A 57,671-nucleotide genomic window follows, 5' to 3' on the forward strand; every position below is an offset into this window, starting at 1 on the left:
AGGTAAGGTAAGCTTCGACAGCGAGAGAATGAAGAATTTTGCCATGGGAGCTCTCGATCGGGCTCTAGAAAATGTCTCTGAAAATCTTTCTGTGAAGATCGTACTTTCCTGTCCTTCTAAAAAGGTTGCTGATGCTATTTATAAAGATTCAAATTTACGATTTGAACCTCTTAATGAGAAGCTCGGGTATTTTGCCAGTGCTGATGTTACGTATATGGTACATCAAGTCGTGGAACAGCTGAAGGTCGAACCTATGTCTTGGATCGACGATCTTCTACTTTTTTGTGGTATTAGTAGTAATGGAAATTTTGGGGCGGCGCTATTTTCCCCTCACTAATTGGAGTATGTATGTCTCTCATTCAACTAGAAGATAAAGATTATAAAATAGTCGCGCAAGACTCAAAGCTAAGAGCAAGCAGTTTTACTGACTGTCTCTTGAGTGAAGTAAAATTTGTAGACTCGAACTTTCAGAATAGTCTTTTTAAAGAATGTTCCTTTAAGGATACCTCATTTCAAGAAGTAGATCTTTCCGGAGTTTCAATTTCTGACTGTGAATACCAAGGTATGACTATTGAAGGAGTGCCTGTAAGAGATCTGATTACGGTCTATAAAGAGAAAATGGGGCTGTAGTATGTTTCTGGATAAACTTGTACATCAAGATATGGATGCTTTAAAAAAGGATTTCCCAGAGGAAGGAGTAGCGTTTGAAGAAGTACTTCACCACTTGCCAACTTATGTAGTTCCTTCTGATAAGACAAGTAGTATCTGTCCTTCATTATGGAACACATTGAATCTGTATTTTCTCAATCGCATGAATATCCCCCTGAATTTAGGGGGACTAAATATTGCTTCGAAAGCATACCATCGAACCTTGCTGTTCGAAGAAATGGGTAGAATCGGACCGGGCATTTCTATTTCTCTGCCCGGTCCTGGACTTTCAATGCCCCCTGTTTTCGCACTTGGTACTCGAGAGCAACAAGAATCGTATGTTAAAGACTTCCTCACCGATTCAGAACCTGTTTGGGGGGCTTTTGCCATCACTGAGCCTTCCTGTGGCTCAGATGCTACTGCAATACAAACACGCATCGATAAAGATGGTGACTCTTTCCTACTAAGCGGCGAGAAGTGTTTTGTAACCAATGGAGCACGAGCGACGAAGCTAGTTGTTTTTGCTAGCATAGCACCTGATAAAGGCCGCTTTGGGATCCGAGCTTTTGTCGTAGATAGAGCAAAAGCTGGCGTTTCAATCGACCGAGTCGAAAATATGATGGGGCTTAGGCCGAGTCAACTAACTAATTTTTCATTCGATCGAGTGAGGCTAGAAAGCAGTGATATGCTTGGACACACTGGCAAAAGAGGGCCTTTGATAGACGCCTTTGCAGGTGCTCAGCAAGCCTGGGACTACATGAGACCATGTTTAGCAGCAGTTATCAACGGCTGTTGCTTGTCAGCGCTAAATTTAGCAGAGCATAGTCTCAAAACAGATCAAAGTAGTCTAACTGTCAAGCAAATCCTCAATCTTGAGAGCAAGATTAGTCTCTGGAGGCTTCGACTAGATGCTGCTCGCGGCTTATGCTTTAAGGCAGTAAGAAAGTACGATGAAGGTGCTTCATGCTCCTTGGAAGCTTCTATGGCTAAAGCATCTAGTTCTAGCTTGGCTATGGAAATCGCTCACGAACTATATGATATCTTTCACTATGAAGCTTGTCAGCCAGGAAGTTTTTGGCAAAGGTTCTATCGAGATGCGAAGGCCTTCGATATTCTAGAGGGTACGGGTGATATGCAAAGGATGATGGTTGCACAATTGTACAGACCTTAAACAAAGAGGAAATATGGTATGCTTCATTCGATAGCTCAGGAACATAACTTTATCTTCGAACAATTGGAAACCTGCTTTCGCAGAAGCAAGCCTATTTGGATGGAAGGTAAGAGAGATAGCCACGCTTATCATGATTTGCTGGAATCCATTCGCCAACTCGATATACCATCGTGCATGTGGATGTTGGAAAGCGACCAGGGGTCACAAGATTATACGATTACTTTGTACGAGTTATCTAAGAATGTCGCTGAGCAAGATCTTGGTCTCGCTATGGAGGGCCTGGGAGGTCTTGTTCAAGAATATGCTTTAGAGCTTTCCAGTGGAAGTCTAGACTCTTTGTTTCTGACATCTGTCGGTGTACTTAGCAGTGGGTCTACGCCCCCCAAAAGCCAGCTAGGTTTAGCCTTTAGCAGAAATGCGGGAAGTCTCCAGATCCATAAATTACAGCATGGTTCTCAAGCCGATCTTGACCTGTTAGGGCTTGAGTACACAAACCTGCTATTGTCAGAATCTTGCGGCACTAAGGCAATTAAAGAAGACAAGGTAGCAACTCTTGCGCGCTATGGACGTGCACTTTTGCTCGGTATGCTGACGGGAACTCTCAAGCGAATGCTGAAGGAAGCGATGGCCTATAGTAGAGTACGAAAATCCTCTGGTAAGGCTATCTTTCATCATCAAGCTATAAGTTTGAGGTTGGGCAGCATCGCTATGGACTATGAATCTTTGGATCTTTTGGCCAAGCAAAGCTTTCTAGTTCGTGACCAGCCATTACAATTAAAGTCATTTTTAGCAGCATTGAGCCACTATGCTCATGGTGTTTGCAAGGAATCGGTGCAAGTTGCAGGTGGTCATGGCTACGTCGATGGCTTGCCTCTCAAACGTCTCTATGAGGAATCTAAGGGTTTTGTGAGTTTCTTAATACTAGTATTAGAGGGCTAATAGGATGAGCGCAGCGTTTCTTATTCATCATCTTTACGAAGAACACTTGAAAAAATGCGGAGAAGAGACTGCAATTGTTGATCAAGATATAGGTTATAGTTATCTTGACTTGCATAGAAGAGTTGACAAACTAGAGTGCACGCTACGATCTCTGGCGTTTAAACGAGGCGATCGTATTGCTATCTTTCTGCCAAAAAGCATAGACTTTATTGTTTGTGTCCTAGCTATAAGCCGCTCAGGCCTAGTGTTTATTCCCATAAATCCAAGTCTTAAGTCAGATCAAGTGCGGCATATTTTAGAAGATAGCGAAAGCTCTGCGATCATAACATCGAAGCTTAAACTTGATCTTCTTGGTGGTCAATTTCGCGATGATTCCCATTCATGGCAAAGATTGATTATTAAAGACAACGAATTGTTTCATGATGGCAAGCTAGTGAGTCCCGCATCATACTCGGACGATACGTTACAACCCACTGAGACGGACCTAGCAGCACTTTTTTATACATCGGGATCGACGGGTCAACCGAAAGGCGTCATGCTTTCTCATCGAAACATTGTTGCCGGGGCAATGAGTGTTGCTTCATATCTGAAGAATTGCAAAAGTGATCGTATTCTAGCTGCACTACCATTCTCTTTTGATGCTGGTTTTTCTCAGATTACTACCTCGTTGTTTGCCGGGTCCAGACTTATTCTGTTCGATTTCCTTTCAGGGCAGCAGTTGATATCGGCCCTTGTCAAGTACCAAATTACAGGATTAACTGCGGTACCTCCAATATTTATGGCGTTGAGCTCTGCTTCTAGGCCTACAGGCACAAGTCTGTCATTGCGTTATTTTGCCAATACTGGAGGGAAGTTACCTGTTCCGATACTAAAAAATATTCGCGCAATGTTTCCGGAAGCTCTACCTTTTCTAATGTATGGTTTGACAGAAGCCTTTCGCTCAACGTTCTTAGAGCCACATGAGGTTGAATACCGTCCCGAATCAATTGGTAAAGCGATTCCCAACGTTGAGATTCTCGTTATCAATGACCGCATGAAGGTTTGTAAGGCAGGCGAGGTCGGTGAACTCGTTCATCGGGGGCCATTGGTCAGTCAAGGCTATTGGCGGTCCCCAGAAAAAACAGCTATGCGCTTCAAACCTCTATCGTTGATTGAGGGCTTGGAAGAAAGCAAAGAAATTGCCGTTTTCTCGGGAGACCAAGTATATCAAGACGACGAGGGCTATATGTTCTTTGTTGGTCGCATGGACGGCATGATTAAGACTTCTGGCTATCGCGTGTCTCCCGAAGAAATTGAAGAGATCATTTACCGGTCAAATCTAGTTGAGGAGGTCGTAGCCTTCGGTGTGGATGACATTAAGCTAGGCCAGAAGATCGAAGTCGTTTGCTATGCAAACGGTCATTCTCAAAAGGTTAACTATAGTACAGATTTATTGAACTACTGCCGTAAGAAAATGCCAGGATACATGGTTCCACAAAAGATACATGTTTCAACAAGAGCCTTACCGAGAAATGGCAACGGAAAACTCGATAGAGCTCGTCTAACATCTGAATGTTTGGAGACACTTCTCTCATGAAGAAATTTTATGAAACCGCCTTGGACTTGTTTCAAGATGATCCGAGTATGACCTACAAAAATCTTCCACTAATGCGAAATTTAGAAAGATTTCAAGGTCCAAGCTACGTCTATTATAGAGATATGATCGACAATCGTTTGTCCACTTTTAAAGATGGCTTGAACGACATTATTAAGATTCATTATGCCATCAAGGCAAACCCAAACCCTCATATAGTAGAGCACCTAGCGAGGCATGCAGATGGTTTTGATCTGGCTTCTGGTTTTGAGTTAGACCTTGCTCTAAATACAGGCGTACATCCTAGCCGTATATCAATAGCGGGGCCTGCAAAATCACTATCGGAACTTCGCTCAGCGGCCTCAGTCGGTGCGACAGTAAACATCGAGAGCCAGAGGGAGCTGGACATTATCGGTCAGCTGAGTGAAGAGATGGGATTTTCATGCCCCGTAGCTCTAAGAATCAATGTTCCTTTTGAAACTAAGGGTTTTGGATTAAAAATGGGGGGATCACCAAGGCAGTTTGGAATCGATTGGGATCAAGTACCAGCTATGATCGATCGCTTGACTTCCTATCAACTTGACTTTCAGGGACTTCATCTGTTTTCTGGATCACAGAATTTGGATACTGAGCAGATCTCGATAGTTCAGGAAAAATCCTATGACCTAGCTCGAAAGCTTGCTGATGACTTCCAATTGACTATGAAAAAGATCAATCTCGGCGGAGGGCTTGGCATTCCCTATTACCCCAATGATCGAGCGCTCGATTCAACGGAAATAAAGCTAGGACTTAATCGAATTGCCGAACAAGCTGCACGAGATTTCGACAACGTGACCCTAGCTCTAGAATTGGGTCGCTACCTGGTAGGTGAAGCTGGAATCTATGTTTGTGAAGTTATCGATATTAAACGCTCAGGAGGCGTGAACTATGCAATTACAAATGGAGGTCTACACCATCACCTTTTAGCAACAGGAAACTTTGGGCAAGTCATACGCCGAAGTTTCCCTATTAAAGTGCTCGGGAAGACAGGGGTAGAAGATTCCTATAGGATTACCGGTTGCCTTTGTACACCTCTCGATATCTTCGCATCAGATATCAAGCTTCCCAGACTTGAAGTAGGTGACAAGATATTAGTATTTCAATCTGGAGCCTACGGAAAGAGTTCGAGTCCATCTGGATTCCTAAGTCATCCCGATGCTAAAGAAACCCTCATCTAGGACCAAAACTATGAGTCTACCTGGAAGATCATATTTGCATTCTCTTGGTATGCAGTCGCTATGGTTAACCTTTGCACAGCTTGCTCCGTTCTCGCTAGGCTTTATCATGCATCGAATCCTCGGCACCTTGGACACGTATGGTGCATTCGGACTCCTTGATAAGCTGAGTTTTGCTACAATACTTGGCGGTACTGGAATGATGCAAGCACTCTACTTCTTCTGTGGTAAAAATTTAGGACAAGGCAATGAGGATGGCTACAAGCATTCCTTGGCTAACGGATTGTTTCTAGCATTTTTTTTGGCAGTAAGTCTATCTACTTTGATCTACTCTTCAGGGGTTCTCTTTCGCTTAATTGGAATTGACCCCCACTTAAGTCACCTCACAGATGAGTTGGCTCCCTTCATGGCCATCATCATAGTACCGACAATGATTTTAGCTCCTATTAAAATTCACCTAGTCCTGAATCAAAAAGCCGGACACGTATCCTTCCTGTTCGCATTCGGAGCGATGGTTGGAGCCATCCTCTGTTACTTCGTGATGGAGAGAGAAGACTTAAATCCATTACAGACGACACAAGGGATTCTCTTAGCGGGAGGAATTGCGAATAGTTTGATACTACTCGCATCTATTCCTTTCTGTTTAGGTACTAGGGTTAAATTCCCAGGACCCTTTTTGCTTTCGTCTAGCTTCTCCTGGCAATCACAAAAAGAGATAATCAGTATGGGTTGGCCCATAAGTGGCGTCATTCTCTTAGAAAATTTTGCAATTCTTCTGTCTCTCTTTATGATTGGTACGTTTTGGCCCCAGTATACCGCTATCCATACTATTGCTCTATTATGGGTTAGTATTGGTTTGCTTGTATCACTAGGAGTCTCTCAGGCCATTGTGCAGAGAATAAGTATCCTTTGGTCTCAGGGGGAACTCTTAGAAGGAAGGCGATTTTGCCTAGTTGCAATTATGATCACTTTGGGATTTTCAACAGCCCTCATGTACGCATTTAGCTACTATCCATACGAGACTCTATCTTTATTCCATCAAAGGGAGTTCTCAGGTATCGAAGTAAAAAAGATGGTTCCCTTCTTTATGATGCAGGCTGGGATTCTGTGTACTCTGCAGAGCCTTATTATTGTTTTAGCTGCCATCTTAAGAGGAATCGGTCAAACACGAGCTCCCCTAGTCCAAGCGCTACTTGGCTACGGCATATTCGGCGGTCTGAGCCAGTACCTCTTTGCCTTCAGTCTAGCAATGGGAGCAACTGGCCTTTGGTTTGGCATGAATCTGGGTTTCGCAATTACAGTCCTAATTTTGTTTAGAAAAGTGGTTGAGGAAATCAACCTATTTCGAATTCATTAACATATGCAAGGAGCACTAATATGAGACATGTTATTTCTACCACTGCTGCTATCGTTTTTGTTACCCTGATGATCGGGAGTCATGCTCGGTCAGCCACCTGCCCTAAAGCAGCAGAATTGGAAAGTAAGTTTACCATAGTGACTAAAGAGGTGTTTCAGCAGAAAGACTCCTTTCAACGCCTCAGTATTTTGGATAAAAAGATCGCATCGATACGAGCTTCCTATAAGAATTCCAAGTGTGTGATGTATCAAAGTTACTTAGCTGTGTTGCTAGGGATGCGTAATATGTTTGTTAGCGAGGAGAAGGAGCAAGCTAAGAACTTCAAGGAATACAAGGCTTTATTTAGCCGTAGCATTAGTAAAACCAAGCGAGCTAATGACGCTGTAAACTACCTCATTAGCCTTAAAAACCAAGTCAGGACCTACTCGTACTTACCCGAAGGAATGACGAAAGAGAGAGGTGAAGCAATAAAAAACTTAGCGACTGCCGAATCTCTGCTAGACACTTTAAAAGCGGAAAAAGAAAACACTCAACTTCTAATCCAGATTAGGGAGTCACTTGCATTATCGAAACAAAGACTGGGTAGGTAAATTATGGAACTAGTAGTTGAAGGTATTAATAAGTACTACTCTTTAGGGGAACAAAGCTACCAAGCGCTTAGAGGAGTATCTGCTCGGTTTCAAGATGATGGCCTAGTCGCGCTAGTAGGACCAAGCGGATCTGGAAAATCGACTCTACTCCACTGTCTTGGCCTCATTGATCCTGTTGAATCAGGACAAATCTATTTTGAAGGACAACGTATCGACAGTCTAGGAGACGATAAGAAAAGTAGTTTTCGGCTTTCGCGATTCGGATTTATTTTTCAGTCCTATCACTTAATTCCCACTCTCAGTGTGGTAGAGAATGTTGCCTTACCAGCTATATACCTTAGTCGTGATGTGAGGCGGAGTCAGTCGTATGCTAAGCACCTCTTAGAACGAGTCGGACTTGGTGAATTTAATAAGAGACGAGTTAGCCAGTTGAGCGGTGGTCAGAGGCAGAGGGTTGCTATAGCACGGTCTTTGGTCAATCGACCGCGTATCATCTTTGCAGATGAGCCCACCGCAAATTTGGATTCGAGTACCTCAGGTGATGTCTTGGACCTATTTCAAGAGATTGTGGCGGAAGAGCAGATTATGGCAATTGTTTCTACTCATGACCCCGAAGTGGCCCAGCGGGCGAATCGCATTATCAAGATGAAAGATGGCCAGTTGGAGGTGACTCAATGATCTACAAATTTTTATTAAAGATGGCCTGTCTTAATTTGATGCGTTCACCTAAACGTAGCGTAATAACTGTTATGTCCATCTGTGTTGGCGTCTTGGGATCATTAGTTTTCTATGGCTATATGCAATATACATACTGGGGGCTTAGTGAGAACTTTGCTAGATCTGGAAACGGGCACGTGCAGATTGCAAGATCCAGCTGGTTTGGCTCTAGCACGCCTGAAAAAGAACGTAGTGAGATACGTGATTTGTCAGAAATTGAAACACATATTCTTGAAGATCCAGCTCTCGCGAAACTCATAGAAGGATCCTCCCTAAAGCGCACATTCAGCGGTGTGATCGGTACCGGAGAAGGCAGCACTGTTTTCGTTGCCGATGCTGTTGATCCAGAGGGACAAATTTCCTTAAGCAGTTGGTCGCCAGTAAACTTGGGAGAGAATATCATCGAGGAGGAGCCTTATGGAGTAGTCATAGGTAGGCGCATGGCGGAACGTCTAGAATTGGCTATCGGAGATTCGGCTTCTCTATTGGTATCTACCGATGACGGTCGAATGAATGCGATCGACGTGTCGATTCTGGGTTTGCTAGAGTCTCGTTCCAGAGATATTGAGGCCGTTCGTTTGATTATACCGTTCTCGACAGCTATAGCTTCACTACAATCAAAGCAGGCCGATTATTTGGCTCTATCACTTTACGATACTGAAACCACAGATCTGGCTATAATTAAACTTCAGAGGATTATGGAACAGTACCCTGGCTTTCAGGCTAAACCATGGCACGAAGTGGCAGATTTCTATTTGGGTGTTAAAAACCTTAATGATCGGCTGTTTTTGATTTTCCTAGTTATTCTGTCTCTTGTCTCTCTGTTGGCCATGTCTAACACGATTCATATGTCAATTATGGAGCGAAATGATGAAATCGGAATCCTCCGTTCAATTGGCATTTTTAGGCGATTTATCAGTTTTCTGTTTATACACGAGACAGTAATTCTCGCTCTCGTGGGGTGCACTGTGGGGGCTGGTCTCGCTCTAACAATTGCTGGGGGAATCGACCTTATTGGTGGTATTCCAATGCCACCACCACCAGGTGCAAATAAAGGTTACAATTTAAAATTATTTATTGATTGGAAGGGAGTTGCAATCGTGATGTCTATAACCTTATTTAGTGCTGCATTGGCTAGTGTATTTCCAGTTCGAACTGCGAGTCGTCGCAAAATCATCGATCTACTTCTGAAAACAGCTGTTATTTTGTGCGCAATCGTCCCTGCAATCGGGATTTCTTCTGAATCTCAGGATCTCGACGGAAAAGAACTATTGCAGAAGATCAATAGCCAATTCCCATACCCTAAAGATATACCATTTCTTGCTGAAGTTGAATTTCAGCATCTCATCGATGGGAAGGAAAAATCCAAAGTCGTCTATCGCTCGGCGTCGCAAGGCTATAATAAAATAGCTGTGGCAGTTTCCGGGGCGAAGAGACAAAGGATGGCTGTATTACGCACTACGAAGGGGGTTTGGATTCAGAAGGAGGGAAGTCGCCTACAGCTTCGAATTTCTCCAACACAACGCATTGTAGGAGAAGCCTCCATAGGTGATATCTTAGATGTGCGTTTTAATGGTGTTGATTACCAAGTAAAGAGTCTATCTCGAAAGAATGGAGTCTCTTTTCTGGAGCTAAAGGGTGTTGGTAGAGAGGCTAGCTACGGTTCAATAGTACTGGAGTTTGACGAGCAAAGCTCTCAGCTAAAAGAGATCCAGTACTTTGCTCTTTCAGGAAAAATGATCAAAAAAGGCCTACCTATTTACCTAGACAAGGATCGAATTTTGGATGGAATCACCGTGGTAGATGCCATCAACCCAAAGAGGCAGACTAAGGTAAGTTTTTTAGGTGTTAGACCCGTCAAGGAATGGCCATTGAGCTTCTATGCGAAGGCCAAGTTATCCCGATCCACCAAGAAGATTATCAAGGAGCAAGTTAGATGAAGGATTTCCTTCCTTCTGTCCTCTGTTTTTGCCTTTTGCTACATAGTTGTGATCTAAAGGCTGAAGACTTGAGCATGTACCCGTCCATGGAAGCTACCAATAGCTATTGGCGAGATGCAAAGGGTGGCGAACCTGTTAATGTAAACACGTTCAGTTTAAGGTTAAAAGGAGAATGGGGTGACGAATCTCTTCTAGGAGTTTTTGATGTTCAAGGTGAATGCCAATCAGGGAGCCACCTTGATAATCACGAGCCATGCGCCGGAGAAGTGATCGAAGCCTTTAACAAATGGGAAACCGATACATGGAGTTTTATTGTCGGTCGCTACTCCTATCGAATCGGCTCAGGAATCAGCACCAACCCTTCCCAGCCAGAACGTACTGGAATGCGAAATGATCAAGGACCATTTGTTGTCGATCGTGGCTCCGATATGCTCAAAATATCTGCTATGATACATGGGGAACTTTCACTTGGAGCAATGACGATCTTTGAGAAAGATCGAGATCTTATGGTTCCCTATGTGACAATTGATCATGAGGGAGATACTCTCCAAAGCCGAACAATTGTTGGCCAGAGATTTTTTGGCCAGAACCTAAGTGCCACACCATTGGACTTTTTGGTTGTCTATCTTGAATACAACCTACACAAACGACGTGACCGTGAAACGATCTACAGTGATGGCTTGCTAGGCACTCGTATGGGAATCGGGAACCTACCACTATCCCTAGGGCTGGAATTGATTCGTATTAGCCATGGACTTAATGGAACGCGAAGTCGAGACTATCTGGAGGGGCTTGATCGTGGAGATAAGCGAGTAAGTTTAGGAACACGCTATGACTCATATGACCATCGGAAACCAGGTTCAAATGATACCTTTATTTGGGGAGCGAGTCAGTGGCTCAGCCGTGACCTCTTATACATCAATGCTATTACTCATTTCGGTAGTCCATGGTCACCGATTATAAGAGGTTATCACTCTCTTAGTGATAGTAGCTCTATTTCTATTATTGGAGTGCAATACTCCTCTTTAACTTCAGATCAGCAACTAACAGCTTCCATGGATCTTGAAAGTTTTCACGGTGATACTTATAGTGAATGGGGAAGGGTTGAAGATCAAGTCCATCAATCGACTCTTAGCTTGCGGTTAGGTTTTCGGTGGTGACAGCATCATTAAGCTGATAATTGACCTAATTGAATACCAACTGGCCTTCTGCCAGCCTATCAAGGGCTAGCCTTGGCCATTTCCAGGCTACCGGACTACTTTCACTCTGATTGTCTCACACTCCCCTGGCCCATAGAACTTCGCTATGAACTAAGGAGGTGGAGAATTACGACTCCAAATTTTTATTGACCAAGCTGTATTTCTTTATCTTTAGATCAAGACTGCTACGACTTATGTTCACTGCTTTGACAGCATCTGTTACGGTTCTATGGCGAGATAGAAGAGATCTTAGGTAGTGTTTCTCAAAGAGATTCATACTTTCCTTATAATCGACATCTTCGTTAAGAGTGCGAAGAATATCCACATCTGAATGACCCCCTCTTAAATCACTCTTCGAAGGATCTAGCATTGAGCGAAATAAAGGAAGTAAGCTAGCTTGAATTTCAGAACCATTCATCAAACACTGCATTTCTAGAGATCGCAGTACATTAAAAAGCTGCCTAATATTCCCTTGCCAGTAGAATTCGGAACACTTTTCAATGATTTTTATTACTTCAGTACCTTTTACTTCTATCCTATTTTTGGCAAAATATAGTGGAACAAGCAGATTTAGGTCTGAAATCCTATCTCTTAACGGGCGAAGCTCTATATCAACGCCCGTAATCCTTGAGCGCAGGTCCATTAGGAATTTGCCTTCTTCAACAAGTACGTCGAGATCACGGGACGAAGCAACTACCACTTGAAACCTTGAGTACAGTTCTTTCGTATCGCCAAACCGTTGATAGGTTCCGTCATTCAAGACCCGCAAAAGTCTAGCTTGACACTCTTCATCCAGCCTGTGCACCTCATCAAGGAAAAGTATTCCACCATCTGCCTCACCAATATAGCCGACGGTTGTTTCAGAAGCACCAGTAAATGAACCTTTTTTATGTCCAAATAGTAATGAGAGTGCGGCAGTATCTTTCAAATTCGCGCAATTAACTGCTACGAACGGAATATTACCCTCAACCTCAACACGCCGCTTATGGATCAGTTTAGCTACTTCTTCCTTTCCCGTTCCCGTTTCACCATAGATCACTACAGGAATATCCCTTACTCGAGCAACTCCTCGAACCGCTGTTCTCACTTTATCAGGAAGCACTAAACCATCTTCGCATTTCAGATTGAGGTTTTTCGGAAAAGTTATTCGATTTGATTCTTTGAATCTATCAATAAGCCTATTCTGTTCTGCTGACTCGATAGCAATTTGAATTTCCGCAGAATTAATGATTGGCTTCTTCAGAAAGCATCGTGCCCCTAAGGAAAATGCTTGATTGTAGGTTTCAATTTTAGGGTCGGCACTCATAACTAGTACCAAGACCTCGGGATGATGCTTTTTAGCAAATTCAATTATATTAAAGCCTTCGTAAGTATTTTGGCTCTGAGATTGCTTAAGGTGTATATCCGTCAGTAGTATATTAATTGATTCCAGATTCAGTATCTCTTCTGCCTCTCTGATATTAGTTGCCAGATAGACTTGATAGATCTCAGAAACTAAGTCCCTATACCTTTCAATCTGATCAATAGCATCTTCAACTATTAGTATGGACTTCTTTCTCACGGTCCTCTCCCTGCAGAACTCTTGTCAATATTGACTCAGCTTTTTCAGCACTGTTTATGATTATTCGCACCCCTTCCGGGCATTCGCTTAGCAGGAAGGCCGGGTCGTCAGTATAGATTATTTGGCAATATGGCATTGCGTCTATAGACGTAGAAATCGTGATACCAAAACGCTGTGAGAGCGACTCAACAACTTTCTCTTGGGTTGACAGATCTTCCAAAGATAACAAGATATGGGAAATAGATTCACAATTTCCACCAACTGCGGAATCATTCTTGGCCCTGATTCGGTCAAGCTTACGGGCCGGTTTTATTCTCACATCTTCCAAAGTCATCTGAAACACTGATAGATTTCCTTCTCTGTAGTATTCAACTGCTCCTCCATGCCCCCGAGCAACATGATTTACGAATGCAAGTCCTAGACCAGTTCCACTTTCCTTGCCAAATGTCGTACCTTCAGTAAAGAGACTTGACTCGATTGGCGCGGGAACGCCAGGCCCATCGTCCCTGACCTTAATCACGAGAGCCTGATTTTTTAAGGACCAAGATAGCACCACTTTTGATTCTGCAGCTTCAATAGCATTGAAGAGTAAGTTTGAAATAGCCCTTTCAACCTTGACTAAGTCAATATGAATATCTACTAAATCCGGTGTGTTCGCTACAAATTCTACAGAATGACCTTCAGCATAGCTTTGAACACTGGATAGAATACCATCCAGTAAAAGATCATGGCTCGATGGCCTCACTTGTGAATCTAAATCAGCCCTCTTTATAGAGTCCGCCATGGATAAAATTCGATTAAGGGCCTTTACTAGATTTTCTTTCTCTTCAGAAAAGTCTCTTTCCGAGCCATAGGCTACTTTTTGAAAGACAGTTAATGGTCCTTTGAAGTCATGGGCAAGCATTTGCGTAGCTTGAGCAATAGCGACCTTCTTTTTTGAAGCGAGAATCCGTCCTGAAAGCTTCTTGATATCAACACTCAAAACGCTTATTTTCTCCAGAAAGCTGTCAATTTCTGTAATTCCAGTTGTTTTTCCCTGGATCAGATCTGCGATATCATTTAGATCCTTTAGTCTGTTTATTTTCCTACTAAGATCTGAAACAATCCCGATACGCCGAAGCATCCCCGTTTCAAGAAAACTTATGCTGAAAAGGATTCCCAAGAATACTACTAAGAAAATAGTAGCCGAGCGTACTAGAAGTGGTGTCATTTTCGCAACTGGACTAACGACTCCACGGACTTCTATCAATGCTTGGTCAACACGCATAAAGACAACAAAGTTCAAATGTAAGCTATGCTCATGAAACCGATAGTTAAAGCAACTATCCTTGTCTGAATCACAAGGACTAAAAGTCTTTTCGTAGGAGTAACCGTCCCTTTTCAAAGATCCAATTTTCAATCTGTGGACATCATAAACTTCTAGGTAGCGATATTCTTCATCTGAGAATATGCTTCTAAGGCTTCTATTTACTCTAATATAGTCGAAGGTTTGAAAAGATTGTCGTTCTAGATTTATAAAACTTTTTACTTTATTTCTCACACCTTGTCGGTAGCTATAATCAAGGTACCAAAGATCGACAAATGAGACTAGGAGCATTCCTATAGCAACAACCGCTACTAAAGGCCTGATCAGACTTTTACGGATATAGTCTTTGAGATACACTAATATACACCGTCCTAGTGGGCTTTTATAGCACTTCAACCATCGAATCTATTCCAAGCTTCTTAATGGCAATCATTGCATCCGATTTTTTTCTGGTTCCTGCTTTAAGATTATCGCCTAGCATTTCTTGATCAGCGCCTACTTTTCGCATCGCTGTCCTTAGCATATCTAGGTCTCTTTCTGTATAATGTCTTTCACTCACCACGCTAACTAGTTCACTATATTGTCTAAAGTCTATTAGCTTTCGATATTTCAACGTTCTCAGCGCATATATGACATCGACTAAAGCAAAGGTGATCGGTTGAAAGTTCCTTGGATCAACCAACTGTGCCACAATCTCATCGTCAACTATTATTTGCCGCCTAATCCATCGATATATGTGTCCAAAGCCCTTCATTCCAAGCGATTGGGCCTCGACCGCTCTCAGAGCACCCATAGACGATGCCCCTGCTATCGACACACCTATGCCGATCAAACGCCTAATCTCGGTAAGGTCAACAGCCTCCTTCTGGTGGAAAAAACCATCAATGATCAGTATCCGATCGTTACATTTAAATCTAGATTCTCGGAGACACCCTCTGGCAATGGGGGGATGCACAACTATATCGTCCGAGCTAGACGCGATCTGGATACTAGTGCCGGAGTAGATATGCGTCTTTGACATCAAGTTTCTCGATTTCTAAGTCAAGAGGAGAGTTTATATTCAGTTCTCCTCTAATATAGTTTGAGTTGAAAAAAATCTTCTTCATAACCCCATATTCTATTGGAGCCATGATCAAATTGTTCACTAAATAACTATCTAGTTCTTTTGAAGCATCAACCATTCTCCTATAGTTAGCGCTATAGATTGGTTCCAAGAACCTTGTTATCTGTTTTTGGTGCTCGCTACTGGAATCGGACTTAAAAAAAAAGTTTAACTGGCTATCTGGTTTGAACACCGAAACCAAGTCTCTCGTCGATTGAACTGATGGTAAGAACCTCCCCATGAACAATTTGAGCTTGTTTTCTTGGTTTAGTTGAAGAAATCTTTTAAGTGAAACACGATTTGCCTTACACTCTACCCCTACTTTTTTAGCTTGTTTGCATAAAATTGATGCTACTTCATCAAAGTCTTTTAAGTAATAGTCAATTTCCAGATTGGTCGGATTGATAGACTTGCCATCAGTATTAAGCTTTAGTTTTGGATTGTGTCCCGCTAAACCGAGAGGAATAAAGCCACCAAGGTCATATTTCAGATCCTTTTCAATTTGCCCAAACAACTTCAAAACAGATCTTCTTCTTCTAATATCGCCATAAATACTATCTAAGTTAAATCCTATGAACCGAATCTCAGGAATAAAGTAACTCAAAGAAGCATCAAATTCATTCTTTGACGAAGGTGTTCCTATTGATAGAAATGTTCCCTTCTGAGATTTATCAGAGATACAAAACACTTTTGGGCCAACAATATTTCTGTCTTTTGCACGAAACCTAAATATGTTCTTGTCGATCGATTCGATGAAATAAGGGCCACTACCAGCTATACCAAGATCATCTTCAACACATAAAGATGCGTGAAGGCCGGATAAATCATCCAATATCGAAAAGTATGGCTCAGTAAAACTAAGTTTTACTTTGAACTTAGAAAGTATTTCGACACCTTGGACCTCATTTGAAGCATTGCTCAGAAATTCACCTGAACCGATAATTTTCTTGAATCCATGTACTACACCAGCTTTCAAGACTGTCTCAATCATTCGCTTAACATGGGCAGCTGTAACTAGTTCATTTTTTCTGACAAGCCTATCGCCCCTAAGCCAAATCACAAGACTTGTCCCTGTCTTGTCAAACTTCCACTTGAGAGCAGCTTCGCTGGTAAATGCTCCATCTGCAGCTTTTTTAACTAGCCTCTCACACACCTGATTAACCATTATATGGCTTGCCAAATCAACCATCTTTCCACTATTGAATTCAGAGGGCATTTCATCCACATGCAGAGTAGGGCAATATTGTATCCCATTAGAAAAAGCTTGGCTTGAAAGCAGGAAGAGGAAAAATATTTGCCGAAAACACCTCATCCTATAGACCCCTTCAAATAGTTGAAAACTGATTGGCCAAACCGATGCCGACATAATCCGAACTGCTCAGCACCCTCTATAATTGATCGGGTGACATAGGTTCCATTCTCACTTGGATAGGTATAGTAGAGATATCTTCCTAAGGATTTATCATTTTTTCTGACAGTTTCCAGAATCAAATTAATTGCTGATAGGCTTGATATGGCAGTTAAACTAATAATGTCATCAAAGTCTCTCTGCTCCTTGCTATCAGACGAATACCAAAAGCTAAACACCCGAGAATCTCCTATTGCTGAGTGTTTCTCATTCAGGTCTTCTCTGGAACCAGATACCGAGACGGCCCTAGACTGAAGCGCTTCTGAGATTGCTGATTCGAGAGCAGTCTTTTTATCTAGATGACATGCGACACCGCTATTGAAACTTCTCATACCATCGAGAGTGGGCTCTACAAAAACAGAGTAGAAACACGGTATTCCAAGCTCCGTAGATATGTCATTAATTTCCACCTGGACTCCCTGTTCCTGGAGAGATAAAAGTTCATCTTTAAGCTCAGCAGATATCTGACTTTTGTAGTTTCTTACACTAAACGCTCTCTTCCTAAGAAGCGCCCACGTGTGAGCATGACGTTCAACAACCTCTAATAACCCATACATTAGGGACTCATAGAAGCTTAGACCAGTGGCAAGACCGTTACTTGTAGCGCTGAATATGCCAGGATGAAAGTACAGTGAAGCAATGGGAGCGTAAACCCACGTGTCGGTATCAAAGTCCTTTACAGGAATCCACTCGACCGCTTTGTCCTCACAAAAACCTACTTGGCCTAAGCTTCCTACTGGGACATGATCCATCTTACTATCAACCATCTTCCGCGACGAAAGCACAATACTTTGACATCGCACTCTCTCCGCAACCGCTATCTCATATGCTTCAAACAGAAGGCTGGCTAAAGCCAGCTCTGTGGTTAGACCTTTCCCTGAACATGTCGATATATCAATGGTTGAATGAGGCCTGTACCCTTGGAAAACGGGCATTAGTTGGTTGGCAAGTTTGTTGATACTAGATATTCTAGATAGGCCAGCTCTTTTTTTTAGAGCCATACCAATTTTTACAGATTCCTCAGCACTTTTTGATCTAAATCTATTGCCTGAGTCAGGATCGGAAACTACATCGCTAATTTTTTTTTTGCAGTCAACTTGATGATACTTCCTCTGCCCTCAGCGATTGGCCCAACGTCATCAGACTCAATTTCAAACCCTACTGCAAGCAACTCGGCTCTCAAATCATCTGGATTCCAAAGATAAAATGGAATAGGTTTGAGATGGTCAATCTTCATAAATTCTGGATGAATTGCATGGATGACGGTATTTGCTTCTCCTATCGCGGTAGCAAACATCATCTTACTATTTGGTTTAAGAACACGATAAGCTTCGCTTATCGCTTTCTTTCCATTCTCATGATCGATGTGAAGAATCGAAAACAAGAACATCAACGCATCAAATGAGTTATCATCAAAGGGAAGACTGTTAATAGAGTTATGGAATGTCTTCGACGCATTGACTCTCTTTTGATAGCTCTCCAGAACCTTTCTAGAAACATCCACCCCCGAAAAGTAAAGTCGATCCCCATGCTTCTCTGCTTCATCACCCGGGCCACAACCTAGATCGGCGATGGAGGCTCCCTCGGGCAAATCAGCAAGAAAGTCATCGATAAATTGTCCGATGAAATTGACTGAGGCACACTCGTTCTGCGAGTACAGTTCACTAACCAAGTCATAATATTCTGGGATCGTAATACTCATGACTTACCGTGCCCTCAATTCTGCTATTGGCGATTTTACATCTTGCCAAAACCCCTTAAGCAGTAAATCTAGATAGTCAACTTCTCCATGGTCTTCGATTATTGTAGGAGGAAGTTGGTCGGATGGACTATCTTGACTTACTCCAGTGCTCGCTTGTGCACCACCTACAAAAACGAAACTTGAAAGCGTAACGGCTTTAAAACAGTAACTTACTTTCATATTAACCCCCTTACCCTGCCTTTTTATTGCCCTTCGGCACATCAGAAACGATATCTTCGAGTTAACGTAAAAATTGCGGTGAAGCAAGTTTATTTTTCAGTCAAAAATACTCTTATCGTTTAGATTCGCTTGGATTTTCAGGGTAATAGCTAAGGACTCTCTCATTGGTACTGAGGTTCTTCTATGTTTAGGAATCATCATAAGCTCCTCAATTGAAAATCCCGCTTCGATTATGCTTTGGGCTACAGCTGGTACCAGCTTTATAGTGAAGTGAGTTTTGACAAAGTTTCGAATGATCAGTCTATATACAAGCGTCTTTGTAGCTGTTGACAATTTTTAGAATATGTATTTGTTCTTCTTCTAAAAAGAGGAATTGCTTCTCCTGATACTCTCATTTGTTGCTTCCAAGCTGTTTGCATGAATCTCACTATCATTGATGTCACTTTCACTCACTGACAGCGGCGCTCCCCATCTCTAAGTGCTTGAGCCATCTGATCTAAACTTAGAATAGGCTTGGGAACAAAATGATCCATCCCACTAAACTCCGATATCGAACTGTCTGTAGACATCCCTACGACCACCATGTAGCTATGCCTTTTCTTAGCAAAAGACATCAATTTTAGACCATCGGAGGGATCATCAAAATCTGTTGTCAGATGGATGTCTGAGAGCAGATAGTCATAATTGTTAAGCTCCATCAGCTTGACTGCTTCTTCATAAGTAGCAGCACTGTCGCAAGCCATGAGATCTGATCCGATACCTTGATACAGTTCACGTTGTAGATCTATATCTTCGACGATCAAGAGCCTTCGTGACTTGAGTGTACTTTTATACTGGTTTAGGCACATTTGTTGGGTTTCCTGTTGCTGCCGGTTCTTACCTAACCTAAGCGTGTTAAGCTTTGCCATTGCATCACTAGGATTCTTGGGAAGCACTCCTGAAAACAACTCAAGCTCCTCAGCTTCAAGGTGATCTTTGCCACTGCATAGATAGATGTCCCCGCTAAAACCTAGCTGTCTAACATGGTTTGCAACATCTATACCTGTCTTGAAATCATCGAGATAATAGTCAGTTACAACTGCATCGACATCTTCAAAGAAGTCTGGTTTCCCTGATTTCATGAAGAACGTCCTAAAATTCATGAAGACTTCAATTGGCGCGGTATCGAAAAGAAGCTTCCAAGAGCTTGCTATAGTCTGGTTATCCTCAACCAAGACAACTTTTCCTCTAATATTGGACTTGCTTTCCGCTGCGGTTTCACCATCATTAAGCCCTACTGTGGAAGCTAGAATCTTTAGCAAATGAAGTCTGGACATCGGCTTGGGAAGGAAAAGGTCTGCTCCAGCTTCCATCGCCAGTGAAGAGTATTCTAGCGCACCACGATTTGAATGAACGCATATCCTACTATCGGGTTGTTCATTTCGAATCAAACGAACGGCATCCAAGCCATTCATCGTACCTCTGCCTAGATCCACATCGATTATGACCACATCGATGTTATTGCTAACATCAATCAGAAATTGCTCTGCCGATTGATGTTCCTGTACGTTTATCTTCGCTGCTAGCCTAGTATTGCATGCCAGATTACTCTTTAGGTGACCTCGATAGACGGCCTCATCATCGATGATCGCTAAGCTGATTTCTCGGCCTATTTCTTTTAAGAGGCTTCCCTCCAAAGATTTTTCTTCGGCTTGCGAGCTTCTAGCCTCCGGAGAAATAGTGGAACAAGCTGTAACGTCGGCTCTCAACACAGATTCTTCGTAGTACTCCTGGCTAGAAGATAGTATCTTTACCCTGCTCCCGTCACGATCACCCGATACAGGCAAGGTGATAAAGAATTCAGTCCCTTTTGCAAGCGAAGAGTCGCACCAGATTTTCCCACCATGAGCCTCTACGATTTTTTTAGCAATAGCAAGACCAAGCCCAGTCCCTCCCTGCTTCCCTTTGGTGAAGAATGCGTCGAATAGTTGCTTTCTGTCACTCTCAGGAATATATGAATTCGAGTTTCCAAGACAAATTTCGATCCAATCGTCACTTTCTTTCGTGATGATCCATAGCCTACCGCTATGACCCATATGCTCAATCGCATTGCCTAGAATGTTCGTAAAAACCCGATTCACTTTGAGGGAATCAACTTCCACACAACTGCCATGACTAAACTGGCTTTCAATTTTGAAATCGCTTTGGCTATTGAATCGGAATAGGTTTCTAAGTGTATCTCCAATCATCTCTGGGATAGATTCACTAGAATAACTCAGTTGAGTCACTGATTGGCCAACTTCCATGACATCCTGAATCATGCCGTTTACACTTGTCAAGGCTTGTGAAATATCAGATAAGCCATCATTAAGAATCAACTTTACCTGCTCTGAATCCCTGGCATTCGCTACCATATCAATAAGTGCGCTGACCAAGGAAAATGGTTTTCTCACGTCATGAGCAAGCATCTGAGTGGTCTGAGCGATAGCCCGATTCCGTTGGTTCTGAAGTTCTATGGCTTGCTGGGCTAACGTTTTTTTTCTAGATCTACCATAGAACAAATATTGGATCGCAACGAGGATCGCGAAAAATAGTGACGCCGAATAGAGATTGGTAAATCGCTTCGAATAGAAGCAAAGTGAACCGAGTGCCTTTTTCTCTACCAGCCGAACAGTATAGCAGGTTTCAGACACCAATAGTTTAGACTCTTTCAGAGGCTCAACGACTCGGTAGGTGTCGTTGAAAAAGAAGCTTTCTCCACTAGCCTCGTGTCTATAAACCACAGCAATAAAAACATTCGACTCACCCGTCACCCGCTCAAAATCCGCGATCGCTGGTGTAAAGTAATCCGCAAGCAAATTATTCCTCTGAGATAGAAAAAGGTTTTTTGAATAAATGTTCCGGTGGTACTGCTGAAACCCCTCTGCTGCGAGAAGGACAATGACTGCCTCAAGAAGAATTAACGCCAAAAACGAGATAGGCTTCACTTGCCCATCTCTTTCTTTTTCACTAGCCATAGTGGAGATATTGTTGAGTTTTTGGAAATATCCAAGGCCCAGTCATCTCGATAAATAGCTACCGATGGATAAGACCACAGTGGAATAATAGATGGATTTGTAAATAAAGAGTCGAAGTGAATTTGTCTAAACAACTCCATTCGCTCCCTTTTTGAGAGGGAAAGATAGTTGTCCAAAATATCAAATGATGATTTATTGTCAGCTGCCTTAAATAAGCCGATATCAAAGAAGTGAGCGAACGTGCTAGGACTTTCCGCGTAGCCAGCAGTGACACCCAATTCTATTAGATCGGGGTGCTCAAGAGCATCTTTACCTGGGTCCACATCAATCAGGTGATAGCGTTTATCCTTATCAACCTCTCTCAAGTCATAAGTGCCATTGTGCTTGATAGCTTTCTTAAGGAAGCTAATGATAGATGGATTCACTCCCACAATAGTTTTTCTATTGCGAGATACTGAGGTGCCATTGGCGACTTCCTGCTCTAGAAAATCTATCTGCCTATTACTCAATGAGCCAAAGGCCCCCTTTGCAACAAACTGGTTCACTATCCTTGCGTATCCAAAAAGCTTTCTTTTCTTCGATTTTTTTCTACGTTCTTTAAGTTTTCTCTGAATCTGGTTTTGGATATCAAGGCTAACTTTCCTCCTCACCTTCGGAGACATTTGGTTGAATCCCTTCTTAGTAAAGACCATACCTGCCACGGACATTTCGTTTGTAGTAAAAACTTCCGAAGGCTGGCTTTCTATTGCTTTCGCAAAGAAAGAGTTGTCATACCAAATATTCGATAGAGGAAGGAAATCCAGATTACCCTTAACGAATTCAAGATAGCTTTTAGGCGTATTTTTTCCGTCAATACTAATATAATCATCTGCCATAATAACAATAGTACTTGCAGACTTATCTCTATTCCAATGACCACTATTGGCTTTGAGAAGGATATGTCCGCTACTGCTCTTTCCAGCATGTCGATAGGGTCCCGTAGTCTTTGAATAGTCCTGAATATTGAGATTTTTCGGGTCAACTGAGATCCTAGGCACAATGGCTAGCTGAGAATTCCTCAACAGGGCTGGAATACCAGGCAGTTTTCTTGGAAATGTCAATGATATTGATCTTTGCGAATAGTTGATGCCATCGCACTTTTCATCGACCGATTGAAGCCTTTCCTTGCCACAAAGATATCGAGCTAAGGTTTTAGAGATCGTGCTATCCGACTTGACAAAGACTCTCTTGAAAGAAAAAGCAACATCGCCTCCAGAAACACGACCGACAACCCAAGGAAGATCTCTAATTTGGATTTCCAGTGTATTATTCTTCTGCCACTGATAACTTTCCGCAATTCCTCCCGCCAGGCTGATATTTTGACGATCCATATTGGATTCGAAAAGATTTGAATAAAGAGCGGACGTTATGATCCTATCCGACATTTTCCCGGAGTTAATGGGATCGAAGCGGGTTATATCATGGGCTCTAAAAATAGCGGTACGAAGAGTCACTTCATTCGATTTTTCTGAATAAGCATGTGATGCTAGCCAAGCTATCAAAAAACAAAAGATATAAGATACTTTTCTCCCCACCATTTCTTGTCCTATTTGTTCAAACACTCTTACAACTCATCAGGGGCTTTAATTGATGTGCTCCCACCATCCGAGAACGTTGTGTCAGCTCGGGGCGTAGATAATTTTTTAATGAGACTACCCACCCCAGAACTTGGACGAGTCTCAAGGTCCGTCGCCAGATCTAGATTTATAGCCGCTCTAAGAACTTCATTCTTACTGGCCCCATCTGTTTTCCTAGCAGAAAGACCACCTTTTCTTTTCGTCAACAACTTTTCGATTTTGCCATTTAATTGAGGCGCATAAGTCGACCTGTTCACAGAACTCTCAAAATTCACCTGAGTCTCATCTTCAAATTCCCTCAAAATTTCGTCTCGTAACTCGACATCGAAGCAAAGTAGAGTACACATGTATTTCTCTTCAGCACTCAACCGCGGGAAAATCTCTTTGATTTTCAGAGCACTCTCATGATCATCCCTTAGCTTCTCAAATAGGGACCTTAGTGCCTCGGAACGTTGTTCGACCTCATGCTCCAGATAGCTCATAAAACTTTGAACCGAGTTGCTGCCATCAATATATCTTGTGAGATACATCAGTAGTTCTTGATCCGAATTCGAACGAAAGAATGAATCCAGGTAGCCCTTATTTGAATCAGATCTACTCAGATTGGAAAGAAAAGATACCCTTGAAACGGGAGCTAAGAGATCTCTTGGATATACGATCCCACTGCCGGTACAGACAAATTGAAAGTCACGATTTTTCCGCATTATTATAAGGACCACTGTAGGTGAATCCATATGAAAGATGCTATGTACATAGTCATTGGTGATCTGCCGTGAATCACCTTTTCCGTAGCGCTGAACAGCAGTCAACTCTAATTTTGCTTGGGAGAAGCTCGCAATGAGAGGTTTACCCTTGGAAACACTGAACTCAAGGTCCAAACTACTCCCCGACAGAACTTGAAATGCCCCTTCAAACTCATGGTTGTGTATTTCAGTTCTATCAGCAGGCCAGCAAGCGAGCACCACATGGAAGCCTCGTCCTTGATGAAGAGCTATTCCTGGACTAGCGAACGTCAACAGATTCTTTTGCGCTATATTCTGTGAAGTTAAAAAGTCATATATATCATCAGTTGTCAGTTGGGTTGCTATGTCAAGATTTTCAAGCGCTTCATGGGATATTTTCGCAAAGTTGGTCTCAAGCTCAACATCAGAAAAGGCATCGATGTAGTCTTTTAATGCCTCAGTCCGGCTTAAAAGTCTCAAATTTACTCCGTTGTATGTCTTATCAACAATCCAATCAGGTCACCCACCTAAAAACACATGGCCACTCGTAAGAGTCTGAGTCGATAGATGTCCCCAAGGAAGATGGAATTGCCTTCCTTTGCCCTATTTTCTTCATGGTGAGTAACTTTTAATACCATCAGGGGCAAGCATAAACTTCTGGTGAACGACCGTTCGTAAGTCTTAGATGAGATGGTCCCGGTGGTTGCAATTCAACTTTGATGCCAGATTTTTTGACTTGTTAGGTCGCTGATATAACGCTTTTATTTTGAGGTGAAATCCTAGCCTAGCTGGATCTTTCATGAAAAACAGGAAATGCTTCCTGATTTTGAGGAAGCCATTTTTCCTGGGGCGAATGTCGTACCTTGACTCCTACCAACCCACTTAGAACCCCGACAGATGTTGGAGTGACCATTACTTGAATTTAATCCATCTGATCGAATCGCTCCATCTAGCTCATACGCTTAAGCAGATCCTGATATTTTTTTTCCTTTTCTTTTCTAAGTGAGAACATAGCTGGAGTCTTCCGAAGAATAAGCCTATATGGCCTTCCAACCCTTTCAGTCTCATGGGTCAACGGTAAATCGAGCGAATCTATGGTTTGGTGTATATGCCCTCTGTTGTATTTATTCAGCGGCCATACTTTTTTCTGGGTAATTGGGGATCTTAGGAACTTATTCAACTCTGTGCAAAGTTCACAATCACATGGAAGCATGTCATCAATTTTCCAATTGCTAGGGCCAAGATCATCTTTCAAAAAGGTCTTTATTTCAGCTTCAGCCAAGCTTTTGATCTGACGGTATTGTTCGAAGTCTTCGAAAAAATCGCAAAGATCGCTCGATGAAAGAAGTTCAAATAGGTAGATTGACTGAAACACATGGATCTCTTTAACCATCTGATCCAAAAGCCCCACTGCAAATTGCTTCCTTTCAATAAATGTTAGTACTTCTGCTAAAGACTTAAGATTCAGTTGTATCTCTTTCGTGAATTGGAGACGACTTTCTTTACTATAGAAACGATATCCCGAATTTGAAATATTTGACTCGAACTCACCTATCCACTTGTTAAGTACAAAGTCTGAGAACTCCGGTGCCTTTATCCACATGCTCTTGATCATTGTTGATAAAACTGAGGGGATAAGACGACTCCTATCATCTATTTTTAGATTCGACAGACTCGTGGCGATCTTACTGTCACCATACTGAATAATCAGCTCCTCGATACCTTCTACTCCAAGGTTTAGAATTTGTCGCAAACTCAAATGTTTGCACAAAGCTGCAAAAAATTCATACTTTTTTATCGCCAAGAGAAAATCTAAAAGGATCGGTTCCTCGACATCCTGTAAACCGTAATCACTTCCTAGGTATGCTAATACCGAAGGAAATAGATGAGACGATTTTTCAAAATCATGCTTCAAAAGCCGGCAATATTCAGAGAGTCCGCAATTAAGATCGATAGACATCTTCGCAATTATCGAATGGTTTTTCTCCCACAGAACGATCGCCGACCTGTTATACCAACGATCAATAGTATTCCCATAGTTACCCATGAACCCTTCATATTCACTCTTTTCGGGCACAAGAGAGCTATTATCTAAGGTCGAGAAGATAAACTCATCACGAATATATTTTTCTCCATAGTCTAACTTCTTGCCACATTGATCAATCCACCCTGAAAGGCTTGTCTCGCTGTTGACTAAGTCGTCGATTTCAACACCCTCCTCCGAATCTTCCTCTAAATCATCGACATAGTCATAGTACCGAGGAGATCTGGACTCATAAGCAGACCAGGTTTCATGGGATTCAGCCAGAGTAAGAAATATTTCTAAATCTAATTCTTTAGCAGCTTGCTTAAACTCTTTAGCAACAGTTCTATCGGCCCCCTTAAGGTTTTCCCAAGCTAAACTTCTAGGTGTGTATTGATGATTTAGTAGGAAGACAAACCATTTTGGAGTTTTTCTGTAATTCGAAGGAACTGCATGTTGTGCAGAAAAATAGCTATCCAATGATTTCGCAAGACCGCCACTTACCCGCTCTGATTTCTGCTCCTTACCATGTTCTAATATAAGATTAAATGTGAGAGCGAGCCGATAACCATAGCTAAGCTTATTAATCTTGTGTTGGCAGTCAGCATAAAAAGCCACATACTGGAGGGATGGTTCACGGCCATACTTCGAGTAGTTACACGACCCAAGGCTTTCAGTATGGCCTTGGTAGTCAATAACAAGTTCACCTCCACGATAAGTCGTCGGCAATATGATCGATAGGGTAGCTATCATCCCATCTTCTTTTTCTGAATCTTGATGAAAGTCAAAGAAGCAGGATTTTTCATATATCAGCAAATTATGAAGTTCAGCTCTCAAGTCACCATCCGAGGGGATAAGAAGATCCTTCTTTATTCTTTCTAAGGAGCTTTCTATCTGCTCTTCAAACTCCCTTCCAAGGCTAATACAAGACTTCTCTATTTCATAAGACTTGCGAATATTCTGATCATATAGAGTCTTATCCTTAAAACCGAATTGCGATGGCTGGGCTATTTTTATTAGCTCTCGTATCATTTTTGGCTGAAGAGGAGTCGATATTGTACCGAAGCCTTGAACCGTAACCTCAAGGCAATCAGCGCTAGATTCGAAAGATGTACAGAAGTTTCTGGCTGTAAATCTAGTCTTGATCATTTCTTTTATTGATGATTCTAGAGATGCCATAAGCTACCCTCGCTAATGTGATCTTATTGATTTCAATCTACTGCAAAAACCTCCTAAACCCATGTAGGCCTTATCACCCTAGGATCCGGTAAACTGACCTCTGGATGGCGTTCTAAGATTAGCTGCTCTTTTGTCTCATCCGTTAAATCATCAACAGCAACTTCGAGGGCTTTTTTGTCCGATGCAAACAGATCCTCATAGACACTACTTGAACCATCTTCGTACACGATTTCACAACTCCAAGCCTTTTCTTTAACTAGGCGATAGATCATGATCGCATCAACATCTGTATTCAACACTAGCTTACAGTGATGAGAATAAACCAATACTTCGTCATTCGTTGTCATAGAAACCTCATTTATTAATCACATACCGTCCAATCTTCCAACCTCTGACAGATAACCTCAAAGGTCCCTTACCACCTGGGCTCAATTTATCTAGTATTCGAAGTTTTCCATCTGGATGACAATCTAGCAGATTCCTTACTACAAATGCCAAGGTTTCTCATCAAGACCGGAACTTTCGCTCCAGTCAGCTTGGGATAGTTTTCTTGTTCTTGTGTTGCAAAAGTTAGGGACGCAGAAATCTTTTACTTGAAAGCAGCAAAAAGCCCACTTCGAAGAAATGAAAAAAGCCTTTGCTAGCGACAACTAACAAAGGCTTTTTTTCTATCGTTTAACCACCCTAGGTGCTTGATGGTGGAGGTAAGCGGAGTCGAACCGCTGACCCTCAGAATGCAAATCTGATGCTCTACCAACTGAGCTATACCCCCATCGGGTGGACATTCTTAATGCCTCAGGCACCATCTCATTGCAAGTTTTTTTTTCAAATTTTTGATTTTTTTCGTGAATTGCCAAATACTGCCTAGAGTATCCCGCTTAAAAGCATGTCATAATTATCATATAGCTTCGAAGCATTGTTCATCACTACTAGGAGACTTCGATGAGATACCTGAGAACCCACATTTTTTTGTGCATCATTGCAATCCTCGGGATTCGTTGCGGGGGCAAGGGCGGCTCTGGAGGCTCGGGCGCTCCTAGCTATGGTCCTATCGAAACTAGCCTACGCATAACCGCTAGCAACAATAACATTCCCTACCGGCTTCTTCTTGCTGTGGCGCTGAAGGAATCAAACCTATCACCCCAGCCCGCAACAACCCTTTACAATGCAGACAGCGTTCTCGGTATGTCCGTGGGTGAAACCGCCTTCGGCCTGTCCTTTGAAACTTTGGAATTATCTGTAGTCCCAGAAAATATGACCCTCGAACCGCAAATTGAAGCCTATGGTCGCTGGCTCCGCAAAGCCTTGGATCAAAAGCAACTTGGTTTGGATGAAACAGTCGCCAACCCGGATGAGCTATACGACTGGGTCTGGCAAATGGCTCAGCTTCATCGCAATGGTCAGGAAAATCGCAAGAACGTGCAGATCGTCTTTGCTCTGGAAATGATCGACATGCTTAATCGAGGAGCGACGTGGCAGGATCTCGAAAGCGGCGAGATCATCACGTTGCTGCCTGAACCCAACCCGATTGCTGTTGATCGAGCCTTTTCATCGCAGATTCAAAAGAACCTTCAGCTTGATACCCAAAAAAGCGAGATTTTTTCTGTCGACTACATGCAGCTCACCTATTCGCAAACCGTCGATCAGCAAAATCTACCTGAAAATATCCGTGTGATTCACTGTCCTTTCACACTTTCTGCCTGCCTTGAAATTCAGCATCGTGAGACAGAAAAACCTGAAGCTAGGCTTCAGGCTCACTATGTGATTCCCCCTGATCAGTCGATCGTTCCCAACCCACTTAAAATTCAGCAGCATCGCGTGCCAGTCTTGCTAACCGATACCCGAGGTCAAACCGAGTCCATTCAAAATGCAGTTGTCATCATGCTCGTTGGCGATAGCGGCCGCTACGTAGAGGGAGTTCGGCAGAAAAGCAACCCCCAGTGGGTCAGCAACTACCAACTTCAAACCTTGGGTAAGATCGTTCCGGGTATCTGTGATTTGATGAAGCAAGACAATCCCAATGTGAACGCTTCTAGTTGCCGCACCCCAGGAATTCCAGGTGGTGTGCAGTTTCAAAACCAAGGGCCAAGCGAGACCTACCGCTGGGGAGACATACCCGATTACGATAAAAATATTTTCTGGACCTACGTCATCGACCAAGATCAGTTAGGAGGCATCGCTGAGTTCAACTTTGTCCAGGCCAACAGGATCTACCAGGCAGGAAGCCCTATCAACTTTAACCTTAAGTTCATTCGTGGTGCCACCAAAGTTTCTTTGGAGTATATGGAGCGCTGCGAAAACAATAAGGTCGTCTGGACGACTCTACAAACCCACTTCATCCGCGATACTGACGACCTTTCCATCCAAACCATGCTTTATGCCCGAGGGCCCAATGGCAATGGTCAGCACTTTTTAAGAGCCCTGGTCTATGGGGAAAGTGGCAAGCTACAAGGCTGGAAGGTCGAAGAGCTGTTCTTGCAGAATTATGACGAGAACAACATTGTTTTCGCAGATCTGGATCAGTGCACCTAGTTAAGGCCATCTGAGGTAGCGGTTATTCTCAGGGAAGTCGAGAGGATCCACTCCATTACGTTTCGCAATCTTCTGCTCCAACTTGAGGTCGTAGTAATCAATAAAGGTGCTACGACCATCGTCATTGGTCACCTGCAAAACATTGGGATGACGCTGGTTGATGTGTTTTACGGTAAATTCATCACCAGTTTCAAAGTCATCATTCTTGCCTCGGGTCAGCGAAACCTTATCTTTCGGTAACATATCATGGAGCTTTGGAGGCGGAACCCGGCGGATCGTCTTGCGCTCACCATCTTTGTAATAGGTGACTTTGTAAGGTTTGCGGTTAAACTGGATCGCCATCAAGCGTCTCCCACAGGGTTTGCTCAAGCATCGGATAGATTAAGGTAAGCCTTTAAAAAAGGATTACCTTTCACAGTTAATTCCAACTGTTGCAAACTTGGGAAGAAGCTTTAAAATGGGGTTATTAAATGATTTCGCGGCCAGCGATGTAGCCAGTGCTGCGGGTATTGCAACCACAAGTTCGGTTACCAGCTGACTCAAAAAGAGTGCCACAGGCGATGCAAGTGCGGACCTTTACACGAATGGGCGATAGACCAGCAAGGCGTCTAGCATGATTTTTCAACTCAATGTCTTTGAGTACAGAAGGAGGAAGTCGTTTAACCTTATTGGATTTAAATTCCTTCTCGATTTCTTGAGACATAGGCAAAAGCCCCTATATTGTTTCTTAATTCGAACAAAGGCGAGAAAACCTCTGCCACGATCTCAAAAAAGTGAGATCTTGTCAACAAAATTTTACAAAAACTTAAAAAACGATTGGTCTCTAGCTATGCTTCGTTTTGGACTATCAGCAATTTTCCTATTGATTTCAGGATGTATAACCGAAAATAGCCAGGAGATGCAGGCCCTCCCGCCCCCCCAGTTACAGACTTGGAGTTACATTCCCGAGGAACCTGACGCCTCATCCTACCACGCTGAGCCGATTACACCACAACTTGCTAAAAAATTCCCTCACTTAGGCCACTATATCGGTCACTGGCTGCTGGCAAATCCTAGCCTTCACCTGGTAAGTAGCGGTGTTCCACCCTTGAAAAACTCTTTAAAATATCAGGACTTGATCCTTGAGAGTTTCCTTTGGTCTGATCAAGGCTGGCAGGTCCAGTCTTCCCTTAGCAAGATCAGATTGCGGCACCATGACCCCAAAAAAAACTGGCAGCTATCGGGCATCCAAGCCTTAACCCGCGACAAGCATAAGGCCTTGCGCTACGAGCTTAGTAGCGAAAAGGACATCCTTATCATCATACTTGCAGTTCATGACAAGCTTCATATTGCCAGCCTCAAAACCATCACTAATGGAACACTATCTGCGCCGGTTTTCTCGTTTGACAATCAGTTCGCTGAGTCTCATGCAAAGGAAAACCAACTGTCTTTTCGAGATGGCTTTCAAAGCCTTGATTTAATTATTCCAACAGCAATTAACATCAATAAGAAGCCTCTGAGCACCGAGCTTGCCTTCGTTGATCGTGGGATTCAGGGAACCAACACAATACCTTTGGTCTTCAACCGATCGGGCAGGCAGGCCCTACCCTTTATTCACAGTCGCTACAATCAATGCCTTCCGGAAAGTCCAGAACAGGGGTTCTTGGACTGCCTCTTGATCGTTCCCCCAGACCAAGTAGATCTTAGAATCGAATCCAGTGGTGACCATACGACAATACACCTAGGCAACAGTCCAGAGGCTAGTATTACTAGCTTGCCAATCGTGGATCAAACCCGCCTTATTATCCCCAAGACTTCGAGCCAACCTATCTTCGCTGGCATCGACCAAGAAGACCTGAAACCCGTTAAAGCGGATGGCCTTACGATACGTCTCCAACGAATTCAACCAATTCCTAAAAGCCAAGACCAAGCCACCCAACAGCCTGAGACCCAGGCCGAAATAGCTAGTGCACACTGGGTCGACCCACAACATGGCTTGGCTTTTCGCATCTTTCAAAGCCAGCCCGTGGATGAATTTGCAAGCCAATGGCAAGCGTTTCAAAGCCAGAATCGAGGTCCGGCAGCCTTGCTTCTTCCAAGGTTTCTCAGGCAATATCACCCCAAGGCCCGTTTAAGGCTTGAATGCAGTGACGAAGGGCGGAATGAATTCGAACTTTTGCTACTGACACGGGCCGCAGGTATCGATGAAATCGATCTTAGAACTTGCAAAAGCCCAGTACGGCGCGAGACTTTTATCAGACTATGGGAACAACTCCACGGTATTTCCAAAGATGCCCATATCAGATTACTACCAGCGCAAGATCTGAAGCTCATTCTATCCCAATCAGAAAGCACTCCCAATTCGCTGGCAATCGAAAGACAAAGCCCATTTGTGATCGCGAGATTGAACTGGATGAGTCAAGCCACAAACGACACCGAAGAGTTCATCGTACGGGTGATTGACGAGAGCGCTGAAGTAGTTTATTCCAATACTGTTTCGGGGTCGAAAAGCTCGGCAGAAAACCATGTTACGGCAAAATTTCAACCCCGCCGCCAGAGCACTTGGCATCGCTTGGAAGTTTTGTCGAGATCTGGCCCATCCTATAAGAGAGTACTGACCACCCCTTTTCTGAAAATTTAGGAGTTAAGATGGAAAATCTCAATACCAAGGTTCTGTTTTCGAAAGACCAGCTTCAAGCCCGCATCGAGGAGCTAGGCAAGCAAATCTCTCAGGACTACGGGAATGAGCCCATTGTCGTGATTGGGGTTTTAAAAGGCTCCTTTATTTTCATGGCCGACTTGATTCGATCCATTAACAGCCCTTTAGAAATAGACTTTATTGGCGTCTCAAGTTACGAAGGCACCAGCTCCACAGGCCATGTCCGGATCACGAACGATCTCAAAATGGACATTGCTGGTCGAAACATTCTGTTGGTGGAAGATATCATCGACACCGGGCTAACCATTGACTACTTGATTAACCTATTCAAGGTAAGCAACCCGAAATCCCTCAAAGTCTGCTCGCTCCTAAGCAAGCCAGAAGCCCACCAAATGACTCATACGATCGATTATGTTGGCTTCGAAATAAGCCGCGAGTTTGTGATTGGTTACGGGCTCGACTTAGACGAACGTTATCGCGAGATTCCAGAAATTCTTCAGGTTATCGAATAGCCATTGCAGTGAGCTGCAAATCCGACCAGTCAATCACCATAGGGTGTCCGCTGAGACACCGAATTTGCCAATAATCGTCATAATATAGCCCATGGTCCCAGAGTTTCTTGGCAAGGTCTTCAAGCAGCATATCTAGATCCTGTCGAGAGCCAGCAAAAGGCTCTCCACAATAGGGTGAAACGTAGTAGCATAGATCGTCTAGCTGCCCCCACTCCAACGGAGGAATCAGGGGGTGATCACATTGCCGGAGGCGCTCCATCGCCTGGAACCATCGCTGAAGCTCTGCCCCGGTTACAAACTTTCGATGCGCAAGACTCAGAACGTAATCGAAGTCCTCTGTCCTGAAAAGCCGGCTTGAGAAATGGCGACCTCGGCCTAACTCGCGAAGCTTATGGGAATCACGAACTGCTTGGCTCACGCGGCTGGGGTCGTAGTAGCGATGAAAGTTCTTCTGAATGGCAGCATGAGCACCTTGCAATTGAAAAAAATCCATGTCCCAACTTCCTCCGTACTATCATCTAAACCCCTGTTATCCCAAGGATATCACGAACCATGACCCCGGTACTAGAGGGGGTCCAATCACCCATTTGGTCCTAAGCCCCTAGATTTAAAGTTTTTTATAACAGCTATGAAAATCCTTGGCTTTTTTTCGATCTTCATTTGAATTTGCCAAGTTCCTAGACATTTGTTATGGCTACTAACAGCTCATGTCTTGGGAGTTCCCAAGATGCCCATGCTAAGTAGCCAATAAGACAACTGATCAAAGGCCAAATTACTGGCTACCCCTAGGCATCTGTGGCACAGGACTTGCTTTAATTTTCATGTGGGATAATTCCCTGCTGAAACTAGAGCTGTTTACGCAACCTGAAAAGTCTTGGAGGTCGTTATGCAAACTGAAAATGAAAACAAGGTGGTCTCTATCTTCGACCGCCCAAAGAAGGCTGAGAAGCCCACTGCTAAAACTAAAGAAGATGAAAGCTATGACTTTGAAACGATCATGAAAAAGAATGCTGAGAATTCTGGTCGTCAACAAAAAGAACGATCTAAAGCCAACCGTGGCGTGATTCGCTCTTACCGACTAAAACACTAAAGTCCCGATAGTCCCTCCGACTGTCGTTAGACCTTTTCAATCTGGAAGTTTACTGTACCGTTACCTGTTATTTGTTGCTCTTTGTACTTTGTTGTTACCTGCTGTTGCCTGTTGTACCTGTTGCTGTTGTTGGAGTTGTGTTGTATGGACCAGAATGTTGTAGACTTTAATGCATTTCGTAAGAAAAAAGAAAACGAAAAAGAAATTGGAAGAGGCCGCCTACCTTTACATGTAAGCCATTTAGATGGAAAGGTTACTGGTAGTCCTCACTTCAAGAGACCTCAAACTGAAGATTTTGGAGATCGGATGCAACGCATCAAGTCAAGTCTCGAAAAAATCAATCAGTTGATGGCCGACTTGAAGAAGAACTCGAAATCTCAAGACTTCCGCGATTGAAACGAGAAGGCCTCACGGCCTTCTTTTTAAGCTTCTACAAAACCATTTCGAATCGCATAACGTGCGAGTTCAATCTGAGATCTCATACTCAACTTATTCATGATGTTAGCTTTGTGCCGATCGACGGTTTTCACACTGATATGCAGATCGCGAGCAATCTCTTTTGCCGTCATTGCCTGCGCTACGCAGCATAAAACATCAACCTCTCGTGGGCTCAGAGGATGCTCCATTCGGTTGTTTACACCCTCTCGCTGCTTAGTCACCATAGTGCGAGAATCCTGATTCGCCGGGAAGAAGACATTCCCCCCTTGCACTTCTTTGATACTGTCTACAAGTGTCTGAACATCGTCGAAAGAAGATACCAAACCTTTGGCTCCAACTCGTTCGGCTTGGCGACGATGCTCGGGTAGTGGTAGCGAGCTGGTGAGAATGATTTTTAACCCTGGTTTACTTTCCTTCGCATCGTTTGCGATCTGAAAGATCGAACCGAGGATTTGAAGATCCAACATCAGAATGTCTGGTTGTAGCCTCTGAACTAGCTCCCTGACATTGAAAGATGAAGGCCCAGATGACACTACGTTCACATCTTCCGCTCGGTCTAAAATTGCCGTTAGACCTTCGCGAATTACCGGCAGATCGTTAAGAATTAGTATTGATGTCGTCATAACTCGCCACTCGCATGTAATTGTTAAACAATAATCCCTCGTCCAAATTCCGCCTAAAAAATCCACTGCCCTGAGCCAAGCCCTACTTAAAAAGGCGTAACGAATCACGACTATGGATTTTTTAACCAGAATCCTGTCAAAACAATATTGTGTTAATATTCTGAGCTTTGCGGTACGATCAAATCTTGCAGTGATGGCAGAACACAAAAGTCCCATGGAGTATGACCGCCATGAGAACGCCATTTAGCACGATGAGATCAACAAAGAACTCAAGCCTACTAACAATTGGTACAAAGTACTAACCAATAGCTTGCATCTGAATGAAGTGATTGTAAACTGTTTGCATGGTTAATTTTTGTTAACCCCTTTTAACGACTGGAGGGGGCGCGGATAGGTGGGTGACCGTCATAGCTTTTACTCGCAAAATAACGGCACTAAAGGAACAGTCTAACAATTCTTAACTATTTAGCCAAGCCCTGCCTGAGCAGGGCTCAGTTCTATGATTCGCTGGCCTCAGACTTCTTAACTTTCTTCTTCGATGGCTTGCTAGTCTTGTCGTCTGCAGTTTTTGCTTCGCTGGATTGCGACTCTTCGCTTTGAGTAGCTTCTTCATCTTCTTTTTTCTTCTTGCTCGCCCTTGGTGGGAACTCGAAGCGGAAGCTATCACCACCTTTTTCCATGACCAGCTTCGCAGCAAATTTTCGCCCTCGTTTGGAGACAAACCCAGCCATCACAGGGGTCTCGCCATCTTTTAGATAGGCTTCAACCTCCTCTCGCTTGATCTCTCTCTTGCAGAGCATTCGCGGGAACTTAAAGCCACAGCCGGTACTCTCTTCCCCTTCTTTGGCCTCAGCCTTGTGCTTACAGACAAAGTCGTGAGGGGTTTCAACAACCAAGCAGCCTTCGTCCATAGCGTTCGGACATGGAGCGATGGGTTCGGGATTAACTTCAAAGGTTTCGTCTGGCCCCGGAATAGCATCAGAGGTGGTTTTCCGAGTCACTGTCCCATTTTCAATGGTCAGAATACCCTTATACTCCTTGCCACTGGCGTTTTTGAAGCCATCTAACTCGCCGGTTTCGCCTTTTTCAAGGAGATCCCGCACCACCTGACGATTGATGTAGCGACCATTGTTATCTTTCCAAACTAGAAAGTCGCAGTTCTTTTTGCCGACCCGCTTGGTACTTTCTGTGCAACCGTAGAACCAAGCCTTCTCGAAAACATCTTTTTGGCACTTAGGGCACTTGCCGACTGGATCTTCGTCCTTATATATCTCGTCCCAATCAAAGTCTCGGGTGGCAACAACTACATCTTCTGCATAATTAGCAATTTCAGACATAAAGCCATCGCCAGTCCTGACGCCTTTCTCAACATCGTTGAGGAATAGCTCTAGCTCGGCAGTAAGTTTAGCTGAAGTCAAGCGACTGGCATGAATCCGATCGAGCACATCGATCAAGCGAATGCCCTTTGGAGTAGGTCTTAGTTTCGCATCGACATACTCTCGATTCTTTAAGTTCTCGATAATATCCGCTCGGGTCGCTGCCGTACCTAAGCCTTCAGCGCTATTGAGAGCTTCTGCAAGCTCGGCGTCTTCAACCTGCCGGCCGGCATTTTCCATCAACGACAAAAGCCCTGCTTCAGAAATCCGGCTCGGCGGCTTTGTAGCAAACTCTTCCGATTCGCTGTTAAGATTGTTAACTTTAACGTTGTCTGACTTATCTTGTCCCTCAACCAGCGGTGGGAAGCTTTCCTCAGGGCCACCTGCTTTCTTGCCAAACACAGCCTCCCATCCAGGCTCTTTAAGAACCTTCGGTGGTTTGCTCCGAAACGAATAGCCCTTCACCTCGGTAATACGCTCAACATCTTCATAAATCGCTGGCGGGTAGAACGCTGCCATAAATTGGCGTGACACTAGATCGTATAGTTTGCCGTCATCTCCCTCCAGATCGTTTTTTAACTCTCCAGTAGGGATGATGGCAAAGTGATCGGTGACCTTTGCATCATCAAAAATCTTATCGTCGTTGAGCAAGCCCTTATCAAGAAGGGTTTGTGCATGAGGCCCATAGTTCTGATCGTCAGAGAAGATCTTTAGGACCTTGTCTACCTCCTCTCGGTAATCATTCGGGAGATGCTTTGAACTTGTTCTCGGATAAGTAAGAACCTTATGAGTTTCATAGCAACGCTGGGCCGCTCGCAACGTGCGCGTCGCAGACCAACCAAAGCGAGTGTTAGCCGCTCTCTGTAAGGATGTAAGGTCAAAGAGTGGCGGTGCTTTCTTTGGTGAAGGCTTGCGAATTTCTCTAGCTAAGCCTTCTTGCCCCGTAACGGCAGCAACTATCTTTTCGGCTTTTTCCTTCTCAAAGATACGGTCTTCTTTTTGATCACGGGTAGCGTTTTTTCGATCAAAATCGGGATCAAACCATGTAGAGTCGTATTCATTTCCAGCCTGAAACTTGGCAGTCACTTTCCAATAAGCAACAGGCACGTGATCTAATACCTCAAGCTCACGTTTGACCAGCAAGGCTAGAGTGGGTGTTTGCACCCGTCCTGCACTCCAGCTCACCCCTCGTTGATTGCGGGATTTAAGTCGCACGGTTAACGCCCGTGTCGCATTCATACCGATCAACCAGTCTGCATTGGCCCGGCATTCAGCGGCCGCAGCGAGTCCATTATATTTCAGACCATCCTCAAGATTTTTAAATCCAGTGAGGATCGCTTGCTTGGTCATGGATTGAAGCCACAGTCGGCGGATTGGCTTTTCCGAGCCCACATGTTTTACAATTTCACGAAAGATCAGCTCACCTTCGCGGGCGGCATCACAAGCATTGATTAAAGTGTCGACATCTTTGCGATTGATCAACCGAGAGATCACCTTTAACCGTGACTCTTGTTTTGGTACCGGCTTGGTTTGAAACTCTTCGGGAATGATCGGCAAGTCTGCCAGTCGCCAGCGCTTATACTGTGGCTTGATATCCTCTGGTGCAAACAAAGTTAGAATATGACCCACCGCATAGGTGCAAACAAACTCGTCGCTCTCGAAGTAATCACCTTTTTTCTTCTCTTCAAAGCCTCCTAAGGCTTTAGTGATGTCGCGTGCGACACTCGGCTTCTCTGTGATAATTAGCGCTTTACCCATTTAAGTTTTCTTGCCTCTCGCTTAGGGGACTTGATGGCTTCGAGATCGCAGTTTCGATCATTAGTTCTTGATTTCATCCATCATAACATAGCCATCCAGACAGCTATGCGCCATAAATGACTGTAATTCCGGCACATTAACAAAGCTTTTCAGAGAAAGTCAATATTAGCTATGAAAATCTCTTGACAGTAAGCAATTCTACCATCGCCCAAAAAGCCCGATTACCTACTGGAATACCGAAGGCTTAGTCCCCATCATCTGGCCCTTGATAATTCCACCTATTCCCGGTAGATTTGCCATGTTTCTGCGCTAAGAGCGCCTTATATACACACCTATTATGACATGGAATCCGCAATTTTGAAGTCATTTCCATCCGCCAATTTTGGACTCGCACCCATGGAAGGTGTGTCAGATCTGCCATTCCGGCTTTGGATGAGTCTAACATCGGCCCCTAGCTTTGCAGGAACTCCATTTCTAAGAGTTACCCCCACGTATCCCAAGGCTCGTATCCCGAGAGCGTTTGCACCCGAACTGGATGAACTTAGAGATGTTACAAGCTATTCGCTGACACCACAGCTCATGGCCTCATCGCCCGCAGACTTTCTCAGAGTCGCAGAAAGAGTTCTAGAGCACAGCCCCTTCGTTGACTTAAACTGCGGCTGCCCGTCACCCAATGCCGTAGGCAGCATGGCGGGAAGTAGTCTATTGAAAAATCCACAGACCTTCGCAGACTTCGTCGAACATATTTCCCGAGAGTTAGGCCCTGGGCGTCTAAGCGTGAAAATGAGGACAGGGTTCGAATCTCACAAAGAGTTTCGCGATCTACTCCAGGCTATAGAAGGACTCCCCCTGCATCATGTCACCATCCACGGACGAACTCGTGCCCAACGGTACGATGGACTAAGTCGCTGGCAGATGATCGCCGAGGCGAGTCGCTCCCTGCCATATCCTGTGATTCCATCTGGCGATATTACCTCGGCCTCTTCGGTTATTGACGCAGGTCCCTATCTCGATCGCATTGATAGCCTCATCATCGCTCGGGGTGCACTTCGCAATCCGTGGCTATTTAACGAACTACGGAGCCAAAGCTTGCAAACAGTTACAGCAGAGGTTCTGGTTGGTAGTTTAGCAGTCCTTGGGTCCCTTTACATACTATCTCTTCGTCACGAAGATCTACTCTTTGCTGCTGCTAAAGAAGGGATTTTCACCAACTCATGCGGGACCAACGGTGAAGCATGGCGCTCCGTGTTTGAGAGGCTGCAAGGCTTTCTAGGCACCAGTCAAGCTTGGGAGACTTTGGAACTACCCCATTTTGTAATGGGTCGGGTGAAAATGATTTGGAACTACCTAAGAAGCAGTCTTCCCGATCCTTTTTTCGCGCCCCAGATTCTACGATCACGAAGTTTTGAAACATTAGCCTGCGGGATTCAGGAGGCTGCGAAGACCTGCACCTCCCACAATGCCACCTTAAAGCACCAGGAGCACCTCGACTGGATTTACACCTCAAAAAAGAAGCCACCGAGGGAGAGCGACCCACTCTTCCATTAGAATGACCAATTATTTTAATGGCATAAGCAGATCAAAAGGCCTCGACCGTTAACCTATGTGCGCTTCTTCCGATTAGAGGGAGAACCTATAAGTTAGAGGACCAGTCTATTGGCAGGCAAAAATCGCATTCTAGAAGAAGGAACAATTCTTTTCAAAGAAGGCGATCAATCAAATGGCATGTACGTTGTTCGCAAGGGTAAAATTCTCATCTACCTCGACAAGGGCGGCAACGAAATCCCACTAGCAACGGTCAGCGAAGGAGCTATGATCGGTGAGATGGCCTTATTTGATAAAAAGCCCCGATCCGCGTCAGCCCGTGCTGTTGAAGAGTGTGAAGTCAGCGTTATTAGCAATGCTGATTTTTCAAAAATCCTAAAGCAGATTCCGAAGTGGTTTGTGTCCTTGATGGCGACGCTGTCTTCTAGACTTAGAGACACCAATCTTCGCCTCGAAGATATGGAAGCCCAGTACAAGGGCAATATCAACCCCATCGAAGAACTAAAGAAAGCCCTGAATATCATCAACTTGCTCTGGTACAAACTCGGCACCAAGGAGCTGAAGACCTGGTCTATGGAGCGGGAACTTGCAGAAAAAGAAATCGCTGGAATTTTAGGCCAACCAGAAGGTAGCATCCATGAGCTTTGCAATCGGTTGGTGGAAGGTGGACTCCTTGGAGTAACGAAAAATAGCTATAATAAGCCGGTATTTACAATCCAGAATCGAGGGTCCGTGGAGCGATTTGTGAATTTTATCAACGCCGTTCGGAAGCAAGACAATCGGATCAAGGCTTTTCCACAAGGTGTTGTTGATATGGTTGAAGTTATGATTCGCATTACAAAAACTTCGGCCTACGAAGCCATGACTATACCATTCACTGAGCTAGAATCGGAAGGAATGAGTATGGCCTATCGCACAGAGAATTGGGGTAAGGTGCAACATATTATTGAGGGTCTTGACGAAGCCGTTGCTGTGGTGCCGCTAGCAGAGGGCACGGTCGGCTACAAAGTCAACAAGAAAATCGCCCCTCGGTTGCTACAACACTGCAAGCTCCTTCGGGCCATCACGGAGACTAACGATAAGCGCAAGAAGCGCGGCAAAGCCGCTGCTTAGGTGCTTAGCCATGAGCCACTCATCATTCATGCATAGGCAGCTCAATCACAAACCTTGTGTGAGGCGATGATTGATCCAAAAAAAGCTGACCACCATGATCTTCAATCATCGATCGCGAAATACCTAGACCAAGACCCGTTCCTTCCCCCACCTCTTTCGTTGTAAAAAACGGGTCAAAGATTTTCTCCTCAATCTCCTTTGGAACTCCAGAGCCGCTATCGATGACGGCCAGCTGAAACTTTTGGTTGTTAATCCGTGCTTGGATCTCAATCCACTTATCAGCTTGTTCTCGTGCGGCATGAAAGGCATTGTTCAATAGATTCATAAGAACTTGAGCTACTTGAACTCGTCGAAAATAAAATCTCTCGAAGAAGTCCTGGTTTTCACGATCGATACGGATCTCAACTCCATGACTATTAAACTTCTCGAACGAAACTCCAGAAATATCTTCGACCACTTGAATCATGGCTTGATACTCATAGCCTTCTCCATCTGAATTCCGTGAGATGATACGCAAGCCGTTAATAATCTGCGAAATACGTTTGCTGGTACGATCGATATTACCCAGGAGCTTGATGAAATGATCGGGCTCATAACGATCCTTGTGAATGAGGCGCGTAAGCCGCGACGTATATCCAGTAATGATTGCCAACGGGTTGTTGATTTCATGGGCAATGCCACCAGCCATCTCTCCTAGGGATGCCAAGCGAGCAGCAACAATCGCCTTGGCCTCCTTCTCTTTTACCTCCCGCTCTAACTTTTTCTGCTGGTTGCGATTCACCAAACTAATTATGGTGAATTGATCGAAACCTTCTAGCTTTGCGGCATTAAGATGAACTGGTAAAGCCTTTTGTCCAGGCCGCGAGACATCGATATCTTGCCCATCCTCAGCTATCGATCGGGCGAGCTCAGAATTTTGGACTCCCAAAATCGCTGTAGCCGCTGCCCCCTGCAAAGTTTCCAAATCTACCCCCACAATGCGCTGGGCTTCGCGATTGCCTTGAACAATAAGACCATCCTGGTTCTCAATGATCACTCCAACGGGAAGTGAATCGATGATACCTCGAAACCAACGCTGGCTCTCATCCAAAGCGCTTCTTGCCTGTTCGTACTGCCACATGGTGAGATACCCGAACGAGGCAGAAACCAGCAGGGGCAAGCAGACTGAAAGATAACGATAAGTTTCGGCGAGAAGACCTGAGCCAAGGTCACTTCTGATTAAGTTCGGCGCTAGCTTTTCTATTAGAACTATGAAGCTGATGTATAGAACTGCGCCCAATACCGCTGCAAGTCCCCACCCCCGACCCAAGAGAAAGATTGCCAAAAGGCTGGCCGGAGCAAACCACAACATCACTGGTGAATGAGAGCCTCCGGTAAACCAAATATTATGAGCAACGGCAAACCACAATGACCATGTGGCGCAATGAGAGGCCACATAGTTCCTTCTTTTCCACCTCCAAACCCACGCCGACATAGCACATAGGTACGCGGTAAGGATTCCTGAAAAACCCCAAAGGGTTTCAAACATCAGGGTCATAAGAAGGTAAGGTGGCCCAGACACGGTGATAACTTTCAGAAATCGTTGCAGCAACAGATCTCTGATAGCTGCCTGTGGCTTTAGGTCTAAACTATCCAAATTCGATGAGCCTTTCCTGTTCCTAGAGCTTCCCCAAAAAGTCGATCAGTATTCCTGGAGAACTGGACTTTTTTCCCTCATATCTTTTTTGTAGAACAGCTAGGATCGAAAGGCTAGCCAAGGAAAGACTCCGCTTCCCCACCACATCACCTCCGAAGGGCAACTTGAAACCGACTCCAAAGTCCTCATAGATCTCATCAGACCCAAGTCCTTGCCCATAGTCATAAAAAAGACGCCAGCGACTATGTCTCGGCAAAAGGAATAAAGCTGACGGCAAGGGAATATATGCCGGGAAATCGATATCAACACTTGCTGTCCAAAGCCGCGGAACTTCAGTGAGGACTGGCTCATCGATCCTCATCCGTCCTTCGTCTAAGGTCTGCGGATTGAAGCGGACATAGCTAGGTGGGGTACCTCGCTCTTCTACAGCCCCCCAAAACCCCCTAAGTCCCAAACCAACAGACTTGAGGCGACAGCCCCAGTTGCCAATCCCAAAACTCCTATGATAGGAAAACTCCTGTGCCGCAAAGGAGCGTTCGTAAATCCCGAAGACCTTGAAGTCACAAGACGACCAGGATTGAGGGCTCACATTCAGGGATATAGCACTCGTACCGTGATTGGCTGCGCTATGGGCAATCTCTCCACGATAGCGAAAGCGCAAGCCCAAGGTTACATCTGTGGTACTTTTAAGAAGATTGGAGCGAGTCACGTTCCAATCCAAAATCCTCTGGCCCTTCATAGAGGCCCCAAAATCTTGAACTGCACTCAGTGCTGTAAAAAGCGAGTACTCTGGTAAGTCTGTCAAAAACATTGCATTATAGCCTGTACGATTCTCACTCGGAACGTGGGCAAACAAGATCGTCAAGCCAGAATTCACATAGCGAAAGATCTGGCTACTCAGCATCAACGATAGCTCTTCCCCTGGTAGTTTGGAAGGAAAGGGAAACCACACCACCGTATAAGCATCATCACGGATTGTGTCAGCATTCCCCGGAAAAAATACGACATCAGGCCATTCATTGTGGTTATTAAATCGATTGGAATCAAAAATCTCCCGCCCTGGATTAATCTCGACGCGATCCACAGATCGCTCCCCATCAATTTTTACTTCAACTATCTTGTCTGTGGCCTCAGCTCGAATACTCTGCTTCTGGCCATCACCCCACGTAACTTCAACATCGTAGGGTAAACGAAAGGCTGGGTTTTGGTCGACTTTCAGGACCAAGCGTCGCTCTCCTTGAGACTCGTTGATATCAACATTGTCAAGGTCGAAGTCTGGCCAGGCTGAGCTAGTCCACCACTTAGAAACTTCCTCAGCCAGTTTCTGCCTGATTGCTGAACCCTTGTGAAGAAATGTAATAAATGTTCGCTGATCCACATTGCGGTCGCGGTAGGTTTCTGTAAACTCCTTGAGCGCAGCCATGAACGCTTCTCTATCTCGCCAATAGGCGTAGCGCAACGCAAGCAGGTGGCGAATATAATTGAAGTTATGCTGTTCAAAGTAGCTGATCCGCGTTTTAAGCACTTCGTCAGTAAGGGCGTTTTCAGGCTTCAAGATATTTAAGATGGAAGCAATTAAGTCTGCACTCTGTCGGTGATTAAACAAAACCCATGGGCGACCATCGTCTGAGTTGATGATATTATAGATTCTCTGATCAGCTTGCAGGAGTAGACTTGCTATAAAGTCAGCGGAGCCTCGAAAGAACCAACCGTCTTGAGGATTGGCTGGCTGAAGGGACGCCCCGAACCATTGCTGGCTAGTATAAAACGCAAGTTGCCATAACCCCCAATTCAAAAGATCATTTTGAATCAAACGCATTCCAGCTTGTCGAGGCCGATTCATCGTGATCACACCGGGAATTGCCCCCTTTTCAAGCTCTTCTGTTTCCAAAAACAATAGCCTAGGAAATGGAAACTCTCCCAACATCCCCTGAGCCTGTCTCAAGAAACTCTGTAAATAAAACTTAGCTCGGCTCATATACTTCGAGCGGTAAACAATGGTCACCGGAATCTTGTCAACAAAGAAATGTTCGACCTTATGATCGAGAGATAGGTTGAATGTCGCATTCCTGCCAGACATTCGAATTTCGTTTTGGTTATGAAAACCAGGTGTCGTCATCACCCAGCGCCTCGGATACAAAACTGAAAGTTTGAATTCGGCATTGGGAAAATCTAAACCTTGCCCCCCATCTTCAGCTGGACATGAACCGAGCTTCTGAGGATAAAATTGATGAAATAGAAATTGCTGTCGGGCTCGATCAGGCCACTGAGGAAGAATAAAGGAGAATTCGAAGCTTTCTTGGCCTCGATTCGGTAGCTTTAGAATCGGTCCTTGCCAAACCGCACCGGGATGCTGGGACAGTAACTCCATTCGCCCCTGGGTTGGTTGAAAGCTTTTGTTTTTGTTCATGGAACGATTGATATTGCGGGATGGGTCCCAGAAATAGCTTGGGTCATTGTAGGCAAAGTAAAAGCAAACAAACTCTGACGAGTCTTGCCATCGAATCTTCGTTTGCCCCGCGATAGGCTCGGGAGAGCGTAAGGCACCCTCAGGCACCTGAACACCGATTTGGTAATGAACACCCCCATAAGCGGGGTGCACCATGAGAAAGACTACAATAAAAAACAGCCTGCTGATCATTGGGCTGGAAGTCAAACACCACCTGTTAATAGCCCTGCCTCCACCCAACTTTTTTCCCTGAATCTAGTAGATACGAAACCGTGCCATCTGCCGCTCAATTCTATGAAGAGCTTGGGATACCTGGATCTTGGTCTGTTCAAACTCACTGGCCTCACAGTTCTCTTTGATGACAATTGGCTGCCCATACATCACCCGAACCTTCGCGAAAGGCTTGGGAATGCGCAAGCGATCCCAAGTTTTTAGTTCCCAATAGCGATCGGCCACCGCTGCAACAGGTAAAATGGGAATCGCTTTGGTACTTGCTATAGCCACAACGCCAGCCTTTACCTCATGACGGGGTCCCTCTGGACCATCTACCGTCATCGCTACTTTGATTCCACTAGGAATCTTCGCATAAATCTCTCGCAGAGCAACCCGTCCACCACGAGCAGGTTCACCACGAATAGAATCATAACCAAAAAACGACAAAACCTTTACAATGATTTCACCTGGGAGATCAGAGCTTACCATCGCCTTAAAGTCAAGATTTTGATGGGCGATGAGACTTGCAACAGCATTTTGATGCCAAAGGGCTGGAGCGTATGATCCCGATGAGTGAGCTTGTTCGGCACTTTGCCTATGATCCATTCTGAAATATTGATAGCGAAGAGTCCAGTGCAAGAGTCTCAGTGCCACGCTAAGCCCAAGAGCTGTCAGCACTATTTTAAGTTTCGTCAGGAAACTCAGCTTTTCCAAGTTGAGTGGCTTCTGAGACGCGGGCAAGTAGGTATTCATGGTATTTCCTTACTATCTGCTATTTAATAGAAGCTACGATAGCAGAGCATACGCAAAAATCAATTACCGGCTCACAAAGCGAGAAATCGCATTGATAAGTTTTTGCTTCTTGATGGGTTTGACAAGGTAGGAGTCACAGCCAGCTTGTATGGCATTATCAATATCATCCTGGAGAACTGACGAGGTGAAGGCAATCACATGTGCTCTCGGGCGTTCTTGTTCTCGCTCGATGGTCCGTAGATTGATGGTCGTTTCAATCCCGCCCATGACCGGCATGTTTAAATCCATCAAAATAACATCGAACACCTTGTCCTGAAGGATTTTTAGAGCCTCACGTCCATCGGACGCAAAGCTAAGTTCCCAATTTTGATTTTTCAAAAATATCTTGATTAGATTATGATTATCTTCGGAGTCATCTACGCACAAAACTGATATCGGTTGATCATCCTTCGCTATAGCGTCTTTTTGAAGCCCCTTCTTAGCAGCGAGGAGTTGTATGCGAAAGCTTGTACCCTGACCGACCTGACTTTCTACCGAAATGTTACCTCGATTCATCATCACAAACTCTTTGCACAAGCCCAGTCCCAAGCCAGTTCCCCGCTCGTTACTGGTTCCTTTTTCGGTAAAGTAGATCTCCCGATCGAAGAGCTTTCTAATATTTTCTTCTTTGATACCAATGCCATTGTCTCGCACTAGTACCTCAACGTTTTTGTCGCGGGATAGGAGCTCGATTTCGACTCGGCCATGATCCGAAGTGGTGAACTTGATAGAGTTGGATACGATATTGCGTAAAACCGTCGAGATCATATTGCGATCAGCCTCGACCCAAACCGGCTCTTTAATGTTTGAGACAAGCTTCACGCTTTTGACCTTGGCGTTGACTTTCATTAGATCGAAGACTTCCAACACCACTTCCCGCAGGTCGAACGCCTCCCACTTGACTCGAATACCCCCACTCTGAATGATTGCCCACTGTAGAAGGTTTTCCAGTAGACCGTGTGCCTCTTCCGAGGAAACCGAGATTTTGTTCACCATTTCCCTGAGCTGGTCTTGGCCTAGGGAGTCGAAGCTGTCTTCAATTATCCCGGAATAGCCTTTGAGAGCCATGAATGGACTTTTTAAGTCGTGAGCGATAATCGAAAAGAAGCGATCTTTTGTGGCGTTGGTTCGCTCCAGTTCCTTATTAGCCTGAGCATACTTTTCGATGACGTTCTTGAGATCCGAAGTGCGCTCTTCAACGAGACCTTCCAAATCCTTTACCAGCTCACGCAGCCGGAAAGCCATCTGGTTCAGGGAACGCCCCAGATCGCCGATCTCGTCGTCACGATCGATTGCTATATCATGCTCCCAATCACCCTTGCCGATTCGTTGAGCCGATTCGTTGAGCTTCTTGATCGGTCGGGATATCCAATAAGAAACCATCAGGCCCGTGGCAAACATCACAAGGATCACCACAGTAGAACCCATCATGGCCTGGCTCAAAGCACTCCATACATGCTCTAAATAGGCTTCTTCACGGAGCACCGAAAACAAGTAGTAAGGCTCCTGCGACCCAGCAGTAGCAATCGGCGTAAGGTTCGCAAAAAGAGGGCCATTCTCTCCTATCACTGTATGACTTAATGGCTTCGATACTTGGCTCAATAATCCAAACTGATCATTAAACTCCTGCATCACACAACGAATCCGGCAGTCAGGAAAGCTATACCCTGAAATGAGAGCCTTGGGTTCCGACGGTGTGTAAAGACCCTGACGATACATTGAAGAGACCAAGACCTTGCCTTCAGAATCGACAAGAAACGAGTCGAGACCTGATTCGGCTGCTTCAGTCCATAGGATGTCAGCAACCCAGGCCCAGGATGTCTCAACACTGACCACCACGCTCTTGCCGGCGACTGAAATCGTTCGACTCTTGAGCTGGCTGGGGTAACTTCGCCAAGGTAGCTTGGAAACCTGGTAAACTTCAGGATGATCACGAAACTCGCTCAAGCTACCCGTCTCTAAAAGCAGAACAGACTCCCGATCCCCTACCCCCATGCCGAGGCCTTGAGGGTGTGGATAAAGTTCGCTTAATTCAGCGTCCCCAATCTGACGAATGCTAGCCCATAGCTGATTGCCGTTGGCGTATAAGTAGATTCCTTGAAGTTCACCATGAGATTTCAGCAGACCATGCAGATAGCCGAGCAAGTTATCTTGACTAGCTTTAGAAAGGCTTTTCGGTCCATTGCTTTCTAGGATCTTTAACACTTGACTGGCTTGGCTTTGGAAGGCTTCAATCCGTTGGCTATTTTTAGCAGCCGCCACAGTGGTGACATCACGGGCCATCTGCTCAATCACCAGCCTTAACGAAGATAGGGCAATCGATGCAATTAGCAAGAATGAGAGGAAGCCAACAATCACGAAGGGACTGGTGACAAGGTAGGTTAATTTTCGGAACTTAAGTACCTTCACAGATGTCCGACTTTCCATGAGTAATCCAGAAATAGACATCTGGTCCGCAGACGAGACATCTGTCCTTCGCTACTTCGGACTTCTAACGAAAATTGGGCCGGAATATGCTGCCCAGTCATGGGAGTAAACCAGACATTGTTTCGAGCAAAGTTAGAACCGGTGTTTTGGTGGAGGACGGCGGGCTTGAATCGCAAGCCCTCGCTAATCGGTGGGGCTAAACAAACTTTAATTCAAGCCCTTTGATATAGTCCTTCATCTGAACAACTAATTTCTGACATTCATCGAGCTTCTTATCTGCGGCAGAGGATTCCAGATCCTTAGCAAACTTACCGAGATCCTGTAAACCATAGCCAGCAGCATTACCAGCTACCTTGTGGCCGATTTGCTTGAGAACGTCGAAATCCTTCCGCTCAAGCGAAATCTCTAGATTCATCAGGTCCTCCTGCCGGTTGCGAATATAAACCGGAAAAACATCTTCCAATTCCTTGTCTACTTCTATGAGCATGGCTCCCTCTTAACAAAAGATTGGTTCGAAATGAGTCATCATTACCTAGTGCCCCGTGTCCCCTGTGACACTCTGAGGATGCTTCGCCCTCGCCAGTTCACCGGCCACGGCATACAAGTATTCGATGGAACAAGTGTGTAATGACGACAAGACGATTGCTGACTACAAACCTATTATACTCCAATATGCCATAGCGTCCTATAGCTATGCTTATTTTACCTAGTCACCCGAAGAGATTCGGATCTTTAGAGCAAATATACGACAGGTCTAGCTTTGACAAGACTTCGTAACCGTTATTTCAAAGACTTAGGGTGGGATGGATAAATTTTGGGTAAGATGCCGTCTCTGATTGACAAAACTACCAAAGCTTTTATAATTTGCGGACTTTTCTAAGGGACCTTTGCGTCCTCGTTTATCGGTTTGGGAGTATTCATGAAAGCATTAGTAGAAGAAGTGAACAGCGTTCAAAAACGCATCAAAGTAGAACTATCCCAAGAAGACGTAAAGAACGCATTCGATAGCGTATATAAAAGATTGAAGCAGAAAGCACGTATCAAAGGCTTTCGCCCTGGTAAGGCTCCCCTAGGCGTCATCAAGAAATTCTACGGTAACTCCGTCGCTATGGATGTTGCCGATCAACTGGTCAAAAGCCATCTTTTCTCGGCGATCCAAGATCAAAGTATCCAGCCCATCGCAGCCCCTGTGCTAGAGACTATGGAGCTTCCAGCTGAAGATAAGCCATACTCGTTCTCAGCGCTGGTTGACATTCTTCCGGCAATTGAAATCGAAGGCTACAAGGGCCTCGAACTCAGCTATGACGCCATCGAAGTCGGCGAATCAGCATTGAACCAGGAACTTGAAGTTCTTCAAAGACGTCAGGGCAAAACCAAAGAAGTCGAAGGCGACGATGTTGCCGCTGCCGACGGGCACTTGGTCACTCTGAGCCAGACTGCAACTCTTGACGGCAACGACTTCCCTCCGTTCTCTTTTGAGAAAGTTCCCGTGGAACTAGGAAAAAACAACTTACTTGAGGAAATCGAAACTCAAGTTGTGGGCTTAAAAGTCGGCGAAGGCAAAACTTTCGATGTGAAGATTCCAGAATCCTTCCAAGACGAGTCTTTGGTAGGTAAAACGGTTTCATGCACAACAACAGTCGAAGCTATTCAAGAGATGATTATCCCTGAGCTTAACGATGATCTTGCGAAAGACCTTGGTCTCGAAGATTTCGAGACCCTTAAAAAGAACATCAGCGATAGTCTGCAAAAGCAAGCTGAGCAAGGCAAGCGCAATCAGCTTGAGGGCAGCATCCTGGAGCAGCTTTCAGAGAAAAACGACTTTGACGTACCACCAAGCATGGTTGATCAAGTGATCGACAGCATGTTTGAGGAAATGCAATTTCCTTCGGAAGAAGCGAAAACGGCTGCGAAAAATGACCCTGAAAAGCGTAAGGAACTTCGTGAGCCGGCCAAACAACGCACTAAGAACACTCTGATTCTTTCTGAGATTATCAAGGCGGAAAGCATCGAAGTGAGCGACGAAGATCTCGACCAGCATGTTCGTGAGTTGGTAAGCTCACCAGGTGCTGCTGAGCAACCTGATGACAACCTGATCGAAAGCATCAAGAAATCCATGGGCAACCAAGCCCGCGAGAGCTTACTTTTTAAGAAGGCTATTGACCTTGTGCTTGAAAATGCTAGCGTGACTGAAAATAAGGCGAAGTAACCCTTAGAAAAAATTTCTCTACTAGCCACAAATTTTGGTTAGTAAAAATCCCTGTTCTCATCTAATCTATGAGAGCCGGGATTTTTTTTTAAAGAAGTTTCGTCCTAGGTCGAAAAACGTCACAAGGAAGGATCTTGTCATTCGACAGGATGTGACTTAAGCTTAAGTCTCGTATGTGCTGGCAAATATTTAGAATTATTGTCGGCATGATTGTCAACATGAGAGTTGTAAAAAGGACGTCGCAATGGCTCTAGTACCAGTTGTTGTCGAGCAAACAAACCGAGGAGAGCGTTCATGGGACATCTACTCGCGCTTGTTGAATGAACGAATCGTTATGCTAGGCTCACCTGTCATGGATGAGATCGCCAACGTTATCGTTGCTCAGTTGTTATATCTGGAAAGCGTAGATCCAGAAAAAGACATTAATTTCTACATCAATTCCCCAGGCGGCTCTGTAACGGCAGGCCTCGCTATATACGATTGTATGCAACTTATCCGCCCGGATGTACGTACTTACTGCATCGGGCAATGTGCAAGTATGGGCGCTTGGCTCCTAGCCGCAGGGGCTCCCAAGAAGCGTCATGCATTGCCGAACTCAAGAATTATGATTCATCAGCCGTTAGGGGGTGCTGGTGGCCAAGCAACCGATATCGATATTCAGGCGCAAGAGATTATTAACCTGAAGCAAAAAATGGCAGGAATTTTGAGCCATCACACCGGTAAGGATGCTGACACGATTATTCGGGATATCGACCGGGATTTGTTCATGTCTGCAGAACAAGCCAAAGAATATGGCATTGTGGATGACATCATCGCTCCTGCTCAGAAGACCGAAAAATAGAGAGATACCAATAGATCTCGCGTTAGAGATAAGCTGAATGGGAGAATTAACTTATGGCCAGCAAAGACAGTGGACTTCACTGCAGCTTCTGCGGCAAATCTCAAAAAGAAGTGAAGAAGCTCATCGCCGGACCCAATGTATACATATGCGATGAATGTATACAGCTTTGTAATGATATTATCGCCGAGGAGGTGGAGAAGGAAGAACTTCTTAATACCTCCAGTAAAGTTCCGAATCCGAAAGATATCAAACGGATTCTGGACGAATACATCATCGGCCAGGAACGAGCTAAGAAGACTCTTGCCGTTGCTGTTCACAACCATTACAAGCGGATTGATGCTAAGCAAAGCAACGATGAAATCGAGCTTAGTAAGTCCAATATCTTGCTGATCGGTCCGACTGGTAGCGGTAAAACCCTACTGGCACAGACTTTGGCTCGAATCCTAAACGTACCTTTCACCATCTCTGATGCCACAAACCTTACGGAAGCTGGCTATGTGGGTGAAGATGTTGAAAATATCATACTGAACCTACTTCAAAACGCAGACTATGATGTTGAGTTAGCGCAGCGCGGCATCGGCTACATCGACGAAATCGATAAAATTGCCCGTAAAGGTGATAATCCTTCGATCACAAGAGATGTATCTGGAGAAGGTGTTCAGCAGGCCCTTCTAAAAATTATCGAAGGTACCATCGCCAACGTGCCTCCTAGGGGCGGGCGAAAGCATCCGCAGCAAGAATTCCTGCAAGTCGACACGACAAATGTTCTTTTCATTTGCGGTGGCGCGTTTGCTGGCCTTGAAGACATCATCGCCCAACGAATGGAAACATCGACCTTGGGTTTCGGAGCGGAAATCACATCGAAATCTCAGAGAGATGTCTCGGGCTTACTCTCAAAAGTAACCACTACAGACCTTGCTAAGTTTGGCCTTATTCCAGAATTCATCGGTCGTCTTCCAGTCATTTGTTCTCTGGAGCAACTCACAGAAGACGCCCTAATTGAAATTCTTACCAAACCGAAAAATGCTATCGTCAAACAGTTCCAAAAACTTTTTGAGTTTGAAAGCGTCACCCTGAAGTTCACTGACGGAGCGCTTAGGGCAGTTGTCAAAGAAGCCATTGCGCGGAAGACTGGTGCTCGTGGTCTGAGAGCTATTCTTGAGGAGTCCATGCTAGAAATTATGTATGAGATTCCTTCAGAAGACAGTGTAAAAGAGGTCGTGATTACAGAAGAGCTTATTGTAAATGGCTCACAACCGATCCTTGTCTACAAAACTCCTGAGGAAATTGAGGCGGAAAAAGCTGCCGAAGAAAATGATAAGAAGGACTTTGGCACTGGCTCAAAGAGCTAAGGTTTCGCTAGATCATTTCGATAATTCGAAGAAAAAGAGGGACTTCCAGCGGGAGGTCCTTTTTTTTGATTTAACAAATCTCGCTAAAAGGACTGTCTTCCCTAAAATTCTTAAGTTAAACTATTATATAGATCAAAAACATATTCATCTGGTCGGTTCTATCAGCCCCCGCTGAATTGGATGGACTATACTTGAGGAGGCTTGACCCTATGCCGGGCGATTCAAATACCCCCGTTTCGGATTCCCCAGTGATTCGGATTCCCCTGTTGCCGCTTCGGGATATTCTTGTCTTTCCTTCAACGGTTGTTCCGCTTTTTGTTGGTCGTGAAAAATCAATCCAGGCGCTTGAGCAAGCCATGGCGTCCAACAAGGAGATACTCTTAGCAGCTCAAATCAAGGCTAAAACAAACGAACCAACTCCAGATGACATTTATAAGGTTGGCACTGTTTCGACGATCCTACAGCTACTCAGGCTTCCTGATGGTACTGTAAAGGTGTTAGTTGAGGGTCAGCGTCGCGCCAAGATCAAAGAATACGTTCAGACTGAAGAATTCTTCTTTGTAGAGGCGGAAGAGCTGGTGGAAGTACCTTCGGATGGTGTAGAAAACGAAGCTCTCCTCAGAACAGTTAAGATGTCTTTCGATAATTATGTTCGGCTAAATAAGCGCATCCCTCCTGAAATGTTGCTATCTATTGCTTCTATGGATGACGAATCAAAACTCGCCGACACCCTAGTTGCTCATCTCAATAACCTAAAGCTTCAAGATAAGCAGCGTCTTCTGGAAGAGGTTGATCCAGCCAAGCGCCTAGAAGAGCTCTATGGCTACATCCAATCCGAAATTGAGATCATGAGAGTGGAGAAAAAAATCCGCGCCCGCGTCAAGCGGCAGATGGAGAAAACTCAAAAAGAATACTATCTCAATGAGCAGATGCAAGCCATCCAAAAAGAGCTAGGCGACCGAGATGATGGCCGCAACGAAGTCTCTGAACTCGAAACACAAATCAAAAAGAAGAAGATGCCTAAGGAAGTAAAGGAACGTCTTCAAAAAGAGTGCAAAAAGCTCAAGCAAATGTCGCCCATGTCGGCAGAAGCGACTGTTGTCCGTAACTATATCGACACCGCCCTATCCCTACCATGGGATGAGTTATCAGAAGAAATTCGCGATACGGTTTTCGCTGAAGACGTTCTGAACAAAGACCACTTCGGGCTCTATAAAGTCAAAGACCGGATCTTAGAGTATCTTTCGGTTCGAACCCTGGTCGAACACATGAAAGGACCCATCCTTTGCCTAGTAGGCCCTCCGGGTGTTGGTAAAACCTCTCTTGCACGAAGTATCGCCAGTGCTACTGGTCGTGAGTTTGTCCGTGTATCCCTGGGGGGAGTTCGTGATGAGGCCGAGATCCGTGGTCATCGTCGAACCTATATTGGCTCCATGCCGGGCAAGGTCATCCTAGCCCTCAAAAAGGCCGGAAAATCGAACCCACTCATCCTGCTTGATGAGATCGATAAGCTCTCTCAAGACTTTCGGGGCGACCCTAGTGCGGCGCTACTCGAAGTCCTGGACCCAGAACAAAATGCCACATTCATGGATCACTACCTGGATCTAGACTACGACCTGTCCAAGGTGCTGTTCCTAGCCACTGCCAACTCCCTGCATACCATCCCAGGCCCTTTGCTTGACCGTATGGAGGTAATCTCGCTAGCTGGCTATACGGAAGAGGAGAAGCTTTCTATCGCCAATCAGTATTTGGTACCTAAGCAGATCAAAGATAACGGATTAACGAAGCAGGATGTTCAGTTCCAACCCAAAGCGGTCCGCGAACTGATTCGCTACTACACCAGGGAATCTGGGGTTCGGAGTTTGGAGCGAGAGGTCGCTGCAGTCCTTCGTAAGGTGGCACGCAAGCATCTTAGGAAAATTGAAGAGGATCGCAAGGCCGAGAGTGGTGATGATACACCCACAAAAGAAAAGCTTATCTTAGAAGACAATATCATCAAAGAAAAGATCACCGATAAGTCGATTGCCAAGTACCTTGGCCCTAGGAAGTTTCGCATCGGACTCCAAAACTCTGAGCATGAAGTGGGGCTCTGCACGGGTATGGCCTGGACCCAGGTCGGGGGCGACCTCCTCGTATCCGAAGTTGCTATCATTCCTGGCAAGGGCAAACTCACAATCACGGGTAAGTTAGGAGAGGTCATGCAGGAGTCAGCCCAGGCTGCACTTAGCTATGTACGCTCACGAGCTGCCTTCTTGGATATCGAAGAGGACTTCTATACGAAAGTAGACATCCATATTCATGTTCCAGAGGGAGCAATTCCCAAAGACGGGCCCTCTGCTGGGATTACTATGGCTACAGCGTTAACCAGCGCCTTAACCATGCGTCCGGTGAGCAAAGATGTGGCGATGACTGGGGAAATCACTCTCCGTGGCCGGGTGCTGCCTATTGGAGGTCTCAAGGAAAAATTGCTGGCTGCCCATCGCGGTGGCATTAAGAAGGTCATCATCCCAATCGACAACCAAAAAGATTTGGAAGATGTACCCAAGAACATTTTAAAAGAAGTAACCATTGTTCCCGTTGAAAATGTGGATAATGTTCTGATGCACGCCCTTGTCTGGAAACACCCCGACGACAACAACTCGGTGCAGGACGAGCTATTCGAACGACTCAAAGAAGTGACCGAAGCTGAAATCGGAGATCTTGCCTTTGCCCATTAGGGCAGAGGCTTGGCCTCATCCATGGTTACTCTTCCCTACCACGCCACTGCCTAATATTTCCCTAGGAAACTCCGATAGAAGATCGACGAGACTTATCTTATGGCGACAGGACCAGGGGCATGGTTAAGCAATTTAAAACACTAGAAGAAACCATCGAGTTTGTGGAACAGCTGAAACATCGCTGGATGGCCACTGTTGACGCCATGATCGACCCGATGATCATCGTCACCAGCGACTACGAAGTCAAACAAGCAAATAAGGCGATGTCGGATCATTCCGGAATGGAGATTCGCACTGTAATAGGTAAAAAATGCTACGAGGTATTCGCCAATCGAGACTCTCCTTGCAAAGGCTGCCGTGTCCAAGAAACGATGAATGGCAAAGAAGCCCAGACTTTCGAGCTGGACGGAGTTTGCCCAGGGAAGTTTCACGAAGTTCTATCACAGCCCTTGTTCGACTCACAGGGCCAACTGGAAGGCGCCCTTCAAATTTACCGTGATCGAACCTTAGCCAAGCAGCTCCAAAAGCAGCTTCTACAAAGTGAAAAACTCGCCTCCATCGGCCTCTTAGCAGGGGGGATCGCCCATGAAATCAATAATCCCTTAGGTGGCATTCTGGTATTCTCCCAACTACTAAGTCGCGAGATCGATAAAGATAGCCCTCTGAAGGAATATGCTGTCGAGATCGAGTCAGCAGCCCAACGCTGTAAATCTATTGTCGAAAACTTGCTAGATTTCGCGCGCCAACAACCTGGAAGCCATGAAGATACCCTCACACCAATAGATCTTATTCCCTGCGTGAAGTCAGCTCTAAAGTTCGGCACTGTAGGTGACACATCCCCTGATATTCAAATTACGGAAGACTACCAGGTTGAGCAGCTTCTAGCCCTAGGCAATCGCAATAAGGTCATCCAGGTGTTTCTGAACTTAATTCAAAATGCCTTCCACGCTATGCCCGACGGCGGCATGCTCACCATTACCGCCCAGGTAGAAGTCATCGATCAAATTGAACAAGGTGTTGTCGAGATTCGCGATTCAGGCCTTGGAATCCCACCAGACGAATTAGATCGAATTTTTGACCCATTCTACACCTCCAAGGAAGAAGGCCAGGGTACGGGGCTTGGCTTATCGATCTGCCATGGCATTGCTGAGGATATGGGTGGCACTATCGATGTAGAAAGCGTGGTCGACAAAGGAAGCTGCTTCCGGTTCATCGTCCCACTAACCCAAAACAAACCAATGACTGCCTAAAGGGGAAAGTTGCGTGATACCAGCGAGAGAGGAACTATCATCCAGAAATAGCGGAATCAAGGCAGTCCTGCTGTGCGTGCTCCTAACGATATTCGCTGGATTTATCTTCGTTACAGCTCAAGAGACTCCACCAACTCAGTTTCAAAATGTATCCCTGTGGACTGTGACCGTATTTGGCTTTCTTTCGGCTGGCCTTCTAGGTGGCACATTTCTTACGATGGTAACATCAACCTCCATGCAGGATAAGAACCTTATCATCGACAATACCTTTTTGATCTGCGTTTTAAGTTTAATCCTAGCTGTCTTTGAGCTATTTAACTATGAATACGCATTCGATCCAAATCTGTTTTATGCCTGTAGCCTGGCGCTAAACTGTGCCATCTTATTTAATGTCACCCAGGTGATGTTCACGCTAACAAGAATATCTGGTCGCTGGCCACAGATGATCGGCATGCTCTACACCATCGTTGCTTTGACTATTGGCATATCCGTAGCCGGGGACCTCAAAATGGGAGGCTTCGAGGAAGCGCTGGTGACCCTCGGCATCATTATTCACTCCATGATGTTTTCGATCGTACTTGCCATCGGTACACTCACCTACTTCGTCCACAGCTTGAGGATGAGTCCCCACGATTTTAAACAATCGCTAGAAAAGCGCTTCAAACCAAACGATGACAATCGGCAATTCCTTCTAACTTTTTACGCAATTTTAGGGATTTCCCTTTTCACAGCCATAACAAGTGTAATGGTCTTGCTCTATGAATTCGACTCTGCTGTATTTTCTGTTCAAGCTGATCCGCACTACCCGATGTCTCAGCTTCATCTTGCCTGGTTACCCCTGACCTTGCTCGCCATCAGCATCTTGCGCCAAGAAAATGAAAAGAGTTTGCAAAGTCTTAGCCTCACATCCCTGGTATCTGAGCAGGCTAAGAAATTTATGATCCGCTACCATGCTGACAGAAAAAACTGGTCGACGAC

Annotated in this window: 46 protein-coding genes and 1 tRNA gene (2 of these 47 running past the window's edge); 24 read left to right on the forward strand and 23 right to left on the reverse strand. The window is 44.8% G+C overall.

Translation table 11 applies throughout. From position 1 onward, the window contains the following. The 11 genes in view from B9N89_RS15555 to B9N89_RS15605 are tightly spaced (at most 49 nt apart) and all read left to right on the forward strand, a layout consistent with a single transcriptional unit that may run on beyond the window. Positions 1-337, forward strand: partial view of a hypothetical protein gene (locus B9N89_RS15555; protein ID WP_132320097.1) — the 3' end only. Its footprint begins 659 nt before the window's first position; only the last 337 of its 996 coding nucleotides appear in the window; the start codon falls outside the window, past its left edge; it ends in the stop codon at positions 335-337. 11 nt (positions 338-348) lie between these two features. Then, positions 349-630 (forward strand): pentapeptide repeat-containing protein, encoded by a 282-nt coding sequence (locus B9N89_RS15560; RefSeq protein WP_132320095.1) that lies wholly within the window; start codon positions 349-351, stop codon positions 628-630. A 1-nt stretch (position 631) separates the two neighbouring features. Beyond that, positions 632-1,819, forward strand: coding sequence for an acyl-CoA dehydrogenase family protein (locus B9N89_RS15565; RefSeq protein ID WP_132320093.1), 1,188 nt, complete (start codon positions 632-634; stop codon positions 1,817-1,819). A gap of 18 nt (positions 1,820-1,837) precedes the next feature. Further along, entirely contained in the window at positions 1,838-2,758 is a 921-nt protein-coding gene (locus B9N89_RS15570) for an acyl-CoA dehydrogenase family protein (protein WP_132320091.1), read from the forward strand. 4 nt (positions 2,759-2,762) lie between these two features. Continuing rightward, complete coding sequence (locus tag B9N89_RS15575; protein ID WP_132320089.1) at positions 2,763-4,334, forward strand: acyl-CoA ligase (AMP-forming), exosortase A system-associated; 1,572 nt, start codon at positions 2,763-2,765, stop codon at positions 4,332-4,334. Continuing rightward, positions 4,331-5,548 (forward strand): type III PLP-dependent enzyme domain-containing protein, encoded by a 1,218-nt coding sequence (locus B9N89_RS15580; protein ID WP_159455405.1) that lies wholly within the window; start codon positions 4,331-4,333, stop codon positions 5,546-5,548. The genes B9N89_RS15575 and B9N89_RS15580 overlap by 4 nt, the downstream gene beginning before the upstream one ends. Positions 5,549-5,597: 49 nt before the next feature. After that, entirely contained in the window at positions 5,598-6,902 is a 1,305-nt protein-coding gene (locus B9N89_RS15585; protein ID WP_207912286.1) for an MATE family efflux transporter, read from the forward strand. Between the two features lie 20 nt (positions 6,903-6,922). After that, on the forward strand, positions 6,923-7,492 hold the full coding sequence (locus B9N89_RS15590) for a hypothetical protein (RefSeq protein WP_132320083.1): 570 nt from the start codon (positions 6,923-6,925) through the stop codon (positions 7,490-7,492). Between the two features lie 3 nt (positions 7,493-7,495). Further along, on the forward strand, positions 7,496-8,170 hold the full coding sequence (locus tag B9N89_RS15595; RefSeq protein ID WP_132320081.1) for an ABC transporter ATP-binding protein: 675 nt from the start codon (positions 7,496-7,498) through the stop codon (positions 8,168-8,170). After that, positions 8,167-10,149, forward strand: a complete 1,983-nt coding sequence (locus B9N89_RS15600; RefSeq protein ID WP_132320079.1) for an FtsX-like permease family protein — start codon at positions 8,167-8,169, stop codon at positions 10,147-10,149. The genes B9N89_RS15595 and B9N89_RS15600 overlap by 4 nt, the downstream gene beginning before the upstream one ends. Further along, on the forward strand, positions 10,146-11,309 hold the full coding sequence (locus B9N89_RS15605; protein WP_132320077.1) for a hypothetical protein: 1,164 nt from the start codon (positions 10,146-10,148) through the stop codon (positions 11,307-11,309). The genes B9N89_RS15600 and B9N89_RS15605 overlap by 4 nt, the downstream gene beginning before the upstream one ends. A gap of 166 nt (positions 11,310-11,475) precedes the next feature. Here the strand turns inward: B9N89_RS15605 and B9N89_RS15610 are convergent, their stop codons facing one another. The 13 genes from B9N89_RS15610 to B9N89_RS15670 form a co-directional block, all read right to left on the reverse strand. Next, positions 11,476-12,909, reverse strand: coding sequence for a sigma-54-dependent transcriptional regulator (locus tag B9N89_RS15610; RefSeq protein ID WP_132320075.1), 1,434 nt, complete (start codon positions 12,907-12,909; stop codon positions 11,476-11,478). Further along, entirely contained in the window at positions 12,881-14,611 is a 1,731-nt protein-coding gene (locus tag B9N89_RS15615; protein WP_132320073.1) for a sensor histidine kinase, read from the reverse strand. The genes B9N89_RS15610 and B9N89_RS15615 overlap by 29 nt, the downstream gene beginning before the upstream one ends. Next, positions 14,598-15,236 (reverse strand): TfuA-like protein, encoded by a 639-nt coding sequence (locus B9N89_RS15620; protein WP_132320071.1) that lies wholly within the window; start codon positions 15,234-15,236, stop codon positions 14,598-14,600. The genes B9N89_RS15615 and B9N89_RS15620 overlap by 14 nt, the downstream gene beginning before the upstream one ends. Then, the gene (locus tag B9N89_RS15625; protein ID WP_132320069.1) at positions 15,205-16,542 is read right to left on the reverse strand and encodes a periplasmic substrate-binding domain-containing protein; all 1,338 of its coding nucleotides are present in this window, start codon (positions 16,540-16,542) and stop codon (positions 15,205-15,207) included. The genes B9N89_RS15620 and B9N89_RS15625 overlap by 32 nt, the downstream gene beginning before the upstream one ends. An 83-nt stretch (positions 16,543-16,625) precedes the next feature. Beyond that, positions 16,626-17,804, reverse strand: coding sequence for a YcaO-like family protein (locus B9N89_RS15630; protein WP_327355325.1), 1,179 nt, complete (start codon positions 17,802-17,804; stop codon positions 16,626-16,628). Further along, the gene (locus tag B9N89_RS15635; protein ID WP_132320065.1) at positions 17,792-18,427 is read right to left on the reverse strand and encodes a class I SAM-dependent methyltransferase; all 636 of its coding nucleotides are present in this window, start codon (positions 18,425-18,427) and stop codon (positions 17,792-17,794) included. Before B9N89_RS15635 ends, B9N89_RS15630 begins: the two co-directional genes overlap by 13 nt. A gap of 3 nt (positions 18,428-18,430) precedes the next feature. Then, on the reverse strand, positions 18,431-18,646 hold the full coding sequence (locus B9N89_RS15640; protein WP_132320063.1) for a hypothetical protein: 216 nt from the start codon (positions 18,644-18,646) through the stop codon (positions 18,431-18,433). Positions 18,647-19,095: 449 nt separating this feature from the next. Further along, positions 19,096-21,642, reverse strand: a complete 2,547-nt coding sequence (locus B9N89_RS15645; RefSeq protein WP_132320061.1) for a response regulator — start codon at positions 21,640-21,642, stop codon at positions 19,096-19,098. Continuing rightward, positions 21,609-23,012 (reverse strand): periplasmic substrate-binding domain-containing protein, encoded by a 1,404-nt coding sequence (locus B9N89_RS15650; RefSeq protein ID WP_132320059.1) that lies wholly within the window; start codon positions 23,010-23,012, stop codon positions 21,609-21,611. Before B9N89_RS15650 ends, B9N89_RS15645 begins: the two co-directional genes overlap by 34 nt. Before the next feature lie 233 nt (positions 23,013-23,245). Next, a complete protein-coding gene (locus B9N89_RS15655; RefSeq protein ID WP_132320057.1) occupies positions 23,246-24,460 on the reverse strand; it encodes a cupin domain-containing protein in 1,215 nt (404 codons plus the stop codon). 469 nt (positions 24,461-24,929) lie between these two features. Beyond that, positions 24,930-27,152 carry a hypothetical protein gene (locus B9N89_RS15660; RefSeq protein ID WP_234996118.1) on the reverse strand — a complete coding sequence of 741 codons (2,223 nt, stop codon included), beginning with the start codon at positions 27,150-27,152 and terminating at the stop codon, positions 24,930-24,932. Between the two features lie 83 nt (positions 27,153-27,235). Next, on the reverse strand, positions 27,236-27,529 hold the full coding sequence (locus tag B9N89_RS15665; RefSeq protein ID WP_132320053.1) for a hypothetical protein: 294 nt from the start codon (positions 27,527-27,529) through the stop codon (positions 27,236-27,238). A gap of 349 nt (positions 27,530-27,878) precedes the next feature. Continuing rightward, a tRNA-Ala gene (locus tag B9N89_RS15670) sits at positions 27,879-27,954 on the reverse strand. A gap of 170 nt (positions 27,955-28,124) precedes the next feature. On the opposite strand from B9N89_RS15670, the gene B9N89_RS15675 reads away from it, so the two are divergent. Then, positions 28,125-29,714, forward strand: coding sequence for a hypothetical protein (locus B9N89_RS15675; RefSeq protein ID WP_132320051.1), 1,590 nt, complete (start codon positions 28,125-28,127; stop codon positions 29,712-29,714). On the opposite strand, the gene B9N89_RS15680 is transcribed toward B9N89_RS15675, so the two are convergent. Together B9N89_RS15680 and B9N89_RS15685 are read right to left on the reverse strand one after the other, a co-directional pair. After that, on the reverse strand, positions 29,715-30,056 hold the full coding sequence (locus B9N89_RS15680) for a hypothetical protein (RefSeq protein ID WP_132320049.1): 342 nt from the start codon (positions 30,054-30,056) through the stop codon (positions 29,715-29,717). A gap of 124 nt (positions 30,057-30,180) precedes the next feature. Continuing rightward, the gene (locus B9N89_RS15685) at positions 30,181-30,417 is read right to left on the reverse strand and encodes a hypothetical protein (protein WP_132320047.1); all 237 of its coding nucleotides are present in this window, start codon (positions 30,415-30,417) and stop codon (positions 30,181-30,183) included. 78 nt (positions 30,418-30,495) lie between these two features. Here B9N89_RS15685 and B9N89_RS15690 point away from each other — a divergent pair, with 78 nt between their 5' ends. Both B9N89_RS15690 and hpt read left to right on the forward strand, forming a co-directional pair. Beyond that, on the forward strand, positions 30,496-32,334 hold the full coding sequence (locus B9N89_RS15690; protein WP_132320045.1) for a hypothetical protein: 1,839 nt from the start codon (positions 30,496-30,498) through the stop codon (positions 32,332-32,334). A gap of 8 nt (positions 32,335-32,342) precedes the next feature. Further along, positions 32,343-32,864 carry a hypoxanthine phosphoribosyltransferase gene (gene hpt / locus B9N89_RS15695; protein WP_132320043.1) on the forward strand — a complete coding sequence of 174 codons (522 nt, stop codon included), beginning with the start codon at positions 32,343-32,345 and terminating at the stop codon, positions 32,862-32,864. On the opposite strand, the gene B9N89_RS15700 is transcribed toward hpt, so the two are convergent. After that, entirely contained in the window at positions 32,854-33,357 is a 504-nt protein-coding gene (locus tag B9N89_RS15700; RefSeq protein ID WP_132320041.1) for a hypothetical protein, read from the reverse strand. The two genes, hpt and B9N89_RS15700, sit on opposite strands and share 11 nt — an antisense overlap. A gap of 393 nt (positions 33,358-33,750) precedes the next feature. Between B9N89_RS15700 and B9N89_RS15705 the strand changes: the two genes are divergently transcribed. Both B9N89_RS15705 and B9N89_RS15710 read left to right on the forward strand, forming a co-directional pair. Continuing rightward, the gene (locus B9N89_RS15705; protein ID WP_132320039.1) at positions 33,751-33,954 is read left to right on the forward strand and encodes a hypothetical protein; all 204 of its coding nucleotides are present in this window, start codon (positions 33,751-33,753) and stop codon (positions 33,952-33,954) included. A gap of 144 nt (positions 33,955-34,098) precedes the next feature. Beyond that, positions 34,099-34,350, forward strand: a complete 252-nt coding sequence (locus tag B9N89_RS15710; RefSeq protein ID WP_132320037.1) for a hypothetical protein — start codon at positions 34,099-34,101, stop codon at positions 34,348-34,350. A 26-nt stretch (positions 34,351-34,376) separates the two neighbouring features. On the opposite strand, the gene B9N89_RS15715 is transcribed toward B9N89_RS15710, so the two are convergent. Together B9N89_RS15715 and B9N89_RS15720 are read right to left on the reverse strand one after the other, a co-directional pair. Next, positions 34,377-35,015 carry a LuxR C-terminal-related transcriptional regulator gene (locus B9N89_RS15715; RefSeq protein WP_159455408.1) on the reverse strand — a complete coding sequence of 213 codons (639 nt, stop codon included), beginning with the start codon at positions 35,013-35,015 and terminating at the stop codon, positions 34,377-34,379. Positions 35,016-35,512: 497 nt separating this feature from the next. Next, positions 35,513-38,149, reverse strand: a complete 2,637-nt coding sequence (locus B9N89_RS15720; protein WP_132320033.1) for a DNA topoisomerase — start codon at positions 38,147-38,149, stop codon at positions 35,513-35,515. 357 nt (positions 38,150-38,506) lie between these two features. Between B9N89_RS15720 and B9N89_RS15725 the strand changes: the two genes are divergently transcribed. Continuing rightward, complete coding sequence (locus B9N89_RS15725; protein ID WP_159455409.1) at positions 38,507-39,697, forward strand: tRNA-dihydrouridine synthase family protein; 1,191 nt, start codon at positions 38,507-38,509, stop codon at positions 39,695-39,697. Positions 39,698-39,805: 108 nt separating this feature from the next. Beyond that, positions 39,806-40,807 carry a Crp/Fnr family transcriptional regulator gene (locus tag B9N89_RS15730; protein ID WP_132320029.1) on the forward strand — a complete coding sequence of 334 codons (1,002 nt, stop codon included), beginning with the start codon at positions 39,806-39,808 and terminating at the stop codon, positions 40,805-40,807. Positions 40,808-40,829: 22 nt separating this feature from the next. On the opposite strand, the gene B9N89_RS15735 is transcribed toward B9N89_RS15730, so the two are convergent. The 5 genes from B9N89_RS15735 to B9N89_RS15755 form a co-directional block, all read right to left on the reverse strand. Then, on the reverse strand, positions 40,830-42,443 hold the full coding sequence (locus B9N89_RS15735; RefSeq protein WP_132320027.1) for a sensor histidine kinase: 1,614 nt from the start codon (positions 42,441-42,443) through the stop codon (positions 40,830-40,832). A 22-nt stretch (positions 42,444-42,465) separates the two neighbouring features. Next, positions 42,466-45,099: a hypothetical protein gene (locus B9N89_RS15740; protein ID WP_132320025.1), complete on the reverse strand. Its 2,634-nt coding sequence runs from the start codon at positions 45,097-45,099 to the stop codon at positions 42,466-42,468. Between the two features lie 48 nt (positions 45,100-45,147). Continuing rightward, positions 45,148-45,858: a lysophospholipid acyltransferase family protein gene (locus tag B9N89_RS15745; RefSeq protein ID WP_132320023.1), complete on the reverse strand. Its 711-nt coding sequence runs from the start codon at positions 45,856-45,858 to the stop codon at positions 45,148-45,150. Between the two features lie 63 nt (positions 45,859-45,921). Next, positions 45,922-48,324, reverse strand: coding sequence for a hybrid sensor histidine kinase/response regulator (locus tag B9N89_RS15750; RefSeq protein WP_159455410.1), 2,403 nt, complete (start codon positions 48,322-48,324; stop codon positions 45,922-45,924). 196 nt (positions 48,325-48,520) lie between these two features. Beyond that, on the reverse strand, positions 48,521-48,811 hold the full coding sequence (locus B9N89_RS15755) for an Hpt domain-containing protein (RefSeq protein WP_132320019.1): 291 nt from the start codon (positions 48,809-48,811) through the stop codon (positions 48,521-48,523). 432 nt (positions 48,812-49,243) lie between these two features. On the opposite strand from B9N89_RS15755, the gene tig reads away from it, so the two are divergent. The 6 genes from tig to B9N89_RS15785 form a co-directional block, all read left to right on the forward strand. Then, positions 49,244-50,533, forward strand: coding sequence for a trigger factor (tig, locus tag B9N89_RS15760; protein ID WP_132320017.1), 1,290 nt, complete (start codon positions 49,244-49,246; stop codon positions 50,531-50,533). Positions 50,534-50,777: 244 nt separating this feature from the next. After that, complete coding sequence (gene clpP, locus B9N89_RS15765) at positions 50,778-51,374, forward strand: ATP-dependent Clp endopeptidase proteolytic subunit ClpP (protein WP_132320015.1); 597 nt, start codon at positions 50,778-50,780, stop codon at positions 51,372-51,374. 53 nt (positions 51,375-51,427) lie between these two features. Beyond that, on the forward strand, positions 51,428-52,726 hold the full coding sequence (clpX, locus tag B9N89_RS15770; protein ID WP_132320013.1) for an ATP-dependent Clp protease ATP-binding subunit ClpX: 1,299 nt from the start codon (positions 51,428-51,430) through the stop codon (positions 52,724-52,726). 209 nt (positions 52,727-52,935) lie between these two features. After that, a complete protein-coding gene (gene lon / locus B9N89_RS15775; protein ID WP_132320011.1) occupies positions 52,936-55,443 on the forward strand; it encodes an endopeptidase La in 2,508 nt (835 codons plus the stop codon). A gap of 119 nt (positions 55,444-55,562) precedes the next feature. Next, positions 55,563-56,693: a two-component system sensor histidine kinase NtrB gene (locus B9N89_RS15780; protein WP_132320008.1), complete on the forward strand. Its 1,131-nt coding sequence runs from the start codon at positions 55,563-55,565 to the stop codon at positions 56,691-56,693. 13 nt (positions 56,694-56,706) lie between these two features. Further along, a protein-coding gene (locus B9N89_RS15785) for a hypothetical protein (protein WP_132320006.1) crosses the window boundary here: on the forward strand, positions 56,707-57,671 show its start. The gene runs 1,549 nt beyond the window's last position; 965 of the gene's 2,514 nt are visible here — the first part of the coding sequence; its start codon is at positions 56,707-56,709; its stop codon lies beyond the right edge, outside the window.

The organism is Pseudobacteriovorax antillogorgiicola (assembly GCF_900177345.1).
Classification (GTDB): domain Bacteria; phylum Bdellovibrionota_B; class Oligoflexia; order Oligoflexales; family Oligoflexaceae; genus Pseudobacteriovorax; species Pseudobacteriovorax antillogorgiicola.

What these genes read in the sequence shown, in the direction of transcription:
- B9N89_RS15560 (WP_132320095.1), top strand. Translation starts at nt 349, where the DNA reads ATGTCTCTCATTCAACTAGAAGATAAAGATTATAAAATAGTCGCGCAA.
- B9N89_RS15565 (WP_132320093.1), top strand. Translation starts at nt 632, where the DNA reads ATGTTTCTGGATAAACTTGTACATCAAGATATGGATGCTTTAAAAAAG.
- B9N89_RS15570 (WP_132320091.1), top strand. Translation starts at nt 1,838, where the DNA reads ATGCTTCATTCGATAGCTCAGGAACATAACTTTATCTTCGAACAATTG.
- B9N89_RS15575 (WP_132320089.1), top strand. Translation starts at nt 2,763, where the DNA reads ATGAGCGCAGCGTTTCTTATTCATCATCTTTACGAAGAACACTTGAAA.
- B9N89_RS15580 (WP_159455405.1), top strand. Translation starts at nt 4,331, where the DNA reads ATGAAGAAATTTTATGAAACCGCCTTGGACTTGTTTCAAGATGATCCG.
- B9N89_RS15585 (WP_207912286.1), top strand. Translation starts at nt 5,598, where the DNA reads ATGCAGTCGCTATGGTTAACCTTTGCACAGCTTGCTCCGTTCTCGCTA.
- B9N89_RS15590 (WP_132320083.1), top strand. Translation starts at nt 6,923, where the DNA reads ATGAGACATGTTATTTCTACCACTGCTGCTATCGTTTTTGTTACCCTG.
- B9N89_RS15595 (WP_132320081.1), top strand. Translation starts at nt 7,496, where the DNA reads ATGGAACTAGTAGTTGAAGGTATTAATAAGTACTACTCTTTAGGGGAA.
- B9N89_RS15600 (WP_132320079.1), top strand. Translation starts at nt 8,167, where the DNA reads ATGATCTACAAATTTTTATTAAAGATGGCCTGTCTTAATTTGATGCGT.
- B9N89_RS15605 (WP_132320077.1), top strand. Translation starts at nt 10,146, where the DNA reads ATGAAGGATTTCCTTCCTTCTGTCCTCTGTTTTTGCCTTTTGCTACAT.
- B9N89_RS15620 (WP_132320071.1), bottom strand. Translation starts at nt 15,236, where the DNA reads ATGTCAAAGACGCATATCTACTCCGGCACTAGTATCCAGATCGCGTCT.
- B9N89_RS15635 (WP_132320065.1), bottom strand. Translation starts at nt 18,427, where the DNA reads ATGAGTATTACGATCCCAGAATATTATGACTTGGTTAGTGAACTGTAC.
- B9N89_RS15640 (WP_132320063.1), bottom strand. Translation starts at nt 18,646, where the DNA reads ATGAAAGTAAGTTACTGTTTTAAAGCCGTTACGCTTTCAAGTTTCGTT.
- B9N89_RS15645 (WP_132320061.1), bottom strand. Translation starts at nt 21,642, where the DNA reads ATGGCTAGTGAAAAAGAAAGAGATGGGCAAGTGAAGCCTATCTCGTTT.
- B9N89_RS15650 (WP_132320059.1), bottom strand. Translation starts at nt 23,012, where the DNA reads ATGGATCGTCAAAATATCAGCCTGGCGGGAGGAATTGCGGAAAGTTAT.
- B9N89_RS15660 (WP_234996118.1), bottom strand. Translation starts at nt 27,152, where the DNA reads ATGATCAAGACTAGATTTACAGCCAGAAACTTCTGTACATCTTTCGAA.
- B9N89_RS15665 (WP_132320053.1), bottom strand. Translation starts at nt 27,529, where the DNA reads ATGACAACGAATGACGAAGTATTGGTTTATTCTCATCACTGTAAGCTA.
- B9N89_RS15675 (WP_132320051.1), top strand. Translation starts at nt 28,125, where the DNA reads ATGAGATACCTGAGAACCCACATTTTTTTGTGCATCATTGCAATCCTC.
- B9N89_RS15680 (WP_132320049.1), bottom strand. Translation starts at nt 30,056, where the DNA reads ATGGCGATCCAGTTTAACCGCAAACCTTACAAAGTCACCTATTACAAA.
- B9N89_RS15685 (WP_132320047.1), bottom strand. Translation starts at nt 30,417, where the DNA reads ATGTCTCAAGAAATCGAGAAGGAATTTAAATCCAATAAGGTTAAACGA.
- hpt (WP_132320043.1), top strand. Translation starts at nt 32,343, where the DNA reads ATGGAAAATCTCAATACCAAGGTTCTGTTTTCGAAAGACCAGCTTCAA.
- B9N89_RS15700 (WP_132320041.1), bottom strand. Translation starts at nt 33,357, where the DNA reads ATGGATTTTTTTCAATTGCAAGGTGCTCATGCTGCCATTCAGAAGAAC.
- B9N89_RS15705 (WP_132320039.1), top strand. Translation starts at nt 33,751, where the DNA reads ATGCAAACTGAAAATGAAAACAAGGTGGTCTCTATCTTCGACCGCCCA.
- B9N89_RS15710 (WP_132320037.1), top strand. Translation starts at nt 34,099, where the DNA reads ATGGACCAGAATGTTGTAGACTTTAATGCATTTCGTAAGAAAAAAGAA.
- B9N89_RS15715 (WP_159455408.1), bottom strand. Translation starts at nt 35,015, where the DNA reads ATGACGACATCAATACTAATTCTTAACGATCTGCCGGTAATTCGCGAA.
- B9N89_RS15720 (WP_132320033.1), bottom strand. Translation starts at nt 38,149, where the DNA reads ATGGGTAAAGCGCTAATTATCACAGAGAAGCCGAGTGTCGCACGCGAC.
- B9N89_RS15745 (WP_132320023.1), bottom strand. Translation starts at nt 45,858, where the DNA reads ATGAATACCTACTTGCCCGCGTCTCAGAAGCCACTCAACTTGGAAAAG.
- B9N89_RS15750 (WP_159455410.1), bottom strand. Translation starts at nt 48,324, where the DNA reads ATGGAAAGTCGGACATCTGTGAAGGTACTTAAGTTCCGAAAATTAACC.
- B9N89_RS15755 (WP_132320019.1), bottom strand. Translation starts at nt 48,811, where the DNA reads ATGCTCATAGAAGTAGACAAGGAATTGGAAGATGTTTTTCCGGTTTAT.
- tig (WP_132320017.1), top strand. Translation starts at nt 49,244, where the DNA reads ATGAAAGCATTAGTAGAAGAAGTGAACAGCGTTCAAAAACGCATCAAA.
- clpP (WP_132320015.1), top strand. Translation starts at nt 50,778, where the DNA reads ATGGCTCTAGTACCAGTTGTTGTCGAGCAAACAAACCGAGGAGAGCGT.
- clpX (WP_132320013.1), top strand. Translation starts at nt 51,428, where the DNA reads ATGGCCAGCAAAGACAGTGGACTTCACTGCAGCTTCTGCGGCAAATCT.
- lon (WP_132320011.1), top strand. Translation starts at nt 52,936, where the DNA reads ATGCCGGGCGATTCAAATACCCCCGTTTCGGATTCCCCAGTGATTCGG.
- B9N89_RS15780 (WP_132320008.1), top strand. Translation starts at nt 55,563, where the DNA reads ATGGTTAAGCAATTTAAAACACTAGAAGAAACCATCGAGTTTGTGGAA.